At 59.6% G+C, this 56956-nt stretch carries 52 protein-coding genes and 1 tRNA gene (1 of these 53 cut by a window edge); 23 read left to right on the plus strand and 30 right to left on the minus strand.

The annotated features are described in order from the left end of the window. Positions 1-536, plus strand: a 536-nt coding sequence (locus ACSSVY_RS06505) for a hypothetical protein (protein WP_454268603.1), incomplete at its 5' end; no start/stop codon positions are given. 101 nt (positions 537-637) lie between these two features. On the opposite strand, the gene ACSSVY_RS06510 is transcribed toward ACSSVY_RS06505, so the two are convergent. The 8 genes from ACSSVY_RS06510 to ACSSVY_RS06545 form a co-directional block, all read right to left on the minus strand. Beyond that, positions 638-2020 carry a peptidoglycan-binding domain-containing protein gene (locus ACSSVY_RS06510; protein ID WP_454268604.1) on the minus strand — a complete coding sequence of 461 codons (1383 nt, stop codon included), beginning with the start codon at positions 2018-2020 and terminating at the stop codon, positions 638-640. 169 nt (positions 2021-2189) lie between these two features. After that, positions 2190-8117 carry a DEAD/DEAH box helicase gene (locus tag ACSSVY_RS06515; RefSeq protein ID WP_454268605.1) on the minus strand — a complete coding sequence of 1976 codons (5928 nt, stop codon included), beginning with the start codon at positions 8115-8117 and terminating at the stop codon, positions 2190-2192. Beyond that, a complete protein-coding gene (locus tag ACSSVY_RS06520; protein WP_454268606.1) occupies positions 8114-11299 on the minus strand; it encodes a hypothetical protein in 3186 nt (1061 codons plus the stop codon). Before ACSSVY_RS06520 ends, ACSSVY_RS06515 begins: the two co-directional genes overlap by 4 nt. Positions 11300-12113: 814 nt before the next feature. After that, entirely contained in the window at positions 12114-12527 is a 414-nt protein-coding gene (locus ACSSVY_RS06525) for a thermonuclease family protein (RefSeq protein WP_454268607.1), read from the minus strand. 26 nt (positions 12528-12553) lie between these two features. Further along, positions 12554-13723 (minus strand): OmpA family protein, encoded by a 1170-nt coding sequence (locus ACSSVY_RS06530; RefSeq protein WP_454268608.1) that lies wholly within the window; start codon positions 13721-13723, stop codon positions 12554-12556. Between the two features lie 63 nt (positions 13724-13786). Next, positions 13787-14875 carry a hypothetical protein gene (locus tag ACSSVY_RS06535; protein ID WP_454268609.1) on the minus strand — a complete coding sequence of 363 codons (1089 nt, stop codon included), beginning with the start codon at positions 14873-14875 and terminating at the stop codon, positions 13787-13789. A gap of 17 nt (positions 14876-14892) precedes the next feature. Continuing rightward, positions 14893-15738 (minus strand): hypothetical protein, encoded by an 846-nt coding sequence (locus tag ACSSVY_RS06540; protein ID WP_454268610.1) that lies wholly within the window; start codon positions 15736-15738, stop codon positions 14893-14895. Further along, complete coding sequence (locus ACSSVY_RS06545) at positions 15738-17225, minus strand: hypothetical protein (RefSeq protein WP_454268611.1); 1488 nt, start codon at positions 17223-17225, stop codon at positions 15738-15740. Before ACSSVY_RS06545 ends, ACSSVY_RS06540 begins: the two co-directional genes overlap by 1 nt. Before the next feature lie 275 nt (positions 17226-17500). Here ACSSVY_RS06545 and ACSSVY_RS06550 point away from each other — a divergent pair, with 275 nt between their 5' ends. After that, positions 17501-17656: a transposase gene (locus tag ACSSVY_RS06550; RefSeq protein ID WP_454268612.1), complete on the plus strand. Its 156-nt coding sequence runs from the start codon at positions 17501-17503 to the stop codon at positions 17654-17656. A 43-nt stretch (positions 17657-17699) separates the two neighbouring features. On the opposite strand, the gene ACSSVY_RS06555 is transcribed toward ACSSVY_RS06550, so the two are convergent. Then, positions 17700-18347: a hypothetical protein gene (locus tag ACSSVY_RS06555; protein WP_454268613.1), complete on the minus strand. Its 648-nt coding sequence runs from the start codon at positions 18345-18347 to the stop codon at positions 17700-17702. 865 nt (positions 18348-19212) lie between these two features. On the opposite strand from ACSSVY_RS06555, the gene ACSSVY_RS06560 reads away from it, so the two are divergent. The 6 genes from ACSSVY_RS06560 to ACSSVY_RS06585 all read left to right on the plus strand — a co-directional run bounded on the left by ACSSVY_RS06560 (position 19213) and on the right by ACSSVY_RS06585 (position 25165). Further along, complete coding sequence (locus ACSSVY_RS06560; protein ID WP_454268615.1) at positions 19213-19455, plus strand: helix-turn-helix transcriptional regulator; 243 nt, start codon at positions 19213-19215, stop codon at positions 19453-19455. After that, a complete protein-coding gene (locus ACSSVY_RS06565; protein ID WP_454268616.1) occupies positions 19445-22327 on the plus strand; it encodes a VapE domain-containing protein in 2883 nt (960 codons plus the stop codon). Before ACSSVY_RS06560 ends, ACSSVY_RS06565 begins: the two co-directional genes overlap by 11 nt. A gap of 109 nt (positions 22328-22436) precedes the next feature. Then, the gene (locus ACSSVY_RS06570) at positions 22437-22655 is read left to right on the plus strand and encodes a DUF2026 family protein (RefSeq protein WP_454268618.1); all 219 of its coding nucleotides are present in this window, start codon (positions 22437-22439) and stop codon (positions 22653-22655) included. Positions 22656-22991: 336 nt separating this feature from the next. Further along, entirely contained in the window at positions 22992-24131 is a 1140-nt protein-coding gene (locus ACSSVY_RS06575) for a phage major capsid protein (RefSeq protein ID WP_454268619.1), read from the plus strand. A gap of 87 nt (positions 24132-24218) precedes the next feature. Then, positions 24219-24650, plus strand: coding sequence for a hypothetical protein (locus ACSSVY_RS06580; RefSeq protein ID WP_454268620.1), 432 nt, complete (start codon positions 24219-24221; stop codon positions 24648-24650). 116 nt (positions 24651-24766) lie between these two features. Further along, positions 24767-25165 carry a hypothetical protein gene (locus ACSSVY_RS06585; protein WP_454268621.1) on the plus strand — a complete coding sequence of 133 codons (399 nt, stop codon included), beginning with the start codon at positions 24767-24769 and terminating at the stop codon, positions 25163-25165. A 74-nt stretch (positions 25166-25239) separates the two neighbouring features. Here the strand turns inward: ACSSVY_RS06585 and ACSSVY_RS06590 are convergent, their stop codons facing one another. Next, a complete protein-coding gene (locus ACSSVY_RS06590; protein ID WP_454268622.1) occupies positions 25240-25515 on the minus strand; it encodes a hypothetical protein in 276 nt (91 codons plus the stop codon). Between the two features lie 201 nt (positions 25516-25716). On the opposite strand from ACSSVY_RS06590, the gene ACSSVY_RS06595 reads away from it, so the two are divergent. After that, positions 25717-26091 (plus strand): hypothetical protein, encoded by a 375-nt coding sequence (locus tag ACSSVY_RS06595; RefSeq protein ID WP_454268623.1) that lies wholly within the window; start codon positions 25717-25719, stop codon positions 26089-26091. Positions 26092-26339: 248 nt separating this feature from the next. Here ACSSVY_RS06595 and ACSSVY_RS06600 read toward each other — a convergent pair whose 3' ends face one another. Further along, a complete protein-coding gene (locus ACSSVY_RS06600; RefSeq protein WP_454268624.1) occupies positions 26340-26570 on the minus strand; it encodes a helix-turn-helix domain-containing protein in 231 nt (76 codons plus the stop codon). An 85-nt stretch (positions 26571-26655) separates the two neighbouring features. On the opposite strand from ACSSVY_RS06600, the gene ACSSVY_RS06605 reads away from it, so the two are divergent. Next, positions 26656-27393 carry a hypothetical protein gene (locus ACSSVY_RS06605; protein WP_454268625.1) on the plus strand — a complete coding sequence of 246 codons (738 nt, stop codon included), beginning with the start codon at positions 26656-26658 and terminating at the stop codon, positions 27391-27393. Between the two features lie 152 nt (positions 27394-27545). Here ACSSVY_RS06605 and ACSSVY_RS06610 read toward each other — a convergent pair. After that, positions 27546-27621, minus strand: a tRNA-Lys gene (locus tag ACSSVY_RS06610). A 108-nt stretch (positions 27622-27729) separates the two neighbouring features. On the opposite strand from ACSSVY_RS06610, the gene dapF reads away from it, so the two are divergent. From dapF to ACSSVY_RS06635, 5 genes are all read left to right on the plus strand, one after another. Beyond that, positions 27730-28563: a diaminopimelate epimerase gene (gene dapF / locus ACSSVY_RS06615; RefSeq protein ID WP_454268626.1), complete on the plus strand. Its 834-nt coding sequence runs from the start codon at positions 27730-27732 to the stop codon at positions 28561-28563. Beyond that, positions 28560-29819: a tRNA (N(6)-L-threonylcarbamoyladenosine(37)-C(2))-methylthiotransferase MtaB gene (gene mtaB / locus ACSSVY_RS06620; protein ID WP_454268627.1), complete on the plus strand. Its 1260-nt coding sequence runs from the start codon at positions 28560-28562 to the stop codon at positions 29817-29819. Before dapF ends, mtaB begins: the two co-directional genes overlap by 4 nt. Before the next feature lie 192 nt (positions 29820-30011). Then, positions 30012-31190: an aminotransferase class I/II-fold pyridoxal phosphate-dependent enzyme gene (locus tag ACSSVY_RS06625; protein ID WP_454268932.1), complete on the plus strand. Its 1179-nt coding sequence runs from the start codon at positions 30012-30014 to the stop codon at positions 31188-31190. Between the two features lie 18 nt (positions 31191-31208). After that, complete coding sequence (locus tag ACSSVY_RS06630; RefSeq protein ID WP_454268628.1) at positions 31209-34199, plus strand: DNA translocase FtsK 4TM domain-containing protein; 2991 nt, start codon at positions 31209-31211, stop codon at positions 34197-34199. A gap of 93 nt (positions 34200-34292) precedes the next feature. Next, positions 34293-34898 carry a LolA family protein gene (locus ACSSVY_RS06635; protein ID WP_454268629.1) on the plus strand — a complete coding sequence of 202 codons (606 nt, stop codon included), beginning with the start codon at positions 34293-34295 and terminating at the stop codon, positions 34896-34898. 36 nt (positions 34899-34934) lie between these two features. Here the strand turns inward: ACSSVY_RS06635 and ACSSVY_RS06640 are convergent, their stop codons facing one another. Continuing rightward, positions 34935-35531, minus strand: coding sequence for a transglycosylase SLT domain-containing protein (locus ACSSVY_RS06640; protein ID WP_454268630.1), 597 nt, complete (start codon positions 35529-35531; stop codon positions 34935-34937). Positions 35532-35720: 189 nt separating this feature from the next. On the opposite strand from ACSSVY_RS06640, the gene hspQ reads away from it, so the two are divergent. Beyond that, positions 35721-36047 (plus strand): heat shock protein HspQ, encoded by a 327-nt coding sequence (gene hspQ, locus ACSSVY_RS06645; protein WP_009817586.1) that lies wholly within the window; start codon positions 35721-35723, stop codon positions 36045-36047. Between the two features lie 40 nt (positions 36048-36087). On the opposite strand, the gene ACSSVY_RS06650 is transcribed toward hspQ, so the two are convergent. The 3 genes from ACSSVY_RS06650 to ACSSVY_RS06660 form a co-directional block, all read right to left on the minus strand. After that, positions 36088-37665, minus strand: coding sequence for a gamma-glutamyltransferase family protein (locus ACSSVY_RS06650; RefSeq protein WP_454268631.1), 1578 nt, complete (start codon positions 37663-37665; stop codon positions 36088-36090). 222 nt (positions 37666-37887) lie between these two features. Next, positions 37888-38358, minus strand: coding sequence for an ATP-binding protein (locus tag ACSSVY_RS06655; protein WP_454268632.1), 471 nt, complete (start codon positions 38356-38358; stop codon positions 37888-37890). Positions 38359-38405: 47 nt separating this feature from the next. Continuing rightward, the gene (locus tag ACSSVY_RS06660) at positions 38406-38744 is read right to left on the minus strand and encodes an STAS domain-containing protein (RefSeq protein WP_454268633.1); all 339 of its coding nucleotides are present in this window, start codon (positions 38742-38744) and stop codon (positions 38406-38408) included. 94 nt (positions 38745-38838) lie between these two features. On the opposite strand from ACSSVY_RS06660, the gene ACSSVY_RS06665 reads away from it, so the two are divergent. Beyond that, a complete protein-coding gene (locus ACSSVY_RS06665) occupies positions 38839-40011 on the plus strand; it encodes a thiolase family protein (protein ID WP_454268634.1) in 1173 nt (390 codons plus the stop codon). Between the two features lie 6 nt (positions 40012-40017). Here ACSSVY_RS06665 and ACSSVY_RS06670 read toward each other — a convergent pair whose 3' ends face one another. Beyond that, complete coding sequence (locus tag ACSSVY_RS06670; RefSeq protein WP_454268635.1) at positions 40018-40482, minus strand: GNAT family N-acetyltransferase; 465 nt, start codon at positions 40480-40482, stop codon at positions 40018-40020. A 132-nt stretch (positions 40483-40614) separates the two neighbouring features. On the opposite strand from ACSSVY_RS06670, the gene ACSSVY_RS06675 reads away from it, so the two are divergent. Then, the gene (locus ACSSVY_RS06675; protein ID WP_454268934.1) at positions 40615-41070 is read left to right on the plus strand and encodes a GAF domain-containing protein; all 456 of its coding nucleotides are present in this window, start codon (positions 40615-40617) and stop codon (positions 41068-41070) included. A gap of 31 nt (positions 41071-41101) precedes the next feature. Here ACSSVY_RS06675 and ACSSVY_RS06680 read toward each other — a convergent pair whose 3' ends face one another. The 6 genes from ACSSVY_RS06680 to ACSSVY_RS06705 all read right to left on the minus strand — a co-directional run bounded on the left by ACSSVY_RS06680 (position 41102) and on the right by ACSSVY_RS06705 (position 48406). Then, positions 41102-41887, minus strand: a complete 786-nt coding sequence (locus ACSSVY_RS06680; protein WP_454268636.1) for a carnitinyl-CoA dehydratase — start codon at positions 41885-41887, stop codon at positions 41102-41104. Beyond that, entirely contained in the window at positions 41884-43929 is a 2046-nt protein-coding gene (locus ACSSVY_RS06685; protein WP_454268637.1) for an acetate--CoA ligase family protein, read from the minus strand. The genes ACSSVY_RS06680 and ACSSVY_RS06685 overlap by 4 nt, the downstream gene beginning before the upstream one ends. 233 nt (positions 43930-44162) lie before the next feature. Further along, the gene (locus ACSSVY_RS06690) at positions 44163-45323 is read right to left on the minus strand and encodes an acyl-CoA dehydrogenase family protein (RefSeq protein WP_454268638.1); all 1161 of its coding nucleotides are present in this window, start codon (positions 45321-45323) and stop codon (positions 44163-44165) included. A gap of 1 nt (position 45324) precedes the next feature. After that, entirely contained in the window at positions 45325-46734 is a 1410-nt protein-coding gene (locus ACSSVY_RS06695; protein WP_454268639.1) for a carnitine 3-dehydrogenase, read from the minus strand. After that, on the minus strand, positions 46734-47495 hold the full coding sequence (locus ACSSVY_RS06700; protein ID WP_454268640.1) for an SDR family oxidoreductase: 762 nt from the start codon (positions 47493-47495) through the stop codon (positions 46734-46736). The genes ACSSVY_RS06695 and ACSSVY_RS06700 overlap by 1 nt, the downstream gene beginning before the upstream one ends. Beyond that, positions 47492-48406: a 3-keto-5-aminohexanoate cleavage protein gene (locus ACSSVY_RS06705; RefSeq protein WP_454268641.1), complete on the minus strand. Its 915-nt coding sequence runs from the start codon at positions 48404-48406 to the stop codon at positions 47492-47494. Before ACSSVY_RS06705 ends, ACSSVY_RS06700 begins: the two co-directional genes overlap by 4 nt. A gap of 78 nt (positions 48407-48484) precedes the next feature. Between ACSSVY_RS06705 and ACSSVY_RS06710 the strand changes: the two genes are divergently transcribed. Continuing rightward, positions 48485-49432: a GlxA family transcriptional regulator gene (locus ACSSVY_RS06710; RefSeq protein ID WP_296631222.1), complete on the plus strand. Its 948-nt coding sequence runs from the start codon at positions 48485-48487 to the stop codon at positions 49430-49432. A 6-nt stretch (positions 49433-49438) separates the two neighbouring features. Here ACSSVY_RS06710 and ACSSVY_RS06715 read toward each other — a convergent pair whose 3' ends face one another. The 4 genes from ACSSVY_RS06715 to ACSSVY_RS06730 all read right to left on the minus strand — a co-directional run bounded on the left by ACSSVY_RS06715 (position 49439) and on the right by ACSSVY_RS06730 (position 51447). Further along, positions 49439-49942, minus strand: a complete 504-nt coding sequence (locus ACSSVY_RS06715) for a periplasmic heavy metal sensor (protein ID WP_454268642.1) — start codon at positions 49940-49942, stop codon at positions 49439-49441. After that, positions 49942-50304: a hypothetical protein gene (locus ACSSVY_RS06720; RefSeq protein WP_454268643.1), complete on the minus strand. Its 363-nt coding sequence runs from the start codon at positions 50302-50304 to the stop codon at positions 49942-49944. The genes ACSSVY_RS06715 and ACSSVY_RS06720 overlap by 1 nt, the downstream gene beginning before the upstream one ends. Continuing rightward, positions 50288-50881 (minus strand): RNA polymerase sigma factor, encoded by a 594-nt coding sequence (locus tag ACSSVY_RS06725; RefSeq protein ID WP_454268644.1) that lies wholly within the window; start codon positions 50879-50881, stop codon positions 50288-50290. The genes ACSSVY_RS06720 and ACSSVY_RS06725 overlap by 17 nt, the downstream gene beginning before the upstream one ends. 74 nt (positions 50882-50955) lie before the next feature. Beyond that, positions 50956-51447: an EF-hand domain-containing protein gene (locus ACSSVY_RS06730; RefSeq protein ID WP_454268645.1), complete on the minus strand. Its 492-nt coding sequence runs from the start codon at positions 51445-51447 to the stop codon at positions 50956-50958. 223 nt (positions 51448-51670) lie between these two features. Here ACSSVY_RS06730 and ACSSVY_RS06735 point away from each other — a divergent pair, with 223 nt between their 5' ends. After that, positions 51671-52060, plus strand: a complete 390-nt coding sequence (locus ACSSVY_RS06735; RefSeq protein WP_454268646.1) for a DUF983 domain-containing protein — start codon at positions 51671-51673, stop codon at positions 52058-52060. A gap of 21 nt (positions 52061-52081) precedes the next feature. Further along, the gene (locus ACSSVY_RS06740) at positions 52082-52774 is read left to right on the plus strand and encodes an NUDIX hydrolase (RefSeq protein WP_454268647.1); all 693 of its coding nucleotides are present in this window, start codon (positions 52082-52084) and stop codon (positions 52772-52774) included. 210 nt (positions 52775-52984) lie between these two features. Here ACSSVY_RS06740 and ACSSVY_RS06745 read toward each other — a convergent pair whose 3' ends face one another. Continuing rightward, on the minus strand, positions 52985-53887 hold the full coding sequence (locus ACSSVY_RS06745; RefSeq protein WP_454268648.1) for an EamA family transporter: 903 nt from the start codon (positions 53885-53887) through the stop codon (positions 52985-52987). 33 nt (positions 53888-53920) lie between these two features. Next, positions 53921-54937: a ribose-phosphate pyrophosphokinase gene (locus tag ACSSVY_RS06750; RefSeq protein ID WP_454268649.1), complete on the minus strand. Its 1017-nt coding sequence runs from the start codon at positions 54935-54937 to the stop codon at positions 53921-53923. Positions 54938-55038: 101 nt separating this feature from the next. On the opposite strand from ACSSVY_RS06750, the gene ACSSVY_RS06755 reads away from it, so the two are divergent. Both ACSSVY_RS06755 and ACSSVY_RS06760 read left to right on the plus strand, forming a co-directional pair. Continuing rightward, on the plus strand, positions 55039-55638 hold the full coding sequence (locus ACSSVY_RS06755; RefSeq protein WP_454268650.1) for a DsbA family protein: 600 nt from the start codon (positions 55039-55041) through the stop codon (positions 55636-55638). A gap of 4 nt (positions 55639-55642) precedes the next feature. Beyond that, positions 55643-56458 carry an alpha/beta fold hydrolase gene (locus ACSSVY_RS06760; protein ID WP_454268651.1) on the plus strand — a complete coding sequence of 272 codons (816 nt, stop codon included), beginning with the start codon at positions 55643-55645 and terminating at the stop codon, positions 56456-56458. A gap of 74 nt (positions 56459-56532) precedes the next feature. On the opposite strand, the gene ACSSVY_RS06765 is transcribed toward ACSSVY_RS06760, so the two are convergent. Continuing rightward, a protein-coding gene (locus ACSSVY_RS06765; RefSeq protein ID WP_454268652.1) for a calcium-binding protein crosses the window boundary here: on the minus strand, positions 56533-56956 show its 3' end. It continues 2435 nt past the right edge of the window; only the last 424 of its 2859 coding nucleotides appear in the window; its start codon lies off the right edge, out of view; it ends in the stop codon at positions 56533-56535.

Below are 56956 nucleotides of genomic sequence, written 5' to 3' on the forward strand. Positions count from 1 at the left end.
CTTGCTATATGAGGGCCGCACGCTCCAAGGCGCTCGCCCCAAACTGGCCGACTTTTGCTCCGCCACAATGGCCGAATTTTACTCCGCCGTTGACAGCATCAGAAAAAAAGAAAAAAATCAAAGTAATAAAAGGCGTTCTAGCAACCCTAACGAGGCTCCAAAAGAAGCTGGAAGACGCAAGCATCAACCCTTCACACATTGCCGGCGTCGCGGAACGTTACAAGTTTCGAATCGGCTTGATCGAAGCCAGCATCGGACACGAGAAGCGGACCAAGAAAGGGGGTGTGAATTGGCAGGCACGTGATGCGGCAGCAATGGTAGCCTTCGCTTTTGCCTATCACGGCGCGAAACTCACATTCGGGACGCGACCAGGGTCGGATGAACCTTCCACAGCCTTCGGACGAGCCGTGAAAGGCGTCCTTGATGCGCTCGATATTCGGGCCGATTGGCGACGACCGACCGAAGATGCCATCAAGCTCGCTATAAAGATAGAACACGAGATCCATAGGGCACAAGAGACCGGCTTCTATGACTAGGGCAAATCATATTGAACGGCAGCACCCCCTCTAAACAAATCGCCATGCCAACGCGTTCGGAAGGCAATGTTGGTACGGATAAAATCAAAACAAGGCAGAGGTCACCATTTACCACATAACTTCTCTGCGCCAGCGAGACCATTAGTGTAGCGTTTACCGTCTTGTTTATCTGAGGTAAATTCTACGAACTCCCAATCATTTACAAACTTCATAAACTCAGGCTTTTCGCAGATCACTGCAGCGATGGTACATTCGTAGCCGGGTTCAACAGGGCGAAGACTCGGCGCGACCTTCTTAATTGAATCTAGGCATTGCTGTATTGCGCGTGTAACTGATCGGTATTTTGAATCCAATTGTTCAGGCGCCACGTTGGACGTAGCAACAATCATCTCCAAATCAGTTTCAATTAACTCATCATAGCTTCCTGGAGCACGCCTTGCCACGGCAAGATCACCAAAGGCCTGCGAACTACTTATATTGTCCAATTCGATGAAAAGATCGTCCACCTTCCAGCTGGGAAATTCGGTTCTAAGCTTCGCTAACGCTATGACATAACCAGTTGCGATTGAGTAAATAATATCGGTGACGCCAAGTTCACGAGCAATTTTGTCGTAATGAAAGGACGTTTGCTGTCCCGTTGGTGTTAGGTAGCCATCGAAAAACCTTTCGGCGAAGTTAGCTTTAATCAAAAAATCTCCGTAATCCGTCAACTTTCCCTGATCGACGGCCTTATTACCACTCGAGTTTGCAACTTTTTTACGAACTTCCTCACCTGACTTTCTCGGCTCAGCCTCTGGCTTGATGGCAATCTCTTGTTTCATCTCATGAGATTCTGGTTCGCTTTCACACTCTTCACATTCATCGCCTTCATGGATCATACCGCTAAGATGCAGAAGGACATTCAGTGCTCCAAGTTCCGTCTTGATATCGGTCGCTCTAAACTCGCTTTGACGCCTTTCATTAAAAAATAGCATAATTGCCGCTTCTGTTCCGCGTCCCCATAATCCGTCCACAGTAGATTCATAGTATTCGAAATCCTTCAAGTTTTGTTGGAGTTGCTTTCGATCCAACTCCGACATTGAAACAAACGCTTGTCTGAGCGCGGCACCCTCAGAAATTGGCAATTTAGCGACTATCGAAGGATCATGCATTGTGCATCCAGCATCAGTCGCTTTGCCGGATTTTATGAAGTATCCATTCATTGTATTTACGCCGAATGCCTCGCCATTTCGCGCTACCAACCAACGGATCCATTCTCCATCGTAGTGCCACGTCACAGACTCAATTGATGTGAAATTATTTTCAATTGTGGATTGTTCTGTCTCGAGTTTAAACTTTATACCGCCGCATGAAAAACTGACCGTCTCTGCGAACGCTGTCACAGGAACAAGGCCCGCGGTAACAAAAGCGCCTAAAATTAGCGGAGCATTTAAAAATATCCTCTTGTTATGAGACGTTTTGACTGCGTGAGGCTCATGACCCATATTCTATGACTCTATTATGTGAATTTCATTTTGCTCAAGCGTACCATAACAATTAGCCGTGTGAAGCTTGGTGTCTATTTTAAGCGGTGCTAAACGAGGCTGTGCATCTGCTTCAACAGGTGGTCGCAGGAAGGTATCTGGGACAAAGCGGTAGAGTCCTCACCTCTGCCTAATGACGATTCAAGATTTCAACAAAAACACTGCATTCCTTTGACTTTGACATCAAGTTGTCGATGCCCGCTGTTATATCCCATCGCACCTTTAATGCGGGGCCCTCGTCTACAGATTTGGCAGTTATGACACGGTCGTGGAAGTGTAGAGCGCGCCCTGAACGTGGTTCAAATCTTGGCGTTGCCACCAAGCCGACTCGCTTAATTTCTATGCTCATGGCTGATGCCTGAGCGGAAGCAGATTCTCCCTCTTGGTTCTCCGGATTCCAGACAACCGTAAGCCCTTCGATTTGAACGCCTGACGTGGACACAGCATGCAGAAACTCCGCCAATCGGGCTCGGTTCTGCGTGCGCGCTCCACACCAAGGATCCTCGATATGCAGATCAACGCGACGTCCGGCCACCGACTGAAACAAAGGCTGGAGCTTGCGATGACTCCCAGGACGAAACCGGAACGCACGCAATTGTTCTGTGAGTGCCGCCAAAGGACCCGGCAAAGGTCGTGCGTCCCCCTGCACAGCCGAAAGCCAACTATCTGCTGCGCAGCCAGAACTTTGATGGCTTACGCCAGCTAGCGCTCCGGCCAAAGCAGGCAGCACATCTGCGCCAGCATGGAAAGCACGAACTTGACCATTCACCAGGAGAGACAGTCGCGGAGCGCTGTTAATCCGATCAGCTTGAAGTGTAGCAAAACGAATACGGCCGCTTTTCTCGTATTCGACCAGCCGCAGTGCAAGCTGGCGGTCAAGTCCTGTCGCTGAACCCGAAGCGATCGAGTCTTCGGGAATGAAGAACACAACATGCCTTTCGGGTCCCTCATCAAGCCAGTTCCGCAGCGCAATAGCGCTGATGAGCGCTTCGCCACGATCCGTGGCTCCCCAAAGTTTTTGTGCGGCGACAGCGACCAAAGAAGCGCCCTCAAGCCTTACCCCTAACGTTGCTGCCGCTGTTTGTGCCACTGGCACAGACCCGTCGGGCGCATGAGCCGGGCGTGGCGAATAGCTTGCCAAGAGAGTATGTAGCCAAGCCAGCACTGGGTGCCGATTAAACTTATCCCACTGTGCTTGGTTCGAATAGTCATTGAGGCAACGCGAACAACTGCTTTCGCAAGCATCACCTCGCGGACAATCCAGCACAGCAACTGCTCTGCCGATGAGTGCCCGGGCCGAAAACCGCGGTTCGTCAAATAGCCGTCGACAATACCCTGCTCCGCCGGGCACTGCATCCGACAAAATCACCATAGGGCTGCCACCGGGCATTTCAGTGGTCGCGCGCAGGTCACGCGGGTCAGTGTCCAGAAGATCTGCAGCGGCAAGTCGAAGGGATTCAGCAAGAGTGCGAACAAATCCGTCGTGTGCGGCCCGTCGTTCAGATTCAATCAGATCGGAAAAGAGTGGCATCGGTTGTGCAATGCGGATCCCACGCAAGTCTGTTTCGAAGATATGCGCGAGGTCCACAGGCCATTTCAACGTCTCAACGCGGCAGCGATCGCCTGTACGCGGATTGTTGTGAATGGCACGAATCTCCGCACCCCCAATTGCATCGATTGGAGCCGGTCTTGCATGTTCGCAGATCGGACACCATAGATAGCCCGCGCCTTGGGGGCCGCGGTTTAGGATCAACATTTGTCCAGCCAATTTACCGTCCCGCGTAATAGCTGGAGCGAAGAAACTGGTTACGCTGGAAAGGTCGGACTGTTCGAAGTCTTCCGGTCTCGGGCGAGTCAGCAACCGTGCCTCATCCACCGGTTTCACCCTAAGGCGGCTTGCACCCGGATCGCGCCCAACCCGGTCTTCATACGAGGTGAGAAAACCCACTGGTTCGACAAACGCTCTGCGCTGACCGCTCGCACGTGCGCCACACTGCGGACAAACGTCTCCGAAATCGTTTCTGTCATGGTGGATTTCGACGTGCTGGCAAGACGAGCAGACGCGATGGAACCCGCGCTCCATCCACGCATCGCCTCCACCGTGAATCGCACGGCGTGCAATTCCAGAGCTCGTCCAAATGCGTCCGCCGGCCACCACCTCTGCACCCGGAGCATACTCTGCGATAGCGAGGCTCGCGTCGCGGTCAAGCTGGAGTGCACGTTCATCGTCCCCGCGGCCGCTGCGATCGGTGACAATCTCGAGATGGATCGCGTGCACGGGAAAACTATAGGTGGGTATGACGGCCGCACGGGAAAGCGTTTCTACCAAGAAGCGGTCAAGGAAACGCTGCATATCGCCGAGGCTTCCTTGCATGCGCCCCGTCGCGCGCTTTCGGTCCCGTTCTGAAGCTTCCGGTCCATCAAGAGCCTCCTTGGCAGCTTCGTAGGCGGCCTGCATTTCACGCCACCTTTCAGCGGCAGACGATATCCAGCGTGTGACTTCTGTTCTGAAATGTCCGCTGAGCGCTGGACCTTTCAAACCGACATAGGCCAAGCGACCCGGTAGCGCTTCGACCATCTCTTCGGCGATCAACTTAGCTGTTTCCCCTTCTGGAGAAGCTGCCCAGTTCGCCAGATCTGACTTCAGGATTTCCTCATCGGGGGCAGTGAGCCTGTCGCCAAGGACATCTCGTAGACGCGGGGCTCCTGTCTTCTCCCGTCCCACGAGCTTGTGGTCCAGCCAGCCTGCAAGGAGGCAAGAGACTTGGTGGCGTCGGAAAAAACTTGGATTATCGAGAGTAAGGTAGGGGGCAGGGGGCATTGCCTCAAGATAGCTACGAAGGCCGTGAAACTGGGCTTGGTCGTATCGGCTTGAGCGAGCCATCATCAAAGCAATCGGCGCGGCTTGAGCACGTCTTCCCGCCCGCCCGGCCCGCTGCTGGTAGTTGGCAATTCCAGGCGGCACGTTGCGACAGAACACCGCTTCCAGATCCCCAAGGTCAACGCCCATTTCCATCGTGGTGGTGCAGCTGAGAAGGTTTACTTCGCCCTGGCGGAAGCGCTCTTCGATCTCGGCGCGTTCCGCAGAACCTATGGCAGCGGTATGCTCGCGCGCGACGCCACTAAGGGCAGTCCCTGTGTAACGCACAAGATAGTGGTTCCGTCGCCGCATCTCTGCACGATCGATCGCGGGCATCATTATGGTGCGTCCGGTGCATCGCCATGATGCACAAGCCCCGTCAAGGTCGATCTGACTCATTCCTCCACAGCTTTGGCAGCGCCACAAATGACCTTCAGGCGCTGGAGTGAAGCGCAGGGCGGCTAGGTTCAACACGTAGCCAAAGCCACCTGGAACCAGAAGGCGATGACGTGGACGCGTTGCCTCGTCCCAAAAGGCCGAGAGAATGTCTCGCGCTATCGCATCGCTTAGGCCAAGCTGATCCACCATCAGCCAGAGAGGACGATTAGGACGTCCCGCTTCGGGAAGCATCGTCCGAAGGCGTCTGCTTGCATTGGTCCTTGTAAGCGACCAGGAGATGTCTGCGCTTGACTGACCTTCACCCCAAATCGACTCATCTGTGAGGTCGATCACCTCGAGGTTATTGATAGCGCGGGAATGTCGTATCAGGTCCAGCAGGAATCTCACCAGCGCCGGAGCCAAGGACTGCCGTCCCGCAGGGAGAAGCTCGGCGACACGTCGAGAGATTGCTGGGGCACCCTCGTAGACTACAGTTGCCAAACCTAAGGACTCGAGTGAAACCCGCAATGCGCCCCCGCAGACTTCAGCTGCGATGAGAGCAGTCAGTCTGTCTTTCGCTGCAGTTGTGCTCATCGCCTCGGGGTTTCTTCGATCATAGAGGCGAAAGCCTTCGCGACGAAGTCCACGCCAGACTCCATCGCAGAGGCTTTGCAAATCCAAAGGTTCATTGGCTTCGCGCTCAAGAGCCTTCACCACGGCAGAGCGAATTGCTTGATCTCGTGCTGTTCGTTCGAAGAACGGGGCGAAAAATGCAGCATCCTGTCGACTATCGGCAAAGACAAGAAGGTTACGGCCCTTCATGGGAACGTCTGGTGCATGACCTGGGGCAGGAGGCAGCGCCTCGATCAGCGCCTGCGCAGTCACAGCGGCGAGTGCGTCATCCCCTGGATGGATAGATGTAACTGGCTCCGCGAAGCGTCCCCCCGTTTGGCCACAGGAGATGCACTTTCGCACGTAAGCGCGTCGCTCTTCGCGATCCTCACGCATGATCGCTGGCTCTAGCGAAAGGATGCCGTCACCAGGACCATCTTCCAGCATTCCGTTTTCAGGGTTAAAATCAAAAGGTGCCTCGGCATCGATCGCGTCATCAACGTCGTCGTCCAACTCACCCGCCACTGCGCCTGCTGCAGTGAGCCTAAGTACTCGCCGTCGTGAGTTCGGGCTGATGTCAGATCGCGGGTGAAGGGTGGAACCGTCATCCCATGCCTCAATATATGGCTCCCCGCAGTTGCGGCAAACCAGTAGGGGATACGCCGGTGCATTGTCGATGTGTGTCCCGGTTCGGGAGAGGCGAAACTGCGACCAATGCTCACCGTCCTGCGCAGATAGGCGCAACGCAACGCCTTCGACACCGGACGCAGCAAGATGATATCGAGCAGGCAGTAGCGGAAAGGCACCAGCCATAGACGGTTTCGCCAAAACGCCGAGAGAGATCAGCGCGGTAAGCGCCGTCCGTGCCTCTTCTGCCGCTGCAGACGGAAATACTCGTGCGGCAAGGTCCTCAAACGGAAGAGCGCGCCCGATCAGGGCCTCGGCAACCGCACGGACTTCTTCCCGTCGCGCTAGTTTTACTGCCAATGCATCACCAAAGGATTCGGTGTCATCGAGCACGAATGCCGAAAGACCGGAGCTACGCATCGCTGCGTTCCAATCGGCAACGGCGTAAGATGCATTGTCGGGGCTTAAGGATCCTTCTTCGCGAACCCGCGCCAAGACAGCCCCTGCTGCAACCCACTCTGAGACTGGCAGGTTCCTTTCAGTATCACCTTCGGTCAGTGCGGGGTGCAATCTGCGTTCAGACGTGATCACCGCACCATCGCCGCTTGGGAATGGTTCGCCAAAGAGGTCTTCTGCAAAACGCGCTAATTCTTCTCGTCGAGAAGGATCAAGGCTCGCAGAAGTGCCAACACATCTGACCTGGCTCTTTGGAATGCCCAGTCGCGCCTTAAGTTTACGCAGAAGGAAAGCGACCTCAATTGCTTGAGCACCTGTGTAAGTGTGTATCTCATCTAAAACCAGCCAGCGAATGTCGGCGTCTTTGAGCAACATCCTATTACGTGGCAACAAAAGGATGTGTTCGAGCATGGCGTAATTGGTCACAAGGATGTGCGGAGGCCGATCAAGCATTTCGCCGCGCGAAAGATACCAATTTTTGGGAGCATGACGGGCATCTGGAAAATCAGCTTGAAACGTCGGAGTTGCAGTGATCCTTGTCTCTTCATCAGCGCGCGTCGAATTTGATCGCACCTGACCGGTGAATCGACCAAGAGTAATGCCGGGATCTCCGAGGTCTCGGAACAAGAGCCGTGCAATCCGGTGCATCTGATCATTGGCCAAGGCATTCAATGGATAGACAAGAATTGTCCGTACTCCGGGGCGATCAAGGTCGCCACGACGCAAAAGGTCATCGATCATTGGAAAAAGGAAGGACTCAGTCTTGCCCGAGCCTGTGCCTGTAGCCACTAGGTAATTTTCGTCGCGCCCTATCGCTGCGGCTTGATGAAGATGAAGAGGCCTGTTGTAGAGATTCTGTCCCTCGCTGCTATGCTCGAGAGCCTGCCACCCTTTATGCAGGGGTCCCGCTGCCACGTGCTCTGCTATCGAGCCTCCCTTTTCGAAATCGGGCAGACTCTCAACAAACGGGCCCCTGACAAGATCAGCTTGGCCGCAGGCGTCCGCGACCGCGCGCGCGAGACGTGGTGCTCTTGATGATGATATCGCTGCGGCGGTTGTGATGTACCGCGCGAGGGTGCTGCCAAGTTCTGTCTTGAAGCGAAGTGGGTCGAGTTCGGCTGTCATGGGCGGTCCTTGGCGATTTGCCACATAAGGAGAAAATAGGCGAAAAGTTCGGGGGCAAGTCGAAGCAGAAACGCGAGCGATGTGAGAACGTCTGCTTCCGACCATTTGAGTTGCTGACGAAGCGCAGAAAGGAATTCTGGTAATTCGCCAGTCCGGTTTGCTTTGGCGTATGCGGAAAGTGTAGAGGCGGTCCAAACGTCGATAGGCGACTGTTCTTCCGCATCAGAAGTCCGGAGTGGGGCTGGAGGGCGTAAGTCCGGGGGCGCAATCGTCCAAGCCGCGTGGATCAGTCTCTGTAGGGCTTCTTGCCGACGGCTGTTCGGGCCGTCGTCAGCCTCGTCGGTCGTGAACAATCCTGCCGTCTCCAAGCGTTCCGTGAAACGCAGAAAGGCCGCGCGCCAATGATCCGGACCAAGAAGAGTAGTCCCTCGCCAGAACCACCCTGCCGAAGGATCGCCATCAACGAGTGGGATGTTCTTAAAGAACCGCTTGGGCTCAAACCCAGCAAGCGGCTGTCCGTTCTGCATCGCAGCGATGCGGTTTCGGAATGCTAAAAAAACTGTTGGATGAAGGTGAGAAAGGTCGCGAAGGCGGGCCGTGGTCAGCGTGAACAGCGCTGACATTTCGACAACCCCCGGATCGCTGGATGCGGCCAGTGCAGCAAAAGTCTCGACAGGTCCCCCGTAGAGGTCAGGCACCAGCTGTATGGGATGGGCAATGGGAACCCATGATGCTGCTGTATGTTCAGGTGGCGGAACTGCTGCTGCAATCATCAGCGAAGTCCGGCCAAAGGGGAGTGCACTCAATGCCCTGCCAACGGTTTGCCAGCGCGGCACTAACACCCGCTCGATTTGAGACCAGCACTCTGGGGCAAAACAGTCAGCCAGCCATTGACTGAGCACCTCGAAGCGCCTCTGGATCCTTTCCAAAGAAACTGATGTTTCGGTCTCGGGATTCTGTAGGGCGAGGGCGAACGCGTCGCCTCTGGAGTTTCGCAAAGGCCTCCATGCGCTATTTTCATCTGACTGAGCGTCGGGTCTGACGAGGAGCCGCGCCAAGCTGACGCCATCGACGAAATCATTAAGGCTGATTGAAATTTCAATTTGCTTCGGGTCGTTATTGATGAGGCTGGCCGCAAGCCAAGATGGTTGTCGGCCCCCAACGGGGCGACGCCCAAGTCCCACCTCGACCATTTCAACCGCGCCGCGCTCGTCCGCAATGTCCAAGGCAATCGCGTCGATCGGTTGGCTAAGCCTGAGATGCAGGCGAAAAGCCGAGCTTGCCGGCAGAAATTGAACCGCGACCGGCGCCAAGGAAGGGACGAGCTCAAACAACAGGACTTCGGCACCGCTTTTTCGTCGAAGTAGTACTTTGTCATCGCTCGCAGGCATCAGAAGATCCCGTAGCGCTAGGTTCCGAGTCAGGCCGTGAGCAAAAGGCCGCCTTTCCTGCCTGCCTCGAACGATCAGCGAAGCATCCGCATCCGGACAACGGATCGTTATCGTGTCAAACCGGTTCTCTTCGCCGACACTGAGCCGCGTCCCAGTGGGGAGGCCAATTGGCGTTCCGTCACTCCGTTGCCGTACGACCGTCACGTCAGGCCATGGAAAATCGAAGGGAATGAATTTACTCTCGATCTCGAACACGGCCCGAGCGGAGATGTAGCCACCCGCCGGATCCAGACATAGCTGACCACTATCGTCACGTCCGGCATGGCGTGACTGCTCTTCCATTAAATTCACTGGAGGTCGTTCGCTATGAAAGATAAGGCCGTTGCTCGCACGAAAGCCTGGCCACACCCATGCTTCCAACGATATGCCAGCGCTGCGAAGAGGTGAGGCACCGTCCACTGGTGCCAAGAGTTCGACACGAATCCGCAGCGGATCGGCCTCACAAATTTCAGGCAGATATTTTAGAAGGTCGGCCAAGCAGGTCTCACCAAAACCGTTTACAGTCTCGATTTCGACATCGGCGGTTCTTGTTCCAACTATGAGGCGTAAGTATCTTTTTTCAGTTCGATCCAGACCTGTTTCGACATTCAAAAGCGCCGACGACGCGTACAGTGGGCCTCGCGGGCCGCCCACCACAATGCCGTCTCGCAGCGTAAGACGTCGGCGCGGGCGGGCCCGGAGGATTGTTTCACCATCTTGTGTTGTCAGCTTGACCGGCACGCAACCAAGTTTTGCAAACCCGATGAAACCGTGTGCGCCGGCTTCAAGTGCAGGTTCACCATGAATGGAAAACGAGCTGCGGGACAAAATCACGGCGTCTGAGGCGTCAACCTCAATTTCGCGGCGAGCGCCCTCACTGTCTCTTACTAAATATCCCGTAGTCCGATCGAATATCGCAAAGCCCGTCGATGCAACCAAGAATGTGAGTTCGCCACTTTGCGTCCCAATTTGCCACCGCATGTGCTTTGGCCATGGTTGGGGCAACATCCAATCGTCGCCGCCCCGAAGGCGAAGAGGTCGCGTTTCGTGGTCCTGCCAAAACTGTATGCGACCTTCGGTGCGCGCTAGCCGAAGGGAAAGTGCGCCATCGCGCCACGTAAGCCTTGGCTTCGGTACGGGCATCAGACCCTGTGCTGCCTGTGACGTGCCACTCCTGCGTCCGTTTAGTCTTTGAGCCAAAACCTCCGCAAAGCGCTCCTCGAATTGAATAACTGGCTGAAATGAAGTTGTTGCCTCCCTTACTCGGGCAAAAAGGGTGGCATGCCAAGCGGTCTCATCCCAAAGAATGGCACGGCGCGGAGTGATGATTGAGGGATGTACAAATTCTAAAGAGTCATCCTCCCACCTATTGAGCAGCACTGTCGATTCGATTGGAGTTGGGCCGAAAGCGGCTTCCTGGCGCAAAAACGCTTCAATGATAGTTGGCAAATGCGAAACAGGGACACCTGCATGAAGGAGGTAGACATCTACCATCCTGTCGAAGCCACGCGATGGAAGTCCAAGCTTGTCACACACATGGCAGAAGCCTTCGAAAAGCATGCGTCGGCTTTGCTGCGTTTCAAGTGAAATGCCGAGCACGTCTTCGATGTGTCGGTATATGCCGTGATCGGTTTCGCCGTAGGAATCGCTGAGCGCCTGCGTTACGCACCATGCGGCAACATAGGGGAAACTCTGAAAGAGGTTCGGCAACCGAGACGGGGAACCACCAAGGAAGGCCTGAGTCTTTTCCACAGCACCATCCCGAAACTTTGATTTTAGTGGAGCAAGGCCAATAAACGGTGGAGAATTATGCGACCTCAGAGATTGGCTGAGGAGAAAATCAGTAGTGCGGCAACCCATGGAATTTATATCTCGTTATACGTAAGCGTGCAGCGTGGCTTTCTGGAGAGGAAATAACGAGATTTTTGATTTTTTTTAAGTACTTGCATCGCGTTCCGTTCCTTCAAAAACAACCTAAGCGATTTAATCTATGAACGTAAAGATGGCACATCAAAGGCTTCTCCAAGTCAATGGGGTGCCACTTTCATTAATTTTCGTGCCTGATATGGATCGACGCCAGTTCTGCTTTAGACAGCATTTTTGCGCGAGCATATTCGTTGCCAGCAACGGCGCCGATCCATGACGAGGCTAGTCTTTGGACGCAGCCCTTCCGTACCGTCGCTTCTAAGATCGTGCTCCGTTACGCAAGCGGCGCCACGTGCGCTAACTGTCAAGTCAAAGGGGTTTTCAAAAAATCTGCTAGACCCATTCGCGCAGGGTCTGGGGAATACAGCCAATATTCTGTTCAAGGGCCGCAATCGTGCCCGCCTGCGATTCGTTCCCAACAAAGCAGGCGACCCGCCAGGATACGCCGTCTTCCCAGCCCTATTCACACAATTCCTGGCATAGCTCGCAAGCCAAATATGCAGAGTTCATGACCATGCCGCCATAACGCTACGAGACCTATTGCACACGTTCCCAGATCAGTGGCCCGTGTCGTGCAGCGAAAGACTGACCCGTTCAGTCAATGGGTCAATAGATGAACACTCAGTGGCAGGTCAAAGGTTCAGCAGTAAGGCGCACGGACTTGATTTCGTCTGGCCTTCGGCGTTTCAAGGTGAGCATATCGACCCTTGGAATACCGTCGGCAGTCAAGACCATGCCCGTTTGCAATAATGGTCGCCGCATAGTCCTCGCCATCGACATAGCAAGTGCCAACCATGCGATCGTACGTCTGCTGCCCATTAAGGATGCATGTAATTATTTTGCCCTGCACGAGGCGCTGAGCGAAAAGTTTTGCCTCCTTGAATCCGGCCGCGCCGCTCTCCACGCCATCCAGCCCATTGATACGGATAGGTGTGCCCGCAATAACAATCGTGTCCGCATCTCGCACATTGGTGACACGTCCTTCGATAGTCGACGCAGACAGGGCTGCACCGGCCACCGACAGAATAATGCTCGCAAGCACTAGCTTACTCATTAATCCTCTCCAATTTTTCGAAATATTTACTGCTTGCTGTCACCACGCACAGATTTTGCTTCGGTTTCAATCTGGTCTATCAAGCTCTCTCTATTAGGGGCCGCGCTCAATACAACACGGCGAGACGCAGCTCGGTCCTCTTCTCCATCCTTCATTACGGGTCGCACAGAAGAATAACCGACCGCGATCATATGTGCTCGGGCCCAATCAAGCGTCCTATTGTTTCGAATAAAGTCGAGACAGACGCGTAAGACAGCCTGTGAACGCCGTTGACTCAGGTCCAAGTTGCCAAGATAGGCCTGCCTCGGAGACGATCCGGAACGCCACTCCGAAGACGCGTGCCCTTCAATCTTTATCTCAGCTATATCGACGCCAGAGCTTTTTAGGGTGGTCACCCAAGGCTCACATGCCTCCGCCAGAAATTTTTCCAGGACCGGTGTAATGCGAGCCTGGCCCTGCTCAAACAAAATAGTATCAGGCAAGATAATCGCCCCATTCTCGTCAATTTGTCCACCGACGCTTGAGACAATCTCTCCCAACTCGCTTCTCAAGGCACCAACCATCATTTTTTGTTGGGCCTCCGCCTGGGAAATCTTGCTCGCGATCCCCTCGAGTGTCTGACCAGCCTCCTGTAAGGCTGTCAGCGTTTCCAAAGCGTCTACAACTTCCTCAAAGGTTCGACCGGATTCATCCAGCGATTTCAGAATGCCCGCTGTTGCAAGGAGATCTTGAGGGCTCATCCCGGATTCATCAATCGCCTGTGCGACTTCCGTTGAGGCAACGAGATCTGCAATTTCCTTTCCAGAGGAGACCAACTCTTCGAGTGCACCCATTTCTTTGAGGATTTGTTGCGCCTCCTCGCTTTCCATCATATCAGCCAGATCTCGCTGAATGTCCTCTGGAAACTTGGACGCCGCATCGAGAAGGCGCCGAACCTCGTCCTGGTCGATGAAGCGCCATTTCTCTTTTGGCTCGTCGACTGTCGAGGGCGTTTTGAAGTCCACGCCGTTCTCCTTCAGAACCATGAATGCCTCAATCGATCCATCTTGCGAAGCGGTCAGCACTGTCTGCCTTTGATCGTACGGCATGTCTTTGAAGGCTTGGACCTCCGGCGTATTTTCTTTCTCTTTTTCCCATTGCCAGAATGCAAAAAGTAGGAGAAGTGCAAATGCTATAAGGATAAACGCCTCCGCCATGGTTAGACCCATTATGGCACCACGCCGGTAGCTTCGATCCATATGTGTTGGATCACTCATACCTTAGATTTTCCCACTCTTGCCCCGCCAAGGCCCAGGGGGCGTCTCCGCCTTCAGCGAGACTGGCTGATCGGCAGGGTCTTCAAGATTTTTCTTATCTACATTTTTACTCTCTAAGGACGCAACTTCGGCCGGGGACGTGGGCGGAAACGTATCTAGTCTTTCTTTCATGCCATCGAGCGCCGGGATAAAGCGCATTGAGATCGCATCCGTTGCACGGCGTGTAGCTTTGATATGTGCTTCCGTAACCTCGCTCTGGGTCTTTATCGCTTTCTCGTACTCTGCGATCTCTTTCAGAAGAACCTTTCGCCGGGCGCCAATCTGTTCGAACGACTGTGCCTCTTGCTCATTAAGCCTGTTCTTTAAGGCCTCTAGTTCTTTCAGCGTGGATTCCATCTGCTCGTGGCTGGCCTTCTGCGCCTCCGAAAACTCCTTCACAACATCCCTCATCGCTTCGGAAAATGCCTCCTTCATGTGGTCAGCCAAGCTCGTCGTGCTTTTCTTGAGGGCTTGTCGGTAGTCATCCACGAAATTCTCAGTCGACTTTCTTATTCGCTCATCCCGCTCGGATGCCAGCTGCACAGACTCAGCCGAGTAAGCCTTCATCTGCGAGAGCATGCCGGCCATGTTCTTGCGGAAGTCACTGAACGAGCGATTGATGTCGGCCCGCACTTCTCGGTCTTTCGCAACGAAATCAGTGCGCAGCTGCATCATTAAGACGCGAAGAAATACGCCGACGATAGTGGAAGACAAGGCAACCCCGAAGCCCGATATGACAACTGGGATATCGACAGGACGCCCCGCGTTCGTAGTCGGATCCGACATTTGATAAAGCGTGTAGGACAGGCTCGAGAGTGTGAAGAGGAAGCCAAGATAGTAGCAGTTGTCCCCGATGGTTTCGGGCTCGAGTTTCACTCGACCTCCTGCCCAAGCTAGAAGAGCGTAAGCAATAAGAACCATTGCAGCATAGCCCGCTGCAAAAAACGGGTGTGTACCGAGGGCCTTGATCGCAATGCTGCCAAATGCCCCAGCAACGAATGCTACAAAAAAAGCAACCCTGTCGAGAACGTCGCGTGGCGCAACATCATGCATGCGTCTGGGTCTTGACATTAAAGATCCCCCAAGGAGCTGACACTTGGCGGTTGGCTACCTTGCTTGTCGAAGTACCGTGTCCAGAAGCCTTCAACGACACTGCGGGAAGGCAAGTTTCCTGCCGTGCGGGGAATCCGCAGGATCTCAACGATGACGTTGGACATGTTGCTGGCAAGACGCTGCTCGCCCTCGTTGTCCGAGAAATAATCCCATCCCTGACCCCGGTAGAAGCTCAGATAATCACTGTGCTGAAGCATGTCCGAAACAATGATGATCTTCCTTTGCCCACGGGCACGGGTGAAGTCGGGCGTGCTTGCGATTAGAGACTGGAGCGCTTCCATGATCGGAGACTGGTTTTCGACCTCACCCTGGAGCGAGGCTTCCATCTTGTCCCGAATGGGCGTCAGAAATTCTCGATTGTACCGTGCCATTATAAGTGTCGGGTTCTCGTATAGCGCGTTCGCCGCTTCACCGGTCGCTGGTTTGCACTTGGCAAACAATGATCCCCACCGATTTGGATCTTCGCTGACTACTCCAAGCGCAATCATCGTGTCTGTCGAGGAAGATGCAATTTCATTTTCTATGATCGTCTTAAGGCGGGCTTGTTGCGTGCTATTCAACGGGTCCGTCAGGTCAAGCAGGATGGAGGTAACATTGACCGGGCCCCCGGCATGACACAGCGTTGCCTCGTCGATCTTCGATTTGGAGAGTAATGCCTGAGAGCCCCAGAGGACGCCTCCAATGATCAGCAAGCAGGCACCGATGGCAATATACCATCCGAGATTGCTGCTACCACTTTCGCGACTGCGAGCGGAACCCCTTCTGCGAGAATTGGGCCGGTTGTACTTCCTACGTCGCGCCATCAGACGGCTTCCTTGTCGGCGGCCACGACCTTCAAGTCGCCAGTCACGGGTACGCTTTTTGAGATATGGCGATTCATTCTGTCAATCTTAGTGCCTTCGAGTTCGTCAATCTCGTAATGCTCCTGAACAGAGCGATGGAACACGTCAAAGATCTCTTTGATAGCCCTGTCGACCATTTTTGAGACTTCGTTCACTTGCTCTTCCGCCTCTTTGCGTCGGTCATCTTCAGAGACCGGAGACTGGAAAACTTCGAAAGCATATTCTTTATCGAAATACGCTGGGCCATCGTCCTTTCGCGCAGCTTTGTTGGCATCCCGGTAGACTGCAAGCAGGTAGTTTGCAGAGATGTTGCACTGTTCCAAAAAGGGGCTCAGGTTCGCCTGCAGTGCCTTTTGTCCATAGAGAGCATCCACGGAGTCGTGAATATGCCGGGCCACCTCGTCACGGGCTTGCCGCAATGCGTCCACGGCTTCGTCTCGGTGCTCCGCCAAGGTGTCGATGGAGTCTTCGAGATATCCAATGTAGGTATCGCGTGCTTGGACCACATCCGCCGCAACCTTCGAATAACCTGGATACGGGTCGGATGAGTGGTAGCCCTTTAAGAAGGCCACGATAGAAATAAAGAAACCTAAAAGGAACAGCACGTAGGATTCCATTGTGTTCAATCCGACTGGGTTCGCAATCAAAGTGTCAATTGCCATCTCACCAGCCTCTCGCCATTGTAGAGTGGTCTCGACGGCATCTCGGAAATGCGCGACGGCAGCGTTGTATCCCAAGGCGAATGCTAGCCAAGCCATGCAGAAAAGAAGACCGAAAAATTTCTTCAAGAGATTTTGAAAGCCTTTGACATTGATGAATCGCGCAGCAATCCCCAGAAAGGTGCTCATGCTTACGTTCGCGAAAGACACCAAGAAGGCAGCGATAAGCCCGCCCAGAATGCCGAGTGGGTTGTTCTGAGAGAACAGGTATGCGTTTCCAGCGGCCTCCAGCAGGATCATAATCAATGCAAGACCGATGATGTTTGGCCAACTGCTTGCGAGCCTTGCAGGGCGAGCACCGATCTTGTTCTGTTCGCGAAACTGAGTGCGCCAGCGATAGGTCTCCTGTACACGCTCGCGCGGCGTGACCATCATAGCCCGCCACTTGGTTACCTCCTCTGTGAAACGCGCTTTGGCATCCTCAGCCTCGGTCTCGACCAGCATTCGTGCTGACGATGCCTTGTTGAGGCGTTCGGAATAGACCCTTCTGTTGGTCTCGAAATTCTCCAAACCGCGGCGCCGCAGCGATTCAACGCGGGAAATGGCCTTCAACTCGATATGGTCCAGCGTCTCAGAAGTTGTTCCAGGCTGCCCCTCGCCACCTCGCTTCCGTCCGGCCTCTTCAAGGCTCAGATCTCGAGCAATGCGGTCTTTGTCGATATCTGGGAAAATTTCCGAACTCGAGATAAATTCATCCGAGCGGAAGATATTTGACAACGTGCGGATCACAACCGGCCCCTTTGCTTCTTAGCTGCGAATTGGCTCAATGCGACTGGCGCGGTCCTAAGGAAATCGCAAATCTTACAATAACCAAACTGTTCTCACCAAATTGTTCGAGATTGATAGTCATGGGCGCTTCTTTATGCAACAGAACTTGTAATACGTTCACCGTTTTTGACGCGGTGCCACTGTAGAATTTACGCGGTCACATTCAGTTTCATGGCGGCTGTATTGCCGGCTATCTTCAAGTTGGGGTAGTTTATGACGCCGACTGGATCAGGAAAATGATCTGGGAACAGGGTGCAATCGAGGTGATCCCGCCCAAAGCCAATCCAAAGCTCCCCGCCGATTTCGACGCTGAACTTTACAAGGAACGCAACAAGATAGAGCGGTTCTTTGGCAGGCTGAAGGCCTCCTTTCGACGCATCGCAACACGTTAAGGGGGCGCAGACGATATCGATCGGCCAGAAGTCGGCATTGGGGCTACTGGGATAGTAGCAATAAGACCGTTTCGGCCCTGTACAGCTCAGCGTCATGACCCTCGGCGCGCCAGATATTCTCCAACAGTTTGATGTTGGCTGAGCAGGTTTTTGGGTTCGTAATTTGGGGGCTAGACAGCAACTCGATCTCCTCTTGGTCCATGCCTCGGAAAACTTGATTTCGTAGGGCGTCGGAGTATGCAGTAAGCTGTGGTCGCGGGACAGGCGACATGGATCCGTCATACATCGCTTGGAACTTTGTAACCGCGGCCACCTCTATCATGGAGTACGGTACCTCAGTCTGGATTAGGCTCGAGGAAGCGCCATATACAAGGTAATTATTGCAGTCATTGCCGTGTGCTTGCAAATACTTGATTGGCTGGATGTGCGCCTGAAGGACATTCAGTAGGGCGATGTTGGGCGCGTTGTAGACATGGGTCCGGTAGTTTGCATAGAACTGTGCGATAGAATTAGCTATATCCTGTGACATGCGCGTGACATCGTCGATCGGAATGATGTCGGTGCGGTCTACGCCAAGTCGATCCGCAGTCCTTCGTAGGCTCACCTCCAAGTTTCGAGCATCCTCCGGGAAATATTGCGACATCGCCCTAAAAATGGGGGTGAAGTCTGATTCCTTCAGCAGACCAGTCACGAAATCGCGCCCCCCGGGCCCACTTTCGGCACTTGCAAAACTGGGAATGCAGATAATAAGTGCAAGTGTCAGTAGGACACTTCGGGTAAGACGTGCCAAGAAGAGTGACATCATGAGGGCGCTTCTCTAAGTTGAGTCGATCCAATTTCTGGAACGATATTGACGTTCATTGATAATTGGCTCGAATTACTCTTTCTTCTTAAATGGAAGCCTCACCAACCAAACCAGCGCGGCTATGATAAGAACTATAGCCAAGACACCAAGGCCGCCGATCATGCCTTCTGCGGCACCCGCGCCATCGCCTCTGAGTATCGGGAATAGAGTTCCAATTACGAGGAAGCAAACGGCGACATATATCCAAAATTTCATAGTGAATTCCTTAGCATGCACTTTTCGTCGGCTGGTAAGGTAAGCCCATGCTATGCGCAATGGTGAAGTCGCTGGTCGATGTACGGCGAGCGCGCAAGAGGCCGCAGGACGGCTCCGAAATCTTTGCTGCATATGGGCCCGGGGTGGCTACGGTCGTGTGATCATTCGCCGCTCTCGGTGGAGTTCTTGACAGCGTTTCTACAAGGCCCGCAGGAGGGGCAGCGATGAGGCAGAGCCGGACAATGTTGTTGGCCGAGACCATCGCGAACGTGACGGTCGGCTATCCGGGGTGCCTTGGGGAAACCCTCCTCCCGTTTTGTCGCGGCCTTGCGTCTGTAAACACAGCGCATTCAGGGGCACTCCGGGATGTGAATACCAACCTGGAAAGGAAAACACTTCAAGTTGGCATTTTGCCCGCACCCCCACCGCATTGATAAATCTCTGGACATGGCGCGATCCGGTCGTTGCGACCGTTGCGCAAAACATGGAGAGACGCATGCCCATTCTGGATGAATACATTCCGCGGACCGAACTCGCCAGGCAACTTGGCGTCTCCGACCGCACCATTGCACGCTACGAGACAGAGCCGGACGGGCTGCCTTCGCTGATGGTCGGTGGCCGAAAACTCTATCCTACATCTGCCGTCAAGGCTTGGTTGGAGCGGCGCATTCACTATCCGAACACAAGACCAATGGCGACGCTTGGCCGCTTCAATGGGGGGAAGCGTTATGGCCGATAAGATCCGCATCAACGGCGTCAAATACCACGCCCCTGTGGGCAAACGTTTGGTATTGAACAAAGATGGTAATGGGCTCGAGAAATCCACCTTGATGGGTCCTCGGTCTGGACCAGGGGAAGTGATAAATCGCTGTTTTGCGACTGCAGAAGAGGCCTTTAAGTATCGCCTCTCTGCGACCAGCGAAACCATGTTCGTCACTGGGACGTTTGATCCCAACTGTGGGGCAACTATTGTCCTCCCGAGTGCGCGCCTAATAGCTGCGACTATGGGTTCTGAGCAATGGCCGGTGGACAGCTTTGTCGCGCTTACCAAGGACTACTTGGCGTTTCGCAAGGAACGCGGCCTGATAAGCATAGACATTGATCCCTGCAAGGCAGACACCGCCTACCCAAACAAACCGTCGATCCTTGAAACGCCTGACGAGGTTCGTGCGGCTGTTCTCGCGCTCCTTCCGGAAGCCAAGGCAGCGCCCATGCTTGTTCTGCCGTCAAGCAGCAGCCTTATCGAGAATGCGGATACTGGGCAGCTTCTTTCCGGCGCTGGTGGCTGGCGCGTCTTGCTGGTCACCTCTGATGCCTCCCTTACCCCGAAGGTTCTCGAAACAATCCACCTGCGGGCCTGGATCTCAATGAAGGGGTGCTATGCTTACGTGAGCAAATCAGGGGCAGTGCTTCCGCGAAGCCTTGCCGATCAGGCGCTCGGGCGTCCGACGCAGCCGGACTTCCCCACGGCCGATCTAGGGGAGGGTCTGCGCAAGGTCGACGGCAGTCATAAGATGTTCTGTGTTGATGGTCCGGATTTCGACCCAAGCTCGATCGCCGAGAGGCCAACGCGCGCGGCAGAAGCCCGCCTCAAAATGGACGCAGCACGTCGAAAGCTTCGGCCCGAGGCGGATGCCACAAAAGGGCGGGCGATGGCCGATCACGCTGAACGCCTACAAAGGTCTGGGATCCCTGCCGAGCTGGCCGAAAGGACCGCCCATGCGCGATATAAAGCTAAACACCTTGTGGGCTCTGACATGATCGAGTTCGACGACGGCAAGTCCGTGCCGGTTGCGGAACTGATGGGGCCTCGTGGCGCGGATCTGGATGGCAAGACCTGTCCCGACCCTCTGGAACCAGACTACGATGGTGGACGCTCGGTTGCTAAGTTTTACTGGAACGAGGGTAAGCAGCCTGGGATCTTCAGCTTTGCACGCGGCGAACAGTATTATCAGCTGCGTCATGACCTATCTACCGCTTGTGCAGCGATCAAAGACGCGAACGGCGTCTACAACGCCATTGTGAGGATCATTGCACTATCTGAACTCGACCCACTCGAAACCGACTTGATCTATAAAGAGGCGTGCAAGAGCCTCGGTTTGGGGCGCAAAAGCAGCAGTCTTAAAGGCGCCGTAACGGCTTGGCGCGCTGCAAACGTTCCTCCCAAAGACGATGTGTCCCTTCATCCGCGTGACGAGGACGAAAGCTATGCGAGCTTTGTTCCCATAGAAAAGCCAATTCCATCGCCCGGCTTTCCTCAGACCAAGTTGGACCGCGATGGTAGGTTGGTGACCTTGGACCACGGCGACAATGTGGAATATCTACTCAACAGCTATGGGATTACGTTCCGCTATGATGAAATCTGCAAGGAGATCGCTTGGACCCACCCAAATCTCGCCTCAACCGGCGACAACTCAGACAGCGGTCTGTTGTCTCAGGTCATCGGAATTTGTAACCTGAACGGGGTTCCCACCAAGAATTTGCGAATCCATATGACGGCGATTGCAGACCGCCGGTCGTTCAATCCCGTGACGGAGTATTTGAAGTCCAAGAATTGGGACAAAAAGCCCCGCTTCGAGAAGTTCGCCGCCGATCTTGGGGCAACGGATCCGCAAATCGCGCGTATTGCAGCTAGAGTTTTCCTGCTTCAAGCTTGTGCTGCCGCAGATCATGCGGTCGCTGCCCGTGCAGTTAACCCCGAGGCCCGTCCGCATTTCGAGAATGTCGTGGTCTTTGTCGGGGCACAAGGGATTGGCAAGACAAAGGGCATTGCTCGTCTTCTTCCGGCGCCGTTGCGCTCCTATCTCAAGGAGGGCATGGTGCTCGACCCCAAAAACAAAGATTTGGTGAAACAAGCGGTTTCCTCTTGGGTGACAGAGCTTGGCGAATTGGACGCGACCTTCCGCAAATCTGACATCGAGGCTCTCAAAGGTTTTTTGTCCAACGGCAGGGATGAGCTGCGCATGCCCTATGCAGAAACGACATCGCGCTTTCTCCGTCGGACGGTTTTTGTCGGGACGGTCAACGACGAGGCTTTTTTGGCTGATCGCACTGGAAATCGCCGGTTCTTGCCACTTAAGATTGGGCGTTTTTCGTTTTCTTGGAGCGATGATGAACTCGACCAGCTTTGGGCCGAAGCTTGGAGCCGGTATATATCTGGTGAGGCGTGGTGGCCAAACGCCGAAGAGGAGGCGCTGTTGCGTGAGAACGCAGACAAATTCCGAACGGTCGGCTGGATCGAAGAAATGCTCAATATGCGGTTTGATTGGACCGGCCCTTTGCCGGACAAACTCAAACGCATGACCGCAACTGAAATCCTGATGTCATCTACGAAAAAGAACGATCATTCTGTGCGCCAGCCAACACAGAAGGACCTGAGTGACGTGGCCGCCTTGATGAAGCGGATGTGGAGTTCTCACCCAAGCGTGGTTTGCGTTAACGGAGACCTGTTTCTAGGGACAGACAGAGGTAATTTGCCGGTCCATACCAAGGGAGGAAAGGCAAATGGGTGGCTCGTGCCAAATCCGTGTGACGCTTCGTTTCAGGCGCAAGGGGTCGCTCGTAAGCTTGAGGAGCTTGGTAGCCCGCCATCAAAACTGGTTGGGAGATAAAGGCCCGCCAGTATTGACCTGAACGCTCGAGCGCTGCGCTTTGTCTTATCACCGCCCCCCGCCAAAAAAAACACCAATAGCGAGGTGTCTTTGTGAAGGAGCTGTTTTAATGCTTATCAAACTGAAAGAATATGAAAGAATTTTTCAAATCGTCTCGGCAGTTGTCGAAAGTGAAGGAGGTGATCCCGCCCATTCTTGCATCCACTACAGCCTTTTTGGAGCCAATATCCTAGTTGACCACTTTCGATTGGACGCGAAAGTTCGATGTGGTCAGATCAAGGGGCCGCGCGTGCGGCGGAATGGCTGCGTCGAGTGGCCGACGAAATAGAGGGAATACAGTTGCGCGAAACAGTGCAGTGAGGTAACATGATACCGTTGTGGCTGGTGGTGCAATCGGCTGCGATTTGATTGCGGAAGTGAAGGTTCGGTCATGCTCTGCGCTGGCCGGACCGGACTCCCGAAACAGTTTCACAGGTATGCTTTGCGCTACCTGTTCCGGCGATAACGTCACGCGCAACGCTGGCAGCGTCAACGGGCCAATCCTTCCATACCCGGCAAAATGCCGTCCAACGGCTACGCCCAAACATGAGGCTACCTTATGTCTAAGATGTTCACCCCTGCGCGCGGGATCATGCGCGTCAATGCAAACCAAGATCCTGTTGCCATGCTTCAGCAAATCAACGCCGAGGTGGTCAATTTCAAAGCCGATCACAAGGCGCAGCTATCCGACCTGCAAAGCCAAATCGCAGATGTTGCCGCAAAGTCGGCGGCGCGCGGTCTTGGTCAATCCGGCGGCAACTTCGAACCGATGGACGGAAACCAGCGCGAAATCAGCGCGGCCCTTCGCAGCTTCATCCGTTCGGATGACCACGAGGCGCTTGCATCCATCATGGCACCCAATGCGGCCATGTCGGTTGGCTCAGATCCTGACGGCGGCTACAGCGTCTATCCGACCCTTGGCGGGGCCATGAACAAGCGCGTGTATGAGGTGTCGCCCATGCGGCAACTGGCGCGCGTGGTCACGGCATCCTCATCCTCATTCGAGGAATTCAACGACCTTGACGAGGCAGAGGCCGGATGGGTTGGCGAGACAGAGATACGCCCCGAAACTGGCACCCCGAAGTTGGGTGTTCTTTCGGTTCCCGTTCATGAAATGTATGCCATGCCGAAGATCACGCAAAAGCTGCTGGATGACAGCGAGTTGGATCTTGCATCGTGGCTGGTCGAGAAATGCGCCATGCGGTTTGCACGCAAAGAAGGCGCAGCCTTTATCGGGGGCGATGGCATCCTTAAGCCGCGCGGCCTGCTAAGCTACACGACCGCAGCGACACCAGATGCAACCCGCGCATGGGGGACTATCGAGCATATCAATACGGGAACCTCTGGCGGCTTTGGTGCGGCAGGTGGCGACGTGTTGATTGACTTCGCATACTCGCTCAAGACGGTTTACCGCCCAAATGCCTCTTGGCTTATGAACCGCAAGACAGCGGCCACGGTGCGCAAGATGAAGGACGGAGACGGCAATTTCATCTGGGCGCAGTCCCTTGCGTCCGGTGAACCTGATAGGCTCTTGGGCTTCCCGGTGGTGCTGGACGAGGAAATGCCCGATATCGGGGCCAATTCCCTATCCATCGCCTTTGGTGACTTCCGAGAAGGCTACATAATCGTAGACCGTCATGGCCTGCGCCTGTTGCGTGATCCCTTCACCAGCAAGCCGAACGTGCTGTTCTACGCCTACAAGCGTGTAGGTGGCAGTGTGGCGAACTTTGAAGCCGTCAAGCTGCTGCGGTTCGGCACTGCATAAGAGAGCGGGGGCACCCTGATTGTTCGGGTTGCCCCTGACAGCGGACCGGCGGCCAAGCTCTTAAACCATAAACGTGGAGAAACACCGATGGCAAAACGAGGCAGACCGAGTGCGGCAAGCACGGCGATAGCGCCGGCACAAACGCCCGTGGAGAGGCAGGCGCGCCCGGACGCTTGCTATTCATTGGCGGATGAGGGCGCGCAGGTCTGGCACGCCACGCTCGAGGCTTTGCCCGCTGACTGGATTGGGGCCGAGTCTTTGCCGATCCTTGCCGCCTATTGCCGCACGACTGTTTCGCTGCGCCGCATAGGTCAATTGATCCACCAAGCCGAGCATGGGCCGGGGGCTTTGGACCTTGCGGAATATACGATCCTGCTACGCGAACACGCGCGGCAGGCGCAGGTTCTCAAAACGCTGGGCACCAGCCTGCGCCTTACGCCCCAAAGCCGTCTGAGGGCCGAGAGCGCGGCGCGCAGCGTTGATCGAAACCCCAAGGGGCCGAGGCCGTGGGAAACGTGACGCCCGACGCGGCACGCTCTTGCGGGGGATATTCGATTGTTGCCAGAATCCAAATCAGCGAACCGGCGGCCAAGGCGTTTGCACATGTCCACAGTTGAAACTTTCAGGAGGCTACCATGCCGAACCACAAGACACCGCTCGCCAAAGCCCGATTGACTGGGGCAGACAAGGCGAACCCGCAGCGATACCGCGACCGCAGCGAACCCGCCACGAGCGGGGATCCGGTTGGCGCACCGCCGACCTATCTGAGCAAAGACGGCAAAGAGGTTTGGCGCGAGGCTGCGGGCATCATGTCTTGGCTTGTGCGCGAGGATCGTCTTGCGCTGGAGATTGCCGCGCAGGCGGTGGCCGCAATCCGCGAAACCGCAAAGGCCAGTGATGCGGTCAAAGCGGCGCAACTGACCGCCGCGCGACAGGCTCTTGCAAGCCTTGGAGCAACCCCGGCAGATCGAAGCAAGATCCACATTCCCGGCGATGGCGACGAACACGACCCATTCGCTCAATTCGACGCGTAGCCAGCATGCACGAAATGCGATGCTCCAACAGAGAAAGGACGAATTTATGAGGGAATATCAAGAGCGGCAAATTTTTAACCCTGGGTCGGTAGACGGCCCTTCTCCCGAAGTGCATCGAGAGAATCAGGATCAAGCGAGTTTGCGTGATTTAGAAGCTGAAGTGCGCGACTTACGAGTGCGGCTTCAACTTCTGGAAGGCTGTTTTTTTCAGGGTGATCATCGACGGAGGTAGTCACAGCAATCTCCGAGCCTTTGCCGAACTGAAAGTTGATGCGGCCATTTACATAGCCGCCGTTGGAATCCGCCCCACGTTGAATTTCCAAAACCTGAATTCGTGTTAAATCGTTCACATTAATATTCCCTGATTCCTACTTTCACAGATGTTGTCACCTAAAGCCTTCTGTGTCGAATCCCGGTCTTACTAATAAAGCAGAGGTGGTGCGTTAGCGTGTGAAGCTGCGCGGCTTTGAAACTATAGTCTCGAGAAAGAACTTGCGCGGTTCAAGATACTTTGCGTCAATAGATAATAGCCGAATTCGGGAGAACGGGCATTGTTCGGACAGTTCAAGATTGTTGCTGGTGATTTTCGCACCGACGTTAAACACCAATACCTGAATCAAAATTTAATGCTTCACGAGGTTGGAGGCTGGGGATTGAAGGCAACTAAGTATCCAACTTCAAGTGTTGTTGCCGTTGAAGAAGTAAACACAGACACCGACCGCAAAATGGGCGGCACTGTTGGCTGGGGCGTTGCAGGAGCGCTTATTGCTGGCCCACTTGGAGCGGTTGCCGCAGGTTATCTGGGAGGGAAGACGAATGACGTGGTTTTCATTTGTAGGCTTGATGACGGAAAAGAATTCGTGGGTGTCATGAAAAAGAGCATGTTCGCCTCTCTCTCAGCGCCGTTTTTACTCAAGAAAAGTTGACGGCAACGCCCTGTCACAACTTGATACAGCGGATGGCTAAGGGCACGAGCTGAACGAGGGGCGGGCCAGCATCGCGGCGCGGGTTGCGAATATGCCGAGGGGCTACCGGAGTGACGTCGAACCTAATGCAAATTTGCACGAGGTCCCGCATCTTCCCGGCGTTCCTCTTTCGGAACGGGCGGCGGCGCAAGCGCCCGTAAGCCGAGGCGATGCCGCCCGCCTGCTGAACGTGTCCGAGCGGAGCGTGGCTAGATCGTCTTGCGCAGCCTCACACCAGCGCCGCCGCCATTCTCTGGGATGAATTCCACCCCGGCAGATTCGAGGGCTGCGCGGATGGCCGCGATGGTGCGCGGATAGGGCGAACTCTGGCCCATTTCAAAGCCTGCAATGGTTCGTTTTGCAACGCCGGTGGCGCTGGAGAGATCATCTTGCGACATGGCCAGCATGGCACGGGCGGCGCGGCATTGTTCGGGCGTCATATTCTACCTTGCACTTTTGATGCAGTTTGCGTTATTGATGCAGAGTTGCACCATTGGTGCAATATCATAATGGGAGACTATGACAATGACATTCATTCAAACAAACCGCCGCCGCTTGTTGCTTGGGCTGGCCGCCGCATCGACCGCCGCAGCCACGGGGGCCGCAGCACAGGGCCATGCAGCACCGCAGGAAGCCCCTGAGTTGCTTTCACTGGCAGACGGGCTGAGCGACCGGCTACAGGCTTACAAAGATGCTACGGCACAGGTTCAGCAGATTGCAGAAACTTGGGGGCCGCAGTGGCCTAAGCCTGACACAGAGATCTTTGCCTATGGTGAAGATTGCAAAACTCATCGGGATATTCTTGGCCGAGGGATCCAAACCGAAGGTTTTGAATGTAAACTCTTTGTTCGGGATGTGGGAACGCCGGAACATTTCGGAAAGTTGGCAAAATATGGGTGGGGCAGGTATCATCATAAGATGCAAACCAAGACCCAAAGGGGGGCCAAGCTGGCGCAGCGGTGGGCAGAGCGGGAAGCTGCGAAGGTTGAACCGGCCCGCGCTTATTGGTCAGAGGTTGACCGGATCACGGAAGCCTCTGGCATTGAAGCTGCACAGGAGCGAGCGGTATCGGCACGTAAGGAACTTAAGGGCTTAGTTGGCCAGATCATCCATTTCAGGGAAAAGACCGTCACCGGGTTAATCATCAAGGCACAGGCCATGCAAGCATGGCAGGAGGTGGAACCCTTCTATCGACAGCTTGACCTAGATGCTATTGCATGGGCCGAGGCCATGACTGCAACGGTGTTGCGACAGGCGGCTTGAACCTATCACCAGATCGACAAGGGCCGGGCGCGGGAATCGCCCGGCTTTTTCTATGGTGCGAAATGTGGTGACAAATCCGGTGACAAGGCAAAAACAGGAGGGGAAGGCGTAGCTTTATGCTATCCCTAACCTCTTGTTTTTTCTTGATTTAGTGGTGAGCCGTGCAGGATTCGAACCTGCGACCCACTGATTAAAAGTCAGTTGCTCTACCAACTGAGCTAACGGCCCACTAGACGCGGTATCTAGAAAGAGCGGGGCGGGGGGTCAACCCCGAAAGTGCAAGATAATTCCGCGATCTGCTGGATTCGTCGCAAGGCGCAGTTTATATGCGCGAGCATGAGCCACGATGACCACACCGGATTGCCCTTTTTCAAGATGCATGGGCTGGGAAACGACTTTGTCGTGCTGGACGAGCGCGCGCGCGATCTGGGGCTGACGCCCGCGTTGATCACGGCCATTGCGGACCGGCATCGGGGCATTGGATTTGATCAGTTGGCGGTCATCACGCAAGGCATGGGCGATGCGCATCTGACGTTCTACAATGCCGATGGCTCGACCTCTGCGGCCTGCGGCAATGCCACGCGCTGCATCGCGCGGCATTTGATGGACGAGAGCGGCAAGACGCGGCTTGAACTGAGCACGGCGCGCGGCGCGCTGGTGGCGGTCGATGCGGGCGGCGGGCTGACATCTGTGAATATGGGGCGGCCGCAGCTGGATTGGGCCGAGATTCCGCTGGCCGAGGCGATGGATACGCTCGAATTGCCGATCGAGGGTGGTCCCGTGGCCACGGGCATGGGCAATCCGCATTGCACGTTTTTCGTGGCCGATGCCGAGGCGGTGCCGCTCGAGCAGTTCGGGCCGCGGTATGAGCATCATCCGCTTTACCCGGAGCGCACGAATGTGCAGGTGGCGACGGTGATTGGCCCCGATCACATCCGTATGCGGGTCTGGGAGCGCGGGGTTGGCGTGACGCTCGCCTCTGGCTCGTCGTCCTGTGCGACGGCGGTGGCGGCGGCGCGGCGGGGGCTGACGGGGCGCCGGGTGCGGATTGATCTTGATGGTGGCACGATCCATGTCGACTGGCGCGAGGATGGCGTCTGGATGACCGGCGAGACGGCGCATGTGGCAAGCGGCGTGTTCACGCCGGCGTTTCTGGCGGCGAAGCGATGACATCCGCCCCGAAATTCACCACGCTCGGCTGTCGGCTCAATGCCTATGAAACCGAGGCGATGAAGGAATTGGCGGGCCAAGCGGGCCTAGGCAATGCGGTCATCGTCAACACCTGTGCGGTGACATCCGAGGCGGTACGCAAGGCGCGGCAGGAAATCCGGCGCTTGCGGCGCGAGAACCCTGAGGCGCGGCTGATCGTGACGGGGTGCGCCGCGCAGACCGAGCCCGAAACCTTTGCCGCGATGCCCGAGGTGGATGCGGTCATCGGCAATACCGAGAAGATGGTGGCGGACACATGGGCCCGGCTGGCGGGGGATTTCATCGGCGAGACCGAGCGGGTGCTGGTCGATGACATCATGTCGGTGCGCGAAACAGCCGGGCATCTGATTGATGGATTCGGCAGCCGCAGCCGCGCCTATGTGCAGGTGCAAAACGGCTGCGATCATCGCTGCACGTTCTGCATCATCCCGTTTGGCCGGGGCAATTCGCGCTCTGTGCCTGCCGGTGTCGTGGTCGAACAGATCAAGCGACTGGTGGGGGCAGGTTACAACGAGGTCGTGCTGACCGGCGTGGACCTGACAAGCTGGGGGGCAGATTTGCCGGCCACGCCCAAGCTTGGCGATCTGGTGATGCGGATTCTGCGGCTGGTGCCGGACCTGCCGCGCCTGCGGATCTCGTCGATCGATTCGATCGAGGTGGATGAGAACCTGATGCAGGCGATTGCCACGGAGCCGCGCCTCATGCCGCATCTGCATCTGAGTCTGCAACATGGCGATGATCTGATTCTCAAGCGGATGAAGCGGCGGCATTTGCGGGATGACGCCATTCGCTTTGCAGAAGAGGCGCGGCGCTTGCGGCCCGAGATGACCTTTGGCGCGGATATTATCGCAGGCTTTCCGACCGAGACGGAGGCGCATTTCGAAAACTCCTTGCGGCTGGTCGAGGACTGTCATCTGACATGGCTGCATGTGTTTCCCTATTCCCCGCGCCCCGGCACGCCCGCAGCACGGATGCCGCAGGTCAATGGCCGCGCCATCAAGGACCGCGCCGGGCGGTTGCGGGCTGCCGGTGAGGCACGGGTTATCGCCCATCTGGCCGCACAGCAGGGGCGCGAGCACGCGGTGCTGATGGAGGCGCCGCGCATGGGGCGCACCGAGCAATTCACCGAGGTCGTTTTCGACAGTGACCGCCCCGTGGGGCAGATTGTGCGCGCGCGGGTTACGGGCTGGCAGGGCGGGCAATTGACGGCGGCCTGAGGGCGCAGACCTCTGCCGGAGCGCGTGGGGATGGGTGGCAAGGAGTATTTGCAGAACGGTGAAAGCCGGGCGCTTGCCAAAAATGCCACAATCGGGGGTCTAGACCATTGGTTTTGCTGGACCTGAGGCCGGGGCTTGGGTAGATTCAGGGAAACGGGACGCGAACGATCCCGAACCTTGAGGCAGTATCACATGTATCCCGAGCGGTTTGCGAACCTACCGGCCTATGCGTTTCCGCGCTTGCGGACCCTATTGGACGCCCATGCGCCCGGCGGAGAAGTCGTGCATATGACCATTGGCGAGCCCAAGCACGCATTTCCGCGTTGGATCGTTGATATCATTTCGGAAAATGCCGATGGCTTTGGCGTGTACCCGACCAATGAGGGCATGCCAGCGCTGCTTGAGGCCGCGAGCGATTGGGTGGGGCGGCGCTATGGCGTGACGCTTGATCCGGCGACGCGGATCATGGCGCTCAATGGCACGCGTGAGGGGCTTTATAATGCGATGATGGCGCTCAGCCCGGAAACCAAGGGCGGCAAGCGCCCGGTGGTGCTGGTGCCCAACCCGTTTTATCAGGTCTATATGGTGGCGGCGCTGAGCGTGGGGGCTGAGCCGGTGTTTCTGAATGCCACCCATGAAACCGGCTTTCTGCCGGATTTCGGGGCGTTGTCGGAGGAGGTTCTGAACCGGGTGACGGTCGCCTATCTGTGCTCGCCCGCCAATCCGCAAGGCACGGTGGCGAGCCGTGCCTATTGGGCGGATTTGATCCGGCTGGCGGAAAAGCACGATTTCCGCATTTTTGCCGATGAGTGCTATGCCGAGATTTACCGCGATACGCCCCCGGTGGGCATTCTGGAGGTCGCGCAGGAGATGGGCGCGGACCCTGAGCGGATCGTGGCCTTTCACAGCCTCTCGAAGCGGTCGAACCTGCCGGGGCTGCGCAGCGGTTTCGTCGCGACAGGACCGCAGAACATCGCGCAGATGAAACAGTTGCGCAATTATGCCGGATCGCCGCTGCCGATGCCGTTGCAGCATGTCGCGGCCCGTCTTTGGGCGGATGAGGCGCATGTGATCGAAAATCGCCGCCTCTACGGCGAGAAATACGAGATGGCCGATGACATCCTCGGCAACTTGCCGGGATATCACAGCCCCGAGGCCGGGTTTTTCCTGTGGTTGCCTGTCGAGGATGGCGAGGCGGCGACGCTGCGGCTCTGGCGGGAAACCGGCGTGCGGGTTTTGCCCGGTGCCTATCTGAGCCAGGAGGCGGGGGGCGTGAACCCCGGTCAGGGTTATATTCGGGTCGCGATGGTGGCCCCAAAAACCGAGATGGCGGGTGGCCTTAGGCGGCTGCGTGACTGTCTCTATGGATGATTGAGGACGAGGGACGACATGGCATATCAGACGCGCGGGCGCGACCCTTTGCTGGACAGCAACATGGCTGAGGCGATCGAGAAACGTGGCAAGGAATTGCTGGGTCTTGTGTTGATCGTCCTCGGGCTGATGGCGGCGGCAATGGTGGTCTCGTACAGCCCGGATGATCCGAGCTGGATGTCGGCCACCGATGCGCCGGTGCAGAACTGGATGGGGCGGCTGGGCGCGTCGATGGCGGCGCCGCTGTTCATGATCATCGGTTGGGGGTCTTGGGGATTTGCCATCGTTTTGGCGGTCTGGGGTGCGCGGCTGGCGCTGCACCGGGGCGAGGAACGGGCCATGGGGCGGTTGATTTTTGCACCGATCTGGCTGGCGGTTCTCGCTCTTTATGCCTCGTCTCTGGCGCCGGGCGCGGAGTGGGCGCAGACCCATAGCTTTGGGTTGGGCGGGCTCTTTGGCGATACCGTGCTTGGGGCACTGCTGGGCATCCTGCCGATTGGGGCAAGCGTCGGGCTCAAGGTTTTGTCGCTGGCGCTCGGCGCGGGGGTGCTGGTTCTGGGCGCCTTTGTCTTGGGCTTTACCAAGGTCGAACTGCGCCGGATAGCGCGGTTCCTGCTGGTGGGGGCGATCCTGTGCTATGCAGCGGTGATGAAGGCCATGGGCCGTGGCGCCGGTGGGGCGGCGCAGGCCGGACAGGCCGTGCAGGCGATGATGGCCGAGCGGCGCGCGCGGCGTGACGAGACGGCTGTTGCGCGTGCAGCGGTGCCGCTGCGGGCAGAACCCGCATTGGAGGGCGCACGGGTGCGTCGGGCCGATACTGTTCCGTTGACGGCGGACCGGCGCGGCCCTGCCGTGTCAAAACCCCCGCAGCCGGTCGAAAAGCCGGGTGGGTTGTTGGCGCGCATGCCGATGTTGATGCGCAAGCCCGACGTGATGCCAGAGCCGGAATTGGTGGAGGCCGCGACCTATGAGGGGGCCGCGGAAATGCCCGGTGATGATCGTATCCGGGCCAAGATCTCTGACGTGATCAAGTCGCGGGTGCGGCAGAATCCTGCGGTGCGTGTGGAATCGGTGGCGCCTCTGACCAAAGGCCGGGGCAGGGGGCCTGATCCGTTGATCCTGAACTCTGCGCCGCGCGGATCATTGCCACCCGAACCGCCGCTGACCGCGCGCCATGCCGCGCAAGCGCCTGCGCTGATGCAGAGCGCGCGCCCGGCAACCCACTACCCGTCCGAGCCGCCGCTGACGGCGCGGTTACCCGCAGCAGAGCCCGCGCCGACGATTGATCTGGATGAGGATGAGGATTTCGACGCAATGATCGAGGCCTATGGTCTGGATGATGCACCGGAGATGGCTGCCCCCGCGCCGCGCATTCCGGTGCCCGAGCCTCGCAAGGTGGTGCAGCACGCCCCGCGCAAGCCGGTGCAGCCCTCGTCGCGGGCCATCGCCGAGGCGCAACCGACCCTGAAGTTCGAGGCCCCGGCGCAACCGGAATATGAATTGCCGCCGCTCAGCCTCTTGGCGGACCCCGAGCAGATTCAGCGGCATCATCTGAGCGATGAGTCGCTGGAAGAAAACGCGCGGATGCTGGAAAGCGTGCTGGATGATTATGGCGTCAAGGGCGAGATTGTCAGCGTGCGCCCCGGCCCCGTGGTCACGATGTATGAGTTAGAACCTGCACCGGGGCTCAAGGCGAGCCGGGTAATCGGTCTGGCGGATGATATTGCGCGCTCCATGTCGGCGCTCTCGGCGCGGGTCTCGACGGTGCCGGGGCGGAGCGTCATCGGCATCGAATTGCCCAATGACAACCGCGAGATGGTGGGCTTTCGCGAAATCCTGTCGAGCCGTGCCTATGGCGATGGCAATCAAAAGCTGCCTTTGGCGCTGGGCAAGGATATTGGCGGTGATCCGATTGTGGCCAACCTTGCCAAGATGCCCCACCTCTTGATCGCGGGCACCACCGGGTCGGGGAAATCGGTGGCGATCAACACGATGATCCTGAGCCTCTTGTACAAGCTGACGCCGGATGAATGCCGTCTGATCATGATCGACCCCAAGATGCTGGAACTCAGCGTTTATGACGGCATTCCGCATCTGCTCAGCCCCGTTGTGACCGATCCGAAAAAGGCGGTGGTCGCGCTCAAATGGGTGGTGGCCGAGATGGAGGACCGCTATCGCAAGATGTCCAAGATGGGCGTGCGCAATATCGACGGCTATAATGGCCGGGTGGCCGAGGCGCTCAAGAAAGGCGAGATGTTCAGCCGCACGGTGCAGACCGGGTTTGACGACGATACCGGCGAGCCGGTGTTCGAGACCGAGGAATTCGCCCCCGAGAAGATGCCCTATATCGTGGTGATCGTCGACGAGATGGCCGATCTGATGATGGTCGCGGGCAAAGAAATCGAGGCCTGTATTCAGCGTCTGGCGCAGATGGCGCGCGCCTCTGGCATTCACCTCATCATGGCGACGCAGCGCCCGTCGGTTGATGTGATCACCGGCACGATCAAGGCGAATTTCCCGACGCGGATTTCGTTTCAGGTCACGTCAAAAATCGACAGCCGCACCATTCTGGGTGAGATGGGCGCAGAGCAGCTTCTTGGCATGGGCGACATGCTCTATATGGCCGGGGGCGGTAAGATTACCCGTTGCCACGGACCCTTCGTGAGTGATGAAGAGGTTGAAGAGGTGGTTAATCACCTCAAGGCTTATGGTCCGCCGACCTATGTGGGATCGGTGCTGCAAGGCCCGGACGAGGACAAGGCCGACAGCATCGATGCGGTGCTGGGTCTGTCTTCGGGCAGTGGGGCCGAGGGCGATGATCTGCTCTATGATCAGGCGGTGGCGATTGTGATCAAGGATCGCAAATGCTCGACCTCCTATATTCAGCGCAAGCTGGCGATTGGCTATAACAAGGCTGCGCGTCTGGTCGAGCAGATGGAAGATGAGGGCGTGGTCAGTTCCTCGAATCACGTGGGCAAGCGCGAGGTTCTGGTGCCGGAGCCGCAGTAGACCGCTGCGAATTCGGCGGCCTGTCGCCTGTTCCACGACTTTTTTACCTCTCCCACTGGTGCAATCCCACGCGGGACGCCCTAACTTGAGAGCATGAAACACATGCGTATTCTGATGATGCCCGTCCTCTGGGCGGCGATGGCCCTCCCGGCGGCGGCGGAAAAGCTGACTTTGGGGGAAATTTCCACCTATCTCAACGGGTTGAAGACCGCGCAGGGCGCCTTTACCCAGATAAATGAGGATGGCACGATCAGCACCGGGCGCATTCTGATCAAGCGTCCCGGTCGGGTGCGGTTCGAATATGACCCGCCAGAAGAGGCGTTGGTGGTGGCCGATGGCGATACGGTCGGGATCATTGATCCGCGCTCGAACGACGGGCCGGTGGGCTATCCGCTCAACCGCACCCCGCTCAAGATCATTCTGGCACGCAACGTGGACTTGACGCGCGAGCGTATGGTTGTGGGGTATGGCAGCGACGGCACCTCGACCACGGTGCGGGCGCAAGACCCGGCTAACCCGGAATACGGCAGCATTGATCTGGTCTTTACCGGCAGCCCCGTGGAATTGCGCCAATGGGTGATCCATGACGGCAGCGGCAGTCAGACCACGGTCGTTCTGGGGGACATGCAGCGCGATGTCCGGCTGAATGACGACAGTTTCGTCATTCCCGGCAAGAATCGGATGCGGATGGACCGTTAAGCGACCCGTCCTGACGGACGAACCGCCGTTGCCCTGTCAGATCAGACGACGCGTGCAGGTGCCAAGCTGGGCACGATAGGTCTGAGACCGGCTTTCCACATCGCCCGCCACACGCAACAGCCACGGTTTGCTGTTGTAACTGGCGCGCGCGAACCCGGTGCGCCCCTCGTGATAGGCGAGATACTGGTTGCGCGCATCGCCGAGCGAAATGCCCAAGCGTTCGTTGGATTGTGCCATGTACCAGCCCATGAAATCCGTGGCATCCCTGATATCGGTCCGCCGCGCGCTGTATTGGCCGGTGGCGCGCTGGTACTCTTCCCAAGTGCCATCGAGCGCCTGACTATAGCCATAGGCCGAACTGATTCGTCCGGTCGGGATAATGCCCAACGTCCAGCGAAACGGCGTGCGCGCATCGCTGATGAATTTGCTTTCCTGATAGAGTGTCGCCATCTGCACATGGGCTGGCACGCCCCATTTGCGCTCGGTCGCGCGAAAGGCGCGGGCGTATTCGGGGCGCTCATCCAGAATGGCGCATGCGTGGTCAAGATTGCGCGGGGCAGTGCCATAGCCATTGCCGCCCCCACAGGAGGCCAGCACGAACAACACCATCAACGCGCGAAGAGTTCTGCTCATTTGCCTCTCGCTCTCTTTTTTTGCCAGTTTAACGGAAAGCGTTTCCGGGGGGAATCACGAATTCACAGGCTTTGCGCCGAAGTCCGCTGTCACGCTTGTGTTCACAGACTGTTTCCCAAGTGTTTCAGCCGATTATTGGACAAACCACCCTTGAAAGGTTTACAATCCAAGGGTAGGGGCAAACGCGATATGATTAGAACACGTGCAAAATATCATCTGGGCCAAGTGGTCCGTCACAAGAAGCACCCGTTTCGCGGGGTAATCTTTGACGTGGATCCGCAGTTCTCGAATACCGAGGAATGGTATGCCTCGATTCCCGAGGACAGTCGCCCGTCCAAGGAACAGCCGTTCTATCACCTGCTGGCGGAAAACGAGCAGAGCTACTATGTGGCCTATGTGAGCGAACAGAACCTCGTGGCCGATTATTCGGGCGAACCGGTGGATCACCCGGACATTCCCGATCTCTTCGGGCCGTTCGAGGATGGGCATTACCCGCTGCATTTCCAATTGAACTGATACAGGCAGGGCGCGCCAGACTGGCGCACCCTCTCCGATCTCAGTACCCGAGCGCGCAGCCGTCCTTGCGCGGGTCGCTTCCCCCCTCAAGAACGCCGTCCTCATGGATATAGATCGCCTGCGCGCCGCCGATGGGGCCGGGTTGACGCAGGATGTCATGCCCCATGTCGGCAAGGGTCTGTGCCACATCGTCCCCATAGCCCCGCTCAAGATTGAGCCCCAGAGGATCGGCAAAGGCGCGCGGCGCGTCGATGGCGGATTGCGGGTCCATCCCGAAATCGCGCAGGTTCGACACCATCCGCGCATGCCCCGTTGACTGATACGAGCCACCCATCACGCCAAAGGGCATGGTGACGCGGTCATTCTCGGTCAACATGCCGGGGATGATCGTGTGCATCGGGCGCTTGCCGCCGCCGAATTCGTTGGGATGCCCCTCTTCCAGAGTAAAGCCCGCACCGCGGTTTTGCAGCAGCACGCCGAATTTCTCGGACGCGATGCCAGAGCCGAAGCCGTGGAAGATGGAATAGATCAGCGACACTGCCATGCGGTCGCGGTCGACCACGGTAATATAGATCGTGTCACGGTGCACCGCCTCTGTCAGGGGTTTGGCGGCGGCCATGGCGCGTTTGGGATCAATCAGCGCGGCCAGTTTCGCTGCCGTCTCATCCGAGAGCATATAGTCGAGTTTGCGCATGTGATCGGGGTCGGCGATGAAGCGGTTGCGCGCGTCATAGGCCAGTTTGGTGGCCTCGGCCTCGATATGCACACGCTCGGCGCCAAACGGGTCCATCCCGGCAATATCGAAATGTTTCAGGATGTTGAGCAGCAGGATTGCGGTGGCACCCTGACCGTTTGGCGGATGCTCGACCAGATTGGCGCCTTTGTAGTCGCCGCTGACGGGGGTGGTGTAATCACAGCGCTGGCCCGCGAAATCAGCCGCCGTATGGGTGCCGCCCAGCGCGTTGAGCGTGGCAATGATATCCTCGGCCACTTCGCCTTCGTAATAGGCGGCGCGGCCGTCGCGGGCGATACGGCGCAACACCTCGGCCTGACCGGGGGCGCGGAACATCTGGCCTGCCTTGGGTGGGGTGCCAATGGGCATGAAATGGGTGCGGCCATGCCCCTGAAGCACAGCGCCCGCCGTGGGCCAGTCAAAGGCCACGCGGGGGGCCACTGGCACGCCCTCTTCCGCGTAGCGGATGGCGGGGGCAAAGAGCGCATCGAGCCCAAGCCGCCCGTGATCGGCGCTGAGTTGGCAAAAGGCGTCGATGGCACCGGGGACGGTGACTGCATGCGCGCTCTGGAGCGGCACGGTGTCATGGCCTGCGGCACGCAGCGCAGCGGCAGAGGCGCCAGCGGGCGCGCGGCCAGAGCCGTTGAGCGCCTGAATGGTGTTGCTGCCGGGCGCGTTGAAAAGCACAAAGCAATCACCGCCGATGCCGGTCATCTGCGGTTCGCAGAGGCCCAACAGGACCGCGCCCGCGATGGCCGCATCCATGGCGTTGCCACCGCGTTCGAGCATGTCGATCGCAACCTTGGCCGCAAGTGGATGCGACGTGGCGCACATCCCATTGGTGGCGAATGTGGCCGAGCGGCCGGGCGTATGAAAATCGCGCATATCGTGTCCTTGTGTCAGTGGTAGAAGGACACTAGGCGCAGCCGCAGGATTTGCCAATCGGGGAGGGGCGGTAAAACCTCGGCGTCGCGCGCTGGGTGGGGGCAATTACACGCGCCGCCGAGGGAAGCCATATGCAGCTACAGACTTTGTTATGCTGGGGCTGTGCGGCGTGAGTTTGCTCAGATTGAGGTAAAATTGCGGCGGGCGATTCCTCTGGTTGTATCAGGGCGTGATCAGCCCGAATTCGAGCGTCAGGTGGTTCCAGCCCGCGTGGCGGCGATAGGCGATCCGGTCCGTGAGGTCGCGAATCAGAAACCAGCCGAATCCCCCCTCGGGCAGATCGTCGCGCGCGGCGGTGTGTGCAGGACGATCGCCGCCGGGGAGTTCAAGGCCGGGCAGCGGCCTGCCGTGGTCACTGAGCACGCAGATGAGCCGCGCCGGGGACAGAGTGGCGGCGAGGCGGATCGCGCCCCGTGCGTCCGCTGCATAGGCATGTTCCACGATATTGTTGAGCGCCTCTGCCAAGGCGAGTTCGACTGAACCACAGAGGTCGTCTGCTAGGCCCTGCGCCTGCAGCCAGTGCCGCGCCTGTGCGAGGATATCCCGCACCGTGAGGTCGGTTGCCGTTGCGGTGAGTGTGACTCTCTGTGACGTTTTCTGCGCTGTGCTCTGTGGTGTGGCGTCCTGGGTCAACGCGCGCTTCCTTTGGTGATGGTCATGGCGCTGTGCGCGCAACCGGGTCACCCGGTTGCGCGAGATCTGAGATCAAAGATATCATCATGGATCGTAAAGACCGATTCCATCCGGGTGAGGCGAAACACCTTGGCGACATCGGGTGTGAGCCCGGCCAGATCGAGCCGCCGCGCCCCCCCCATCTGTTTCATCGCGGCGACAATCGCGCCCAGACCGCTTGAATCGACAAAGGTCACATTGCTGAGGTCCAGCACCACATGACCCGGGCCGGTCGCGGTGGCGGCACGCATGGCGTCCTTGAACCGGATGGCCGCGGCGGCATCAACGCGCGCCTCGCCAACCGTGATGATGGTCATCTGAGAATATTGGGTGGATTGCAGATCCATGGTGCCTCCGGCGGGATACGTAGTAATACAGGGCACGCTAGACCCAATTCCTTACCATTCGGTATGCAGGATCAGGATTTGCGAGGAGGCAAAGATGCAAGATGTGGTGATCGCAGGGGCGGCGCGCACGCCCATGGGCGGATTTCAGGGCGATTTCGATGGGGTGCCCGCGGCGGAACTGGGCGGCGTTGCGATTCGCGCGGCGCTGCTGGATGCCGGGGCCAAGACCGTGGATGAGGTGTTGATGGGCTGCGTGCTGCCCGCAGGGCAGGGACAGGCCCCGGCGCGGCAGGCGGGCTTTCTGGGGGGCTTGGGCGAGGAGGTGCCGGCCACCACGCTCAACAAGATGTGCGGATCGGGCATGAAGGCCGCGATGATGGCGTTTGACCAGATCGCGCTGGGCCACGCGGAGGTGATGCTCGCGGGCGGCATGGAATCAATGTCGGGCGCGCCCTATCTCTTGCCCCAGATGCGCGGCGGGGCGCGGTTGGGGCACGCGCAGGCGGTCGATCACATGTTTCTTGACGGGCTCGAGGATGCCTATGACAAGGGCCGCCTGATGGGCACCTTTGCCGAGGATTGCGCAGAGGCGTTTCAATTCACCCGCGAGGCGCAGGATGCCTATGCACTGGCCTCGTTGCAGGGCGCGCTCGATGCGCAGGCCAGTGGTGCCTTTGCGCGCGAGATTGCGCCGGTCACGGTCCGGACCCGCAAGGGCGAGGTGGTGATTTCCGCCGATGAGCAACCGGCCAAGGCGCGGCCCGAGAAAATTCCGACGCTGAAACCGGCGTTTCGGCCGGGTGGCACGGTGACGGCGGCCAATTCCAGTTCGATCAGCGATGGGGCTGCGGCACTGGTGCTGGCGTCGGGGGCTGCGGCAGAGGCGCGGGGCTTGCAGGTGCGCGCGCGAATCATGGGGCATGGCAGCCATGCACAGGCGCCCGGCCTCTTTACCACCGCGCCGGTTCCTGCGGCGCGCAAGCTCTTGGACCGTCTGGGTTGGAGCGTGGCGGATGTCGATCTCTGGGAGGTGAACGAGGCCTTTGCGGTGGTGCCCATGGCGTTCATGCATGAGATGGGCGTGGCGCGAGAGCGGCTCAACGTCAATGGCGGGGCATGCGCGCTGGGTCATCCCATTGGGGCGTCGGGCGCGCGGATCATGGTGACGTTGCTCAATGCGCTGGAAACACGCGGGCTCAAACGTGGCGTGGCCGCCATCTGCATCGGCGGCGGCGAGGGCACGGCGATTGCGATCGAGCGGGTTTGATCCTGTTCAAGCCGCTTCGAGATCGCGTCGCATCGTGGCCATGCCCTTGCGGCGCGACAGTTCCTCGTATCCTGCCTTGCGGTAGAGGTTGAGGGCTGGCGCGTTGTCGAGTTCGACCTTGAGCGTGATGGTCAGCGCGTTGAGTTGGCGCGCGGCCTCTTCGGCCATGGACAAGAGCACCTCACCGGTGCCGCCGCGCATGCTCTCTTCGACAAAGACGTAAGTGAGGTGGCGCACCTCGGGGCCGATGCCCACACGCAGCGCGAAAAAGCCCACTTCGCGCCCGGCCTCATCCATCAGATAAAAGGTCTCGTCGTCAAGATCGCCCACCCATTTCAGCGCCCATTCGCGCGTATCAAAGGGATGGCTGGCCTGCGGATTGACGAGGGCGAGATCGTCCTTGTCGGTCAAAAGGCGTGCCAGCGGTTCCAGATCACGGGTCAGGTTGCGGTGCAGGCTCAGCCGGGGCATATGTCGGTTTCCTTATAGTCGATGTCGGATTCGTATTCGGGGCGCGTCTTTGCCATGGTCGGGCAGGGGATGCAACCCAAAGGCGGCACGCTGCCTCTGGCCTTGGCGCGCGGGGCGTGGCATATCTCGTCCATGCGGATCGACTATGACCATATCACCCGGACCATCGCCGCGCTCACCGACGGGGAGAGCGACGAAGTTGCGCTCATGGCCACGGTGGTATGCGAGGTGCATCACGCTGATGACCGGTTCGACTGGACCGGGTTTTACCGTGTCACAGCGCCTGAAATGCTCAAGATCGGGCCATATCAGGGCGGGCATGGATGCCTGAGCATCCCGTTTTCACGCGGGGTTTGCGGTGCTGCGGCGCGCACGGGGGCTGTGCAACTGGTGCCGGATGTCGATGCCTTTCCGGGGCATATCGCCTGCGCGAGTTCCACGCGCTCCGAGATTGTCCTGCCGGTGCGGGACGGGGCGGGGCGGTTGATTGCGGTGTTCGATATCGACAGCGATCAACCGGATGCCTTTACCGAGGAAGATGCGGCACGGCTTGGCGAGATACTGGCGGCTGTGTTCGGGCGGATTTGAGGCGGGTTGCCTTCGCCTCAAACACCCCCTCTCAACGCCCCTTCCACACCGGATCGCGTTTCTCGGCAAAGGCGCGTGCGCCCTCTTTCTGATCCTCGGAGGCGTAGAGGATATCCACCGTCTCGAACTGCCGCCGGGTGATCCGGTTCATCGCATCCTGAAAGCGCATTGCCTCGGCCTCGCGCACGATTTCCTTGATCGCGGCATAGACCAGCGGCGGGCCATTGGCGATGGTCTGGGCCATGGCGCGGGCCTCGGCCATCAAGCGATCAGCGGGGTGGATATGGTTGACCAGTCCCCAGTGCGCGGCCTCTTTTGCATCAAACCAGCGGCCGGTGATCAAAAGCTCCATGGCGATGTGATAGGGGATGCGCTTGGGCAGCTTGATACTGGCGGCATCGGCCACGGTGCCGGACCGGATTTCGGGCAGGGCAAAACTGGCGTGCTCGGCGGCAAGGATGATATCCGTCGAGAGCGCCAGTTCCAGCCCGCCGCCACAGGCGATGCCGTTGATCGCGGCGATCACCGGCTTGTTCAGCCCGCGCAATTCCTGCAACCCGCCAAAGCCGCCGACGCCATAATCGCTATCAGGCGCCTCGCCCTCTGCGGCGGATTTGAGGTCCCAGCCGGGGCAAAAGAACCTGTCGCCCGCGCCGGTCAGGATCGCCACGCGCAGGTCGGGATCGTCGCGGAAATCGCGGAAGACCTCGCCCATGATGCGGCTGGTGGCGGCGTCGATGGCATTGGCCTTGGGGCGGTCCAGCGTCACCTCGAGCACGGCACCGTTGCGTTCGGTGCGAATGGGCGTGTCGGTCATGGTCTCTCTCCCTTGGTGATGAGCGCGTCCACCGCAACCGCGTCTGATGCGGTGCAGAGGAGCGGGTTGATTTCCACCTCTTCGAGGCTGTCGGCATGGGCTGTAACATAGGCCTGCACCGCCATGACCGCCCGGATGATTGCCGGTCTGTCCGTGGCGGGCTGACCGCGATAGCCGTTCAGGAGCGGTGCCGCGCGCAGGCGGTCAAGTGCCTGCGTGATGTCGGTTTCCGTTACGGGCAAAAGCAGCGTGACGGTATCGCGAAGGATCTCGGTGAGGGTGCCACCGGCGCCAAGGGTCAGCACAAAGCCATGCGCCGGATCACGCAGCACGCCGATCAGCAGTTCCGCGATCATGCCCTCGATCATCTCTTCGATGAGCCAGCTTTGACAGGGCATGGCCATTGCCTTGGCCTGAGCCTCAGGGAGGTTGGCGGCATGGCGCAGAAAGACCACGCCGCCTGCCTCGGTCTTGTGCGCCAGCCCCTCGGCCTTGATCACCAAGGGCAGGGGCATGGCGGTGAGGATCGCCGCGAGTTCCGCGGTAGAGGTTGCACGGCGCGCCTGTGGGATGCGCAGCCCATGGGCGGCGAGCGACGCCTTGGCCTCCGCCTCGGTCAGGGTATGGGGCTGCGCGGGCGTGCCGGGCAGGAGCAGGGGGGCCGGTGTGGTGCGCGCCTGTCCCAGCCACGCAGCGTGGGCAATGGCGCTGAGGCCATCATCCAGCCCCGAGAGTGGGATCAAACCGCTTGCGATGGCGCGGTCTGCCACAGCCTCGGACAGGCAATCGGGCAGGGTGGCTATGAGCGCGAGCGGTTTGCCCACCCGGCGTTGCGCCTCTGCGCCCGCCTCGAATATACAGTCCCAAGCCGCGGGATCGCAGCGGTCGGGGCGCGGAAAATCGGCGATCAGCACACCGATATCGGCAGGACCATCAAGGGCTGCGGCAAAGGTTGCGGCCATGGCGGGCACATCGCCCCAGATGAAGGTGTGGTAATCGAGCGGGTTGGCGAGGGCCACCCGAGGCCCGAGTGCGGCGCGCAGGGCGCTGGCCTGAAGTGGCGTGAGCGGCGGCAAGGTAACGTCGTGATCAAGGGCGGTGTCGGCCATCAGGCTCGCTTCGCCGCCCGAGCAGGAGATCGAGACCACTGCATTGCCGGGCAGGGGGCCCGCGAAATGCAAGAGTTTCAGCGTTTCCAGCATCTGCGGCAGGGATGTGACCTGCGCAATTCCCAATCGCGCCAAGAGCGCGGTCGCCCCCGCGCCGCTCCCCGCCAAAGAGGCCGTGTGCGATTGCGTGGCGGTGCGCGCCTGTTCCGAGCGGCCGGATTTGAGGGCGACGATGGATTTGCCCGCCTTGTGCGCGGCCTCGGCCAATGCCTCAAAGGCGCGCAGATCGCCCACGCCTTCGATATGCAGGCCAAGGGCGGTGACGCGGGGATCCTCCAAAAGCGCGCGGCCAAGGTCAGCAAGACCAAGCTGCGCCTGATTGCCCACGGTCATGAGGTAAGCAATCGGCAGGCCGCGCGCCTGCATGCTGAGGTTGATGGCGATGTTCGAGCTTTGTGTGAGGATCGCCACACCGCGCGCGCAGCGCCGCCCGCCATGTTGGTCAGGCCAGAGCAGCGCGCCGTCGAGATAATTGACGAAGCCATAGCAATTGGGGCCGATGATGGGCATATCGCCTGCGGCCTCCAGGAGCCGCGCCTGCATTGCCGCGCCATCGCCCAGCTCTGCCTCGGCCTCGAGAAAGCCTGCGGCAAAGCAGACCGCACCGCCTGCGCCCATCGCGCGCAGTTCTGCCACGGTGGCGATCGTGGCCGCGCGGTTGACGCCGACAAAGACCGCATCAGGCACGCCGGGCAACGCCTCAAGCGAGGGATAGGCGCGGGTGCCGCCGATCTCGGGCTTGGTGGGATGCACCGGCCAGACCGGTCCGGCAAAGCCAATGCCGGCGCATTGCCGGATGAGATTGGCGCACCATGTGCCGCCGCCGATCACGGCGATGGAGGCGGGGCGGAGGAGGCGGGAGAGGTCACGCATCGGGCTGGCCTTGGGCAAAGAGGTCGGATGCCTCCGGCGGGGATATTTCTGGCAAGAAGAAGCGGCCATAACGGTTTGTTAACCGTGCGCGGCTAATCTGGTCCCACGGTACAGGCGGGGACGCCGATGACCGTGCAAGGAGAAGGGCAGTGTCCTTTTTTCGGGGGGATGGCCGGGTGCCGGTCTCCCCCTTTCTTCTTGCTGTAAATATCCCCGCCGGAGGCATCAAAACTCTATGCCCCCAAGGGCCGCAGCATCTCGCGGCTGATGATGTGGCGCTGGATCTCGGATGTGCCGTCCCAGATGCGTTCGACCCTTGCGTCGCGCCAGAACCGTTCGATTGGCAGGTCGTCCATCAGCCCCATGCCGCCATGGATTTGCAGCGTGGCGTCTGTCACGCGGGCCAGCATTTCGCTGGCGTAGAGCTTGGCGCTGGCGATCTCGCGGTTGGCGGGCAGGCCCTGATCGAGCCGCCAGGCGGCGTTGAGGGTCAGAAGGTCGGCGGCGTCGATTTCCGTAATCATGTCGGCCAGTTGAAAGCTGACGCCTTGGAATTTGCCAATCGCCTGCCCGAATTGTTCCCGCTCTGCCGCGTAGCGCAGGGCGTGATCAAAGCAGCGGCGCGCGCGGCCCACGGCCATGGTGGCCACGGTGATCCGCGTGGCATAAAGCCAGTCGTTCATCACCGCAAACCCGCCGTCAACCTCGCCCAGCACTTGTGCATCGGGCAGGCGGCAGTCGTCGAATTCGAGCACCATGTTCTTGTAGCCACGGTGGCTCACGGATCTATAGCCGTCGCGGATGGTGAAGCCCGGCGTGCCGCGATCCACGAGGAAGGTGGTGATGCGCTTTTTCGGGCCCTTGTCGGTCTGATCCTCGCCGGTGGCGACAAAGACGATCACGAAATCGGCGTGATCGGCGCCCGAGATGAAATGCTTGGTGCCGTTGAGCACCCAATCGCCGCCGTCGCGCCGCGCGCTGCATTTCATGCCGCGCACATCCGATCCCGCCCCAGGTTCGGTCATGGCGAGCGCATCCATCCGCTCGCCGCGCACGGCGGGGTGCAGGTAGCGGTCGATCTGTTCGCCCTGACAAGCCATCAGGATATTCTGCGGCCGCCCAAAGAAATGCGTGAGCGCCATGGAGCCGCGCCCCAATTCGCGCTCGACAAGGGCGAATTCGAGATGGCTGAGCCCCGCGCCGCCGACGGATTCGGGAAAGTTGCAGGCGTAAAAGCCAAGGTCGATGGTTTTCTGCTTGATGGCTTGCGCCACGTCGGGCGGCACCTCGCCGGTGCGCTCGACGAGGGCCTCGTGGGGGTAGATTTCATTTTCGACAAAGCTGCGCACGGTGGAGACGATCATCTCTTGCTCGTCGGTCAGTCCGAAGTGCATCTCACACCTCCTTGTGCAGCTTGGCAAGCGCCTCGACCCGCGCCAGCACATCGGCACGCGGATCGCAGGATTTGCGGGAGGTGAGGTCGACATGCAGCATGAACTGGTCGGAGGTGGCCAGAAGCGCGCCATCGCTGTCGCGCTTCATCTCATGGAAACAGCGCAGCTTCTTGCCCTCGCCTTGGGTCACACGCGTCTCGACGAGGACATATTCGCCAGCATGGGCTTCGGCCAGAAAGCTGATGGTGTTCTCGACCGTGAAATAGCTGAGACCGCCCGCGATATAGGCGGCATCCGCGCCAACATGGGCCATCACCGCATCGGCGGCGTCGCTGAAAAGCTGGCCAAAGCGGCCCTCGTTCATATGGCCGTTGTAATCGGTCCAATCCGCCGGGATCACGCGGCGGGCACTGATAATGGGCGTGCTGTCGCTGAGCGGGGCAGTGATTGTTGCCTGATGTTCGTTGATCAGCCGTCCCGCCGCATTGCCCTGTTGGCGCAGCGCGCGCAGCATGGCGACGAGGTTATTGTCGCGTTTGCGTTCGAGTTCGCGGATCGTCAGGTGGCCGGATTGGGCATCCGACTGATCGGCGATCATCTGGGCCAAGTCCTCGGTCAGTTCCGGCACATCCATGAGCTTGGTCCAAGGCCAGGATAGGCAGGGGCCGAACTGGTCGATGAAATGTTTCATGCCTGCTTCGCCGCCGGCGATGCGGTAGGTTTCGAACAGGCCCATCTGCCCCCAGCGCAGGCCAAAGCCGTAGCGGATGGCGTTGTCGATTTCCTCGGTGGTGGCGATGCCGTCCTTGATGAGCCACAGCGCCTCGCGCCAGACGGCTTCGAGGAAGCGGTCCGCGATATGGGCGTCGATTTCCTTTTGCACATGCAGGGGGAAGTGGCCGAGCGAGGTGAGAATATCCTTTGCCCGCGCGATGAGGTCGGAGGTGTTTTTCTCGGTCGTGACCAGTTCGATCAGTGGCAAGAGATAGACCGGATTGAACGGATGCGTCACGACGATCTGCTCGGGCCGGGTGGCGCAGCCCTGCAATTCCGAGGGTTTGAAGCCGGAAGTGGAGGAGCCGATGATCGCGCCTGCATCGCAATGTTCTTGCAGGGTCTGGAAAACCTTGCGTTTCAATTCCAGCCGTTCGGGCACGCTTTCCTGTATCCACTCCGCGCCCTGGACTGTTTCGGACATGGTGGGGTGAAAGCTGAGTTTGCCCTCTGGGGGCAGCGCCACGTCATAGAGCATGGGCAGGGCGTGGCGGGCGTTGTCCAGCACCGCGTCGATTTTGCGCGCGGCCTCGGGATCGGGGTCGAACACCCGCACATCCCAGCCGTTGAGAAGGAAACGCGCGGCCCAGCCGCCGCCGATCACGCCACCGCCGATGATTGCTGCTGTTCTCGCCATTAGACCATGCTCTCCGTATGTCCGTCCACGGCCAGAATCTGGCCCGTTATCTTGCTTGCGGCGGGTGAGGCGAGGAAAAGCGCCATATCCGCCAGATCATCCGCCGTGACCCATGTGCGCAGGCTGGTGCCCTGCGCATAGAGAGCGCGCACCGCGTCCTCGGTCCGGCCAGAGGCGCGGGCCTCCATTTCCACCACACGCTCCATCCGCGGGCCTTCGACCGCGCCGGGGGCGATGGCGTTGACGCGCACGCCCGCGGGGCCAAGCTCCATCGCCAGCGTCTTGGTCAGCCCCACCAGCCCCCATTTTGCGGCCACATAAGGCGTGCGGTAGGGCACGCCGTGCAGGCCAGAGGTGGAGGTGGTGATCAGGATGAGCCCCGATCCTTGCGCACGCATCACCCGTGCCGCCCAACGACAGGCGAGGAATGTGCCAAAAAGATTGACGCCAACGCAGGCCTGCCACGCGGTAAAGTCCATCTCCTTGATCCGGCCCGCAGGACCGCCAGTGCCGGCATTGGCGCAGAGCACATCCGCCCCGCCCCATGTGGCCTCGACATGGCTCAGGAAGGCGGTCATCTGCGCCTCGTCGGTGACATCGGCCTGATGCGCGATCATGGCGGGATGGTCGGTCTGCATCCGGGCCACCGCCGCGCCATCGGCATCGCAAATCGCCACCCGGTCGCCGCGCGCGGCAAAGCGTTCGGCCAAGCGCCGCCCGATCCCCGACGCGCCGCCGGTGATCACGACGCGCTGGCTCATCCGCGCGGGGCCCGTTTGGTGAGGCGCAGTTTCTGGCGCACTTCGGCGGGGGTCATCAGGCGTGCGCCCAGCCCCTCGATGATGCCCTTTGCCCGTTCGACCAGTTGTGCATTGGTGGCCAGCACGCCGCGGTCGAGCATGAGGTTATCCTCAAGCCCCACGCGCACATGCCCGCCCGCCAGAACCGAGGCCGCGACATAGGGCATCTGGTGGCGGCCCAGCGAAAAGGCGGAAAAGGTCCAATTCTCTGGCACGTTGTTGACCATCGCCATGAAGGTGTTGAGATCGTCGGGCGCGCCCCATGGCACGCCCATGCAGAGCTGCACCAGCGCATCGGGCTCCAGAATACCATCCTTGACCAATTGCTTGGCATACCAGAGATGGCCGGTGTCAAACGCCTCGATTTCCGGTTTCACACCCAGTTCGGTCATCATCCGGCCCATGGCCTGCAACATGCCGGGGGTGTTGGTCATGACATAATCGGCCTCGGCGAAATTCATCGTGCCGCAGTCGAGCGTGCAAATCTCGGGCAGACATTCGGCGACATGGGCCACGCGCTCGGTCGCACCCGCCATGTCGGTGCCTTTGGGCGAGAGGGGCAGGGGGGATTCGACACCGCCAAAGATCATGTCGCCGCCCATGCCCGCCGTCAGGTTCAGCACCACATCGGTGTCGCTGTCGCGGATGCGGTCGGTCAACTCGCGGAAGAGCTTGAGATCGCGGGAGGGCGCGCCGGTTTCGGGGTCGCGCACATGGCAATGCACCACGGCGGCGCCTGCCTTGGCGGCGGCAATCGCGCTCTCGGCAATCTCTTTGGGCGAGCGGGGGACATGCGGGCTTTTGTCTTGTGTGGCCCCCGATCCGGTGACGGCACAGGTGATGAAAACCTCGCGGTTCATGGTGAGCGGCATGGTATCCTCCGGTTTCGCTGTTGGCCTGAGCCTAGCGTGCTGGCAGACGGATTGAGTGTGCGCTATAAGACAATAATCATGCCGCAATGGACAAAATCATCTGGTGCCCCGGTGCGCATCGCGCTCCTGCTCTTTGACAGGTTCTCGAACCTGTGCCTTGCCAATTGTCTGGAGCCGTTGCGCGCCGCCAATACGCTAGGGCCAGGCCGTGGGTTTGACTGGCAAATCCTCACGCTGGATGGGGGGCCTGCGCGTTCGTCCAGCGGGATCGAGGTTTTGGCGCATGGTGGTTTGGGGGCGCTGACATCCTGCGATTACCTCTTTGTGCTGGCGAGTTACGATCATGACCGGCATGACACCGCTGCCACCCGGCGCGCGCTGCAAGCGGCGGCGCGGCGGGCGGGGGTGACGGTGGGGCTGGATACCGGGCCATGGCTCTTGGCCTCTGCGGGGCTGTTGGATGGGCGGCGGGCGACGGTGCATTGGGACCTGCTCGATGCCTTTACCGAGCGGTTTCTGGCGGTCACGCCGGAACGCGCGCGGGTGCTGCGCGATGGGGCGCGGATGACCTGCGCGGGGGCGATGTCGGCGCTTGATCTCACGCTGGGGCTGATCAGCGATCATCTGGGGATGGCGGTGCGGCTGGATGTCGAGGCGCTGTTTCTGCATGGCGACCCGCCTGTGGTGCCAGCGCGCGACGGTGAGGCTGTGGGGGATCCGCTGGTACGTCGGGCGCTGGGGCTGATGCGCGATCATGTCGAGCGGCCGCTGTCGCTGAGCGATCTGGCGCGGCGGTTGTCGTGCCAGCCGCGCACGCTGGATCGGCGGTTCCGGGCGGGCCTTGGCGCGCCGCCGGGGGCTGTCTATCGCCATCTCAGGCTCGCGGCGGCGCGCAAGCTGGTCGAGAACACGCGGCTGGGCATGGCGGAGATTGCGCTGCGCTCGGGCTACGAATCGCCTGCGGCGCTGACCCGTGCGCTGCGGCGGCAGTATGGCACCACGCCGCGCGCATTGCGGCGGGGCTAGGGGGCGTCAGTCGTTCTTATGTTTCTCGCGTTTCGCGCGGTACTCGGCGATCTGCGCCTCTAGTCGGTCGGCATAGGCGGCGCGGTCGGCATCGGACATGGCCGCGAGATGCGTCAAGAGCACCTCCTGACCCATCTCGAAGCGCGCGGCAAATCCGTCGCGCTGGGTGCGCATCTGCGCCGCGACCCGGTCGGCGTCAAACGGCACGGCGCGCAGGTCGATCACAAGCGCGTCGAAACTGTCGCCGATGCTGGGACCGGTGTCCGTGCGACTGCGCCATGCGTCCCGCATCGCGCGGCCAATGGCGCGGCGGTCCGCATCCGAGAGCGCGCGTGTGAGCGGCCCCCCGACCATGTCGAGCCGCGAGGGGTGATGACCGGCGTGATCGCCGCCATGGCGCAGCGCCCAGCCCGCCGCCAGCCCCGCCACCGCAAGGTTGAGCGCCAGAGAGGCCACCAAAAGCGCCCGCACCCAAGGCTTGGGTCGCGCTGCGGTCTGCTGCTCTGCCATCAGAAATCTCCCGCCAGTTCAAACACCGCTTCGGGTGTGATGTCGACCAGATAGGCCGCCTCGCTGCTGCCGGATAGCCCCTCGGGCAGCGCGGTCCCGATCCAGACGCCCGCCACAACGGCCGTTGCCAGCCCTGCCATCGCGGGCCAGCCACCCAAGAGGCGATAGAGTTGTTCCACAAGACCAGCGCGCGGCGCGGCCTCAGAGGCTAGAGCGCGGCGGGTGATCCAGACCTGTTCGGCCTCGGCATCGCTGAGCACGCGCGCCAGAAGATCCGCCGAAGGCGCGGGCGGATGGGTGCGGGCGGCGTCAAAGAACGCGCCAAGCCCGCCAAGATCCTGATCCTTATCGCTCATCGGCATATCCCAACTCCTCTTGTCGCCCCGCCAGAAGCGCGCTGAGCGCGCGCTTGCCGCGTGAGGTCAGACTTTCGACCGCCTCGACGGTCACGTCCATGATGTCGGCGATATCCGGGTTCGCCAACCCTTCGATGTGGCGCAGAACCACCGCTTGCCGCTGCCGTTCGGGCAACTGATCCAGCGCGGATTGCAGGGCATCGGCGCGGGCGCGGTCCTGCATCCGTTCGGCGGCGCTGGCCTGTCCATCCTCGGGCTCGGGGATGGCGTCAAGCGGCACGGAGCCACCGCGCGCCCGTCTGCGCCGGTCGATACAGAGATTGGCCACCACGCGGTAGAGCCAGGTGCTGACCTTGGCCTCGCCGGGGCGCCATTCGGGGGCCTGCCGCCAGAGCCGCAACAACGCCTCTTGCGCCACATCCTCGGCCTCTGTGCGGTTGCCCAAGAGGCGGTAGCCATGCGCCATGACACGCGGTGTGAGGCGCAGCGTCAGGATGCGTGCGGCCATGGCGTCACCCTCCGCGAACCGCGCCAAGAGCGCGTCGTCGGGCAGGTCCTCCATGGCGTCGAATGGCATGCGCATCGCCCTCTAGCGTATCCTTCGGATCGGCCCCTGACCAGAGGCCCGGCGCGGGGGTGCCCCCGCGCCGAGGTCGGTCACTCGCTTGCCTTCTTGTCCTTCATCATGCCGTGATGCTGGCCATGCTGGCCGCGCATTTCCGAGAACTCTTCCTTGGAAATCGCCCCGTCGCCATCGGCGTCGATCTTTTCGAACATCTTGCCCTTGTTGCGGGCCTGCATTTCGTCGGGGCTGAGCTTGCCATCGCTGTTGGCATCATGCCGCTCGATCATGTGATCGGCATAGGCGGCCATGCGCTCGGCCTGACGCTCGGTCATGCGTGTGACCAATTCATCCTTCGACAGGGCACCATCGCCATCGGTGTCGGCCCCCTCGAACCGCGCCTGCATATGGGCGGTCATTTCCTCGGGTGTGATCTTGCCATCGGCGTCGGCGTCCAGATCTTCAAAGCTGTGCTGCATGCCCATGCCTTTGCCCATCTTGCCTTTGTGGCTGTCGGCCTGTGCCACGCTCAGCCCACCGGCCAGAATTGCGGCGGTCAGGCCTACCATCAGAGCTGTCTTGTTCATCGTGATATCTCCCTTGGGGATTTGAAGTGATCTCGCGAAGCCCCCCGCTCTTCGGGGCGTTTCTAAGGTCTCTAACGCGGGGTGCTGGCCGCTCCGTCGCGGGTGATGAAATTATTTGCAGGGGCGGGGCCGTCTTTGCGACATCGCGCCGCAAGGACGGTCTGTCACCTTTCCTCTATGTCCCGCATGCGCCATGTTTGCGCAAACGCTAAGCGAGGCCACCATGCGCGATACCACCGTTGTTCACACTGACCGTGCCCTATGGCCTGCGCTGCGTCGTGGGTTTTCCCGCAAATGCCCGAATTGCGGCAGCGGTCCGATTCTCAGCAGCTATCTCAAACTGCGCGACACCTGCCCGGTCTGCCGCGAGGATCTGAGCCATGCGCGCGCCGATGATGGCCCGGCGTATCTGACGATTCTGATTGTGGGGCATCTGATGGCGCCGCTCCTGCATATTGCGTTTGTGCAGTTCCGGCCCGAGCCTCTGGTGCTCTTTACGATATTCGCTATTGGCACCATCGCGCTCTCGCTCTACCTTTTGCCCCGGTTGAAGGGGGCCATCGTGGCCTTTCAATGGGCGCGGCTGATGCATGGGTTCAAAGAGAGCCACTAGCCCCGCCACAAAGGGGCAGGCATGACCGTTATAGACAAGACCGCCATTCGCGACGCAGCGACCGTGATCGTATTGCGCGATCCCGAGCGCCCGCATGTCTTGATGGGGCAGCGCGGGGCCGAGGCGGCGTTCATGCCGAACAAGTTCGTCTTTCCCGGTGGGGCGGTGGATGCGGGCGATGCGGATATTCCGCTGGCGCGACCTCTGCCGCAGCTCTGTGCTGCGCGGCTGACCGAGGATTGCGACCGCGATCTGAGCCACGCGATTGCCGCCGCCGCCATTCGGGAACTGTGGGAGGAGACCGGGCTGGCATTGGGCACGCCCGGCGCATGGCCGGGGGCGGTGCCCGGCGACTGGACAGGCTTTGCCGCGCGCGGTCTGGTGCCGGTGGCCGATCCATTGCAATTCGTGTTTCGCGCCATCACCCCGCCGGGCCGCCCGCGCCGCTTCGATGCACGGTTCTTTCTGGTCCATGCCGAGTCCTTGGCCGGTGATCCCGACGATTTTTCCGCCGCCTGCGAGGAATTGAGCCATTTGCAGTGGATTCCGCTGGAAGAGGCGCGCCGCTTTGACCTGCCCTTCATCACCGAGGTGGTGTTGGCCGAAGTCACGGCGCGGGCGCATGACCGCAACCCGCCCGCGTCGGTGCCCTTCTTCCGCAATGATGACGAGGAGAGCCTGTTTTTGCGATTGAAGGGCGCGGCGGCTGGGTGAACGGGGGGGCGCGCGTCCCCCTTGCGCGGAATCAAGGTGCCGCAGGCACCACCGCGAGGCGCCCGACCGCCCCCCGGGCGGGCGCCTTTGCGACGTAGCAACCTATTGAGAGCGCTTAATATTTTGCAGATATAAATTGCCCATCATTTCTGTTGGAGCGCCCTCCCGCGGTCGGGCCCCGCGCGGCTCAGCGCTCGCGCCCACACCCTCTTACCTCAACGCCACCACCGCAATCACCGAGAGCGTGATGAGCGCAATCCCCCAACCCTCGCGCTGGGAAATCCGCTCACCAAAGAAGAGCACCGAGGCGAAGAGCGAAAAGATCACCTCGACCTGTCCCACCGCAAAGACCATCGCCGCGTTTTGAAGGGTGAAGGCGGTGAACCAGCACAGACTGCCCGCCATGCCGGTCAACCCCATCCAGACCGCTGTGCGCCGCGCCGCGATCACACGCCCCACCTGTCCCGGCTCTCGCCAAATCAGCCAAAGTGAGAGCGCCACCGCCTGCATCACCGTCACCACCATGAGCGACAGCCCTGCGCGCAGCAGCGGGTCTTCACTCGCAATCTCCAGCGTAGCGCCGCGATAGCCCACGGCAGAGACCGCAAAAAACGCCCCCGAGGCCAGCCCAAGCGCTGCCGCGCGATTGCCGAAACGTCGCCACCAGCGGCCTTCAAATCCCGGTGTTTCGGACAGGATCAGCACACCGATCAGCCCCAACAGGATCGCACCCAGGCCCAACCATGTGATCCGGTCACCCAGAATCACAAGGCCCACGAGGGCGGTCTGCACCACCTCGGTTTTCTTGAAGGTGATGCCAACGGCGAAATTCCGCTCTGCAAAGAGCGCCACCACGCACCATGTCGCTAGAATCTGCGTCAACCCGCCCACGACGGCATAGACCCAGAACAGCGGTGTGTAGCCCGGCCAAGTGGCCCCTTTAGCGGCCAGATACCCCAGCGACAGCGCCACAACGAAAGGCGCGGAATAGAAAAAACGCGCCAAGGTCGCGCCACCTGCGCTGAGCGCGCCCATGCTCAGGTGCTTTTGCAGCATGAATCGCAGCGTTTGAAACGCCGCCGCTGCAATCGAGAGAAATATCCAAGGCTCCATGCCTGTCACGCGCCGCGCGTGGGCGCAGGCGCGTCAGCCGCCAAACTGGCCCTCATAGACCGGTTCCAGCGTCGGCGTGTCAAAGAGCGACGACACACTGGTGCCGCTCCAGATGTTGAGGATGGCTTGGGCAAAGACCGGGGCGGTCGGGATGATGCGGATGTTTGGCGTCGCCTTGACCGCCTCTGTGGGCAGGATCGTGTCCGTGATCACCATGGATTTCAGAACGGATTTGGTGATGCGCTCGACCGCCGGGCCGGACATGACGCCATGGGTGGTATAGGCATGCACCTCGCGCGCGCCGTTTTCCATCAGCACTTCGGCAGCCTTGCACATGGTGCCCGCCGTGTCGCACATGTCATCGACGATAATACAGATCTTGTCGGTCACATCGCCGATCACGGTCATTTCCGCGACCTCGCCCGCCTTCTCCCGGCGCTTGTCGACAATCGACAGCGGAGCTGTGATCCGCTTGGCCAGTTCGCGGGCCCGGGCCACGCCGCCCACGTCCGGCGAGACCACCATCACATCCTGCATCCGCCCCTTGAATTGCGTCATGATATCCAGCGCAAAGATTGGCGAGGCGTAAAGATTGTCCACCGGAATGTCGAAAAAGCCCTGAATTTGTGCGGCGTGCAGGTCCATGGTCAACACCCGCTCAACCCCTGCCTCGACAATCATATTGGCGACGAGTTTCGCCGAAATCGGCGTGCGCGCCTTGGAGCGGCGATCCTGCCGGGCATAGCCGAAATAGGGAATCACGGCGGTGATGCGCGCCGCCGAGGACCGGCGCAGCGCGTCGGCCATGATAAGCAGTTCCATCAGGTTGTCATTGGCCGGGTTCGACGTGGGCTGGATAATGAACATATCCTCGCCGCGCACATTTTCGTAGACCTCAACAAAGATTTCCTGATCGTTGAACCGTTCGACCCGTGCGTCGACCAGCCCCACGTTGACGCCGCGGTGCATCGACATTCGCCGGGAAATGGCCGTGGCAAGCGGCATGTTGGCATTGCCCGAAATGAGCTTCGGTTGCGATGTGGCTGGCATGATGTGTCCCCGGCTGCACAGTGTGACAGATTCGTGATGTTGACACCGCTTAGCATGTGGTCATGCTCAGGCAAAGCGATGCAGCAAAGGAACGCGCCGAAATGGCCCATATTGACTATTATTTCTCGACCCTCTCTCCCTATGCCTATCTGGCGGGCGCGGGGCTGGAGGAGAGCGCGGCGCGCCATGGCGCGAGCGTCACCTACAAGCCGCTCGACATCATGGCGCTCTTTGCGCGTACCGGCGGCGCTGCCCCGGCGGATCGCCACCCATCGCGCACCGCCTATCGCAATCAGGAATTGCCGCGTCAGGCGAAAAAGCGTGGCATGGCCCTGACGCTCAAACCGGCGTTCTGGCCCACCAATCCCGCGCCCTCATCCTATGCCATCATCGCCGCGCAGAGCGCGGGCGGTGGTGATCTGGGCGGGCTGGTGCAGTCCATCCTGCGCGCCTGCTGGGCGGAGGAGCGGAACATCGCCGAAGATGAGGTGATCCGCGATTGCCTCAAACGCGCCGGGTTCGATCCGGCATTGGCCGACACGGGGCTTTTGAGCGGCGCAGAAACCTATGCCACCAATCTTGAAGAGGCGGTGGCCGCAGGCGTCTTTGGCGCCCCCTTCTATGTGGTGGACAGCGGCCAGAATTTCTGGGGTCAGGACCGGCTCGAGGATCTCGACCTGCATCTGGCGGGCAAGCTCTGATCCGATGCCGCTGGGGCTGAGGGGCGGATTTCCGACCTATTGGACAGAGTTGGGCAGCGGGCCACGTCGCGCCTTGGCCATTCATTGCTCTCTGTCGCATAGCGGCAGTTGGGGGCCCTTGGCGCGCGAGGTGAGTGGCGCGCTGCGGCTGACGGCGTTTGATCTGCCGGGGCATGGGCAGAGCGGGGCTTGGTCCGGCGCGGGCGATATTCAGGCGGTCAGCACTGCGATGGCCGCCGATTTTCTCAACGCGCCCACCGATATCATCGGCCATTCCTTTGGCGCGACGGTGGCGTTGCGGCTGGCGGTCGAGCGCCCGGATCTGGTGCGCTCGCTGATCCTCTACGAGCCGGTGTTCTTTGCTGTGGCGCTGCACGATCAGCCCGGTTTGCGCGCAGGCCACGAGGCCGAGATGGCCGACTATGCGGCGGGCATGGCGGCGGGGGATTTTTTGCAGGCCGCTGAGGGATTTACCCGCGTTTGGGGCGATCGGCGCGGATGGACGGCCCTGCCTAAGGGCGCGCGCGCCGCGATGGCGGCACAGATGCCGCTGATCGAGGCCGCGACCGATGCGCTCTATGGCGATTCGGGCGGGATGCTGTCGAGCGGCGCGTTGACGCGGATCAGCGCGCCGGTGCTGTTGATGGAAGGCAGCGCCTCGCCCGCGATCATCGCCGCGATCAATGAGGGGCTTGCCGCGCGGATACCCGATGCGCGGCGCGTTGTGGTGCAGGGCGCGGGGCATATGGGGCCGATCAGCCATGCGCGCGTTGTGGCGGAGGAGATTCGGGGGTTTATTGGGGGGATGAAGGAGGATTAACGCGGGACATTGCATCGCGCGGCGGCGCTCTGTGCCTTGTTCCGCGCGGCGTAAGTGCGCCGGGTGAGTCCGCCCTACATCAGATCGCTGAGCGCCACCGGCTGACCGGGCGCATCGGCGAACTCCACAGCTTCGACATCGACCAGCACAACCGCCCCCTTCGGCCCCTCAAGAATCACCCGCGTGCCCTCGCGCCCGATTCCGTAAGCCTCCCGCGCCCCCGGCAGAATCGCCAGATCGCGGCCCGTGCCGCCGTGCATCCGGTCATTCCCGCCTGAACCGACCAAGACATCGTCCCCGGCAGCGCCCAGCAGAATATCGGCCTTGGCCGTGCCCTCGAGCCGCGCGCCATCCGGTCCGGCGCGCTGCGTTACACCATGCAGGAAAACGCCCTCCGGGCGCGCCGCATCCCAATCCGGCGCCACCGCATTGGCGCGCATCAAAGCGTCCCAGCGGGGTGTCGTATCGTCGAGATGTCGGAGCGCGCCCCAACTGCCC

The sequence above is a fragment of the Roseovarius sp. MBR-51 genome (assembly GCF_053628575.1).

Excerpts from the sequence above, each read along its gene's own strand:
- ACSSVY_RS06510 (WP_454268604.1), bottom strand. The coding sequence starts at position 2,020 with ATGGGTCATGAGCCTCACGCAGTCAAAACGTCTCATAACAAGAGGATA.
- ACSSVY_RS06515 (WP_454268605.1), bottom strand. The coding sequence starts at position 8,117 with ATGACAGCCGAACTCGACCCACTTCGCTTCAAGACAGAACTTGGCAGC.
- ACSSVY_RS06525 (WP_454268607.1), bottom strand. The coding sequence starts at position 12,527 with ATGAGTAAGCTAGTGCTTGCGAGCATTATTCTGTCGGTGGCCGGTGCA.
- ACSSVY_RS06530 (WP_454268608.1), bottom strand. The coding sequence starts at position 13,723 with ATGGCGGAGGCGTTTATCCTTATAGCATTTGCACTTCTCCTACTTTTT.
- ACSSVY_RS06535 (WP_454268609.1), bottom strand. The coding sequence starts at position 14,875 with ATGCATGATGTTGCGCCACGCGACGTTCTCGACAGGGTTGCTTTTTTT.
- ACSSVY_RS06540 (WP_454268610.1), bottom strand. The coding sequence starts at position 15,738 with ATGGCGCGACGTAGGAAGTACAACCGGCCCAATTCTCGCAGAAGGGGT.
- ACSSVY_RS06550 (WP_454268612.1), top strand. The coding sequence starts at position 17,501 with ATGATCTGGGAACAGGGTGCAATCGAGGTGATCCCGCCCAAAGCCAAT.
- ACSSVY_RS06560 (WP_454268615.1), top strand. The coding sequence starts at position 19,213 with ATGCCCATTCTGGATGAATACATTCCGCGGACCGAACTCGCCAGGCAA.
- ACSSVY_RS06565 (WP_454268616.1), top strand. The coding sequence starts at position 19,445 with ATGGCCGATAAGATCCGCATCAACGGCGTCAAATACCACGCCCCTGTG.
- ACSSVY_RS06570 (WP_454268618.1), top strand. The coding sequence starts at position 22,437 with ATGCTTATCAAACTGAAAGAATATGAAAGAATTTTTCAAATCGTCTCG.
- ACSSVY_RS06575 (WP_454268619.1), top strand. The coding sequence starts at position 22,992 with ATGCTTCAGCAAATCAACGCCGAGGTGGTCAATTTCAAAGCCGATCAC.
- ACSSVY_RS06580 (WP_454268620.1), top strand. The coding sequence starts at position 24,219 with ATGGCAAAACGAGGCAGACCGAGTGCGGCAAGCACGGCGATAGCGCCG.
- ACSSVY_RS06585 (WP_454268621.1), top strand. The coding sequence starts at position 24,767 with ATGCCGAACCACAAGACACCGCTCGCCAAAGCCCGATTGACTGGGGCA.
- ACSSVY_RS06600 (WP_454268624.1), bottom strand. The coding sequence starts at position 26,570 with ATGACGCCCGAACAATGCCGCGCCGCCCGTGCCATGCTGGCCATGTCG.
- ACSSVY_RS06605 (WP_454268625.1), top strand. The coding sequence starts at position 26,656 with ATGACATTCATTCAAACAAACCGCCGCCGCTTGTTGCTTGGGCTGGCC.
- dapF (WP_454268626.1), top strand. The coding sequence starts at position 27,730 with ATGAGCCACGATGACCACACCGGATTGCCCTTTTTCAAGATGCATGGG.
- mtaB (WP_454268627.1), top strand. The coding sequence starts at position 28,560 with ATGACATCCGCCCCGAAATTCACCACGCTCGGCTGTCGGCTCAATGCC.
- ACSSVY_RS06625 (WP_454268932.1), top strand. The coding sequence starts at position 30,012 with ATGTATCCCGAGCGGTTTGCGAACCTACCGGCCTATGCGTTTCCGCGC.
- ACSSVY_RS06630 (WP_454268628.1), top strand. The coding sequence starts at position 31,209 with ATGGCATATCAGACGCGCGGGCGCGACCCTTTGCTGGACAGCAACATG.
- ACSSVY_RS06635 (WP_454268629.1), top strand. The coding sequence starts at position 34,293 with ATGAAACACATGCGTATTCTGATGATGCCCGTCCTCTGGGCGGCGATG.
- ACSSVY_RS06640 (WP_454268630.1), bottom strand. The coding sequence starts at position 35,531 with ATGAGCAGAACTCTTCGCGCGTTGATGGTGTTGTTCGTGCTGGCCTCC.
- hspQ (WP_009817586.1), top strand. The coding sequence starts at position 35,721 with ATGATTAGAACACGTGCAAAATATCATCTGGGCCAAGTGGTCCGTCAC.
- ACSSVY_RS06650 (WP_454268631.1), bottom strand. The coding sequence starts at position 37,665 with ATGCGCGATTTTCATACGCCCGGCCGCTCGGCCACATTCGCCACCAAT.
- ACSSVY_RS06660 (WP_454268633.1), bottom strand. The coding sequence starts at position 38,744 with ATGGATCTGCAATCCACCCAATATTCTCAGATGACCATCATCACGGTT.
- ACSSVY_RS06665 (WP_454268634.1), top strand. The coding sequence starts at position 38,839 with ATGCAAGATGTGGTGATCGCAGGGGCGGCGCGCACGCCCATGGGCGGA.
- ACSSVY_RS06670 (WP_454268635.1), bottom strand. The coding sequence starts at position 40,482 with ATGCCCCGGCTGAGCCTGCACCGCAACCTGACCCGTGATCTGGAACCG.
- ACSSVY_RS06675 (WP_454268934.1), top strand. The coding sequence starts at position 40,615 with ATGCGGATCGACTATGACCATATCACCCGGACCATCGCCGCGCTCACC.
- ACSSVY_RS06680 (WP_454268636.1), bottom strand. The coding sequence starts at position 41,887 with ATGACCGACACGCCCATTCGCACCGAACGCAACGGTGCCGTGCTCGAG.
- ACSSVY_RS06685 (WP_454268637.1), bottom strand. The coding sequence starts at position 43,929 with ATGCGTGACCTCTCCCGCCTCCTCCGCCCCGCCTCCATCGCCGTGATC.
- ACSSVY_RS06690 (WP_454268638.1), bottom strand. The coding sequence starts at position 45,323 with ATGCACTTCGGACTGACCGACGAGCAAGAGATGATCGTCTCCACCGTG.
- ACSSVY_RS06695 (WP_454268639.1), bottom strand. The coding sequence starts at position 46,734 with ATGGCGAGAACAGCAGCAATCATCGGCGGTGGCGTGATCGGCGGCGGC.
- ACSSVY_RS06700 (WP_454268640.1), bottom strand. The coding sequence starts at position 47,495 with ATGAGCCAGCGCGTCGTGATCACCGGCGGCGCGTCGGGGATCGGGCGG.
- ACSSVY_RS06705 (WP_454268641.1), bottom strand. The coding sequence starts at position 48,406 with ATGCCGCTCACCATGAACCGCGAGGTTTTCATCACCTGTGCCGTCACC.
- ACSSVY_RS06710 (WP_296631222.1), top strand. The coding sequence starts at position 48,485 with ATGCCGCAATGGACAAAATCATCTGGTGCCCCGGTGCGCATCGCGCTC.
- ACSSVY_RS06715 (WP_454268642.1), bottom strand. The coding sequence starts at position 49,942 with ATGGCAGAGCAGCAGACCGCAGCGCGACCCAAGCCTTGGGTGCGGGCG.
- ACSSVY_RS06720 (WP_454268643.1), bottom strand. The coding sequence starts at position 50,304 with ATGCCGATGAGCGATAAGGATCAGGATCTTGGCGGGCTTGGCGCGTTC.
- ACSSVY_RS06725 (WP_454268644.1), bottom strand. The coding sequence starts at position 50,881 with ATGCGCATGCCATTCGACGCCATGGAGGACCTGCCCGACGACGCGCTC.
- ACSSVY_RS06730 (WP_454268645.1), bottom strand. The coding sequence starts at position 51,447 with ATGAACAAGACAGCTCTGATGGTAGGCCTGACCGCCGCAATTCTGGCC.
- ACSSVY_RS06735 (WP_454268646.1), top strand. The coding sequence starts at position 51,671 with ATGCGCGATACCACCGTTGTTCACACTGACCGTGCCCTATGGCCTGCG.
- ACSSVY_RS06740 (WP_454268647.1), top strand. The coding sequence starts at position 52,082 with ATGACCGTTATAGACAAGACCGCCATTCGCGACGCAGCGACCGTGATC.
- ACSSVY_RS06745 (WP_454268648.1), bottom strand. The coding sequence starts at position 53,887 with ATGGAGCCTTGGATATTTCTCTCGATTGCAGCGGCGGCGTTTCAAACG.
- ACSSVY_RS06750 (WP_454268649.1), bottom strand. The coding sequence starts at position 54,937 with ATGCCAGCCACATCGCAACCGAAGCTCATTTCGGGCAATGCCAACATG.
- ACSSVY_RS06755 (WP_454268650.1), top strand. The coding sequence starts at position 55,039 with ATGGCCCATATTGACTATTATTTCTCGACCCTCTCTCCCTATGCCTAT.
- ACSSVY_RS06760 (WP_454268651.1), top strand. The coding sequence starts at position 55,643 with ATGCCGCTGGGGCTGAGGGGCGGATTTCCGACCTATTGGACAGAGTTG.